Origin of the sequence: Streptomyces sp. WZ.A104, from assembly GCF_002382885.1 — a bacterium.
Lineage (GTDB): Bacteria > Actinomycetota > Actinomycetes > Streptomycetales > Streptomycetaceae > Streptomyces.
Map to the genome: position 1 here is coordinate 1 of NZ_NWVL01000012.1, position 53810 is coordinate 53810.

Sequence of the window (53810 nt, forward strand, 5' to 3'; positions counted from 1 at the left end):
CGTTCGGTGCCCCGCCCGCCGCTCCTGCGCCACAGGCCCCGCAGCCCGCGCCGCCCTTCGAGGTCCCGGCCACGCCCACGCCGCCGCCCGCGCCGCACCAGCCGATGCACGCGGCGCCGACGATCGCGGCCCCGCTGGCGCCCCAGGCGCCCCATGCACCCCAGGCCCCGTCCCCGTACGGCCAGTCCCAGCAACCGCAGCTCGGGCAGATTCCCGGACAGGTGCCGGGGCAGGGCGTCCCGCCCGCCGCACCCTTCGGCCAGCAGGCCCCCGCTCCGTACGGACAGCCCGCACCGGCCCCGTTCGGACAGCAGCCCCCCGGCTCCATGCCCCAGGGCGTCCCGCAGGGAGTTCCGGCCACCGGCGCGGGTCTTCAGGCGGCGCTCCAGCCGTACAAGGAGACCCCGACCGGGCAGCGCTGGACCCCGCAGAACAAGCAGCTCATGCGGGTCGACCTGACCATGGGCGGCGCCGGAGTGCTGGCCCGCCAGGGCAGCATGGTGATGTATCAGGGCAAGGTCGACTTCGGCTACAAGAGCGCCGGGTTCGTCGGTCGCGCGGTAGGCAACGCCACCGGCCAGGAGATGCAGCTGATGCGCTGTACCGGCCGCGGTCAGGTCTTCCTCGCCGAGGAGGGCTCGTATCTGCACCCGATCGAGCTCCAGGGTGACGCCATCTGCGTCTCCGCCGAGAGCGTCCTCGCCTTCGACGAGTCCCTCCAGTACGAGGTCCGCAGGATCGAGGGGCACGGCATCCCCGGCGGTGCCCTGTTCACCATGCAGTTCCAGGGCACCGGCACCGTGATCATCAAGACCCACGGCACCCCGGTCGTCCTGCCGGTCACGCCCACCACGTTCGCCGACTGCAACGCCGTCGTCGCCTGGTCGGCCGCCTCCCAGGTGATCATTTCCAGCCAGGTCCGGCTGCGCCGTAACGCGTACCCGGGACACAGCGGGGAGACCGTGAACCTCCAGTTCCGGGGAGCACCCGGCAACTTCATCGTCGTCCAGCCCTACGAGGTCTGAGGGAGCCCGTCATGAACCAGCAACTCGCGGGCTTCGCCCCGACCCCCGTCACCGCCCGCATGGAGAACCACGGCTCGGCCATGCTCAAGGTCGCCATGGCCTCCGGACAGGACCTCTACGCACGCACCGGCTCGATGGTGGCGTACGAGGGCTTCATCCAGTACGAGCCCAACCCGCCCGCCATCCGGCAGATCGCCTCCCAGTGGATCACCGGCGAGGGCGCCCCCGTCATGAAGTGCTCCGGCGACGGGCTGCTCTACCTCGCCGACTACGGCGCCGACGTGGTCGTCATCAACCTCAACAACGACTCCATCTCCGTCAACGGCACCAACCTCCTCGCCTTCGACGCGCACCTCACCTGGGGTGTCGAGAAGGTCAAGGGGATGGCCAAGTTCGCCGGACAGGGACTGTGGAACGTCGTCGTCCAGGGCACCGGATGGGTGGCCATCACCTCCCGGGGCACCCCGATCGTCGTCGACTGCGGGCGCGGCGAGGACGAGACGTATGTCGATCCGGACGCGCTGGTCGCCTGGTCCCCGAACCTCAAGGTGAAGGGCAAGCGCAGCTTCAAGGCCGGGGCGCTGATCGGCCGCGGCAGCGGCGAGGCGTACCAGATGGCCTTCTCCGGTCAGGGCATCGTCGTCGTCCAGCCGAGCGAGGACAGTACGGACCGCCTGCGGATCCGGAACTGAGGGGGAGGGAGAACACAGCATGCAGAGTCCGCTTTTCAGCCACACCGAGCAGCAGACCCAGGACCGGTACGCCATCCAGAACCCACAGCTCCTGCGGGTCTCGCTGACCGGCCACGACGACGTCCTCGCCCGCAAGGGCGCGATGGTCGCCTACCAGGGCCTGATGGACTTCGACGGGGAGTACCAGCCGCAGGCCCAGCGCAGCGCCCGCGCGCGGACCGGCGAGGGCCTCGACCTGATGCGCGTGTCCGGCCAGGGCACGGTCTACCTCGCCAACCTCGCCCAGCACATCCACGTCGTGGACGTCGACCGCGACGGGATGACCGTGGACAGCTCCTACGTCCTCGCGCTCGACTCCTCGCTGCACACCGAGGTCATCGCGGTGGACAGCCAGTACGGGATCTCCGGCAGCGGCAAGTACCAGCTCAACATCTCCGGCAGCGGCAAGGTCGCCCTCATGACCTCGGGCCAGCCCCTGATGATGCAGGTCACGCCCGAGAAGTACGTCAGCGCCGACGCCGACGCGATCGTCGCCTGGTCCAGTTCCCTGCGAGTACAGATGCAGGCCCAGACGCACTCCACGGGTGTCTTCCGGCGCCGCGGCAACACGGGGGAGGGCTGGGAGCTGAGCTTCCTCGGACAGGGCTTCGCCCTGGTCCAGCCGAGCGAGGTCATGCCCCCGCAGAACGCCCAGATCGGCGAGGGCGCCCGCGCCCAGTTCGGCATCGGCCAGCAGGGCTCCCACGGCCAGAACCAGAACAACGCCTGGAACTGACCGGCACCCGCAGAGCACAGCAGTAAGGGGCGGCCTCCACAGAGGCCGCCCCTTACACATATCTCTCTCTCAGCCTGCCGCTACAGCCGGGACCGCGTCGCCTCCAGCAGCCGTACGACGGAGGTGTCGGCCACCGAGGCCACCTCGTCGTAGGCGAACCAGCGCAGCTCCAGCGACTCCTCGCTGATCCGCTCCGCCGCACCGGCCGGGGCCAGCGCCGCGTACTGCACGTCCAGGTGCCAGTTACAGGGGGACGGAATGGGATGCCGGTCCAGCCGGACCGGTCCGCCCGGCAGCAGCGTGAGCCCCGGTACGCCGGACTCCTCCGTGGCCTCACGGAGCGCCGCAGCCTCCAGCGTGGCGTCGCCCGGCTCGCAGTGTCCGCCCATCTGGAGCCACATCCGCAGCTTCCGGTGCAGGGTGAGCAGCACCCGGCCGTGCTCGGGATCGATGACCAGGGCGCTGGCCGTGACGTGCCCGGCCTCGCAGGCCTTCCACATGCCGTCGCCGTGCAGCGCCAGATGGTCCAGATAGGCCTGCCGCAGCTCCGCCTGGCCGTCGCCGGTCCCGTGCTCGGGGGCGTAACCCTTCAGTACGAGGGTGGCGTCGTCGTGCAGCGTCACTGGTCGCGGCCGTCCTTGCCGTCTTCCTTGCCCTCATCGTTCTCGGAGGGCTTCCGCGGGCCCTTCGCCGCCTCGCCGAGCATCTTGTCCAGCTCGGAGAAATCGGCCTGCTCGTGGTGCACGAAGCCGTCCGGGTCGTCCAGGTCGCGGGCGGTCGGCAGCATGTCCGGGTGCGCCCACAGCGCGTCGCGGCCCTCCAGGCCCCGGGCGTCCGTGAGCGAGGCCCACAGCCGAGAGGCGTCCCGCAGCCGCCGCGGGCGCAGCTGGAGGCCGATGAGAGTGGCGAACGTCTGCTCGGCCGGACCACCGGAGGCTCGCCGCCTGCGCATCGTCTCGCGCAGCGCGTCGGCCGAGGTCAGCCGGGACTTCGCGGCCTCGTGGACCACCGCGTCGACCCAGCCCTCCACCAGGGCGAGAGCCGTTTCGAGCCGGGCCAGGGACGCCTTCTGCTCGGGCGTGTCCTCGGGCTGGAACATGCCCTGCTGAAGGGCGTCCTGCAACTGCTCCGGCTGCGAGGGGTCGAACTGGCCGACGACGTCCTCCAGCTTGCTGGTGTCGACCGTGATGCCACGGGCGTACGCCTCGACGGCACCGAACAGATGCGACCGCAGCCACGGCACATGGGCGAAGAGCCGCTGGTGAGCGGCCTCGCGCAGGGCCAGATACAGCCGGACCTCGTCCTGCGGGACGCTGAGGTCCTTGCCGAACCGCGCCACGTTCAGCGGGAGGAGCGCGGCCTTGCCCGCCGGGCCCAGCGGCAGCCCGATGTCGGTGGAACCGACCACCTCACCGGCCAGCACGCCGACGGCCTGGCCGATCTGCTGGCCGAACATGGCGCCGCCCATCGACCGCATCATGCCGATCAGCGGGCCCGCCATGGCCTGCATCTCCTCGGGCAGCACATCGCCCATCGCCAGGCCCACCCGCTCGGCCACCGGGTCGACCAGCTGCTGCCAGGCCGGCAGCGAGGCCTCGACCCACTCCGCGCGGCTCCACGCCACGGTGGAGACCGAACCGGAAGGCATCGAGGTCACGCCGTCGAGCCAGAGGTCCGCCAGCCGCAGCGCCTCGTCGACCGCCGTGCGCTCCGACGGGCCCACACTGGCGTCCTTGGTGCCGTCCGGCGTGCCCTGCGAGACCGTCTGGCGGGCGATCTGCTTGGCCATGTCCCAGTTCACGGGACCGCCCTCGTAGCTCAGCATCTGACCGAGCTGCTGGAAGGCCGCGCCGAGATCGTTCGGATTCATCGAGCCGAACATCGCGGCGAACGGGTTGTCGCCGCCCGCTCCCGGCCCGAAGCCGAACGGGTTTCCCATCCCGCCCGCGCTCTGCCCACCCTCGGTGGGGTCCTTCTTCTTGCCCTCGTCGCCGTTCTCCGGCTCCTCCGGCGGAAGGCCGAATCCGAATGGGGTGTCACTCACGGGTTTCCTCGGCTCCTAGGGCCGCCGGCTCGAACCGACGGCGACTGCCCGACATCACCATCCAGCGTAGACACCACGCCCGCTTCGGGCCTCAGTGCTCCGCCGACTCCCGGCCTGCGGCAGGATGGACGCCACCTGGTACGTACGCGTCATTCGGGTACGTACTGAAGACAACCGCTGGAGACGCCCGGTGAGTTCCCCAGATCCGCAGGTTCGCGCAGCGCGAAACCTGACCGACCCCTCGCCCGAAAGCACAACCGAAAAGAAGCGCCCCAGGACCCCCAGGAACCGGGGCCCCGTCGTCGCGGTCACCGGCGCCGCGACCGGCATCGGCGAGCTGCTGACCGCGCACCTCGCCGCATCCGACGCGATCAAGCAGGTCATCGCGATCGACGAACGCCGCGGCGAGGTCTCCGAGGCGACCTGGCACATCCTTGACGTCCGGGACCCGGCCATCGCCGAGAAACTGCGCGGCGCGGACGTCGTCGTGCACCTGGCCCTCGATCTCGACCTGGAGACCGACCCCGCCGCCCGTACCGCGTACAACGTACGGGGCACCCAGACGGTCCTCACCGCCGCGGCGGCCGCAGGGGTTCACCGGGTCGTGCTGTGCACCTCGGCGATGGTCTACGGGGCGCTGGCCGACAACGATGTGCCGCTCTCCGAGGACGCCGAGCTGCGTGCCACCGCGGAGGCCACCGGCGTCGGCGACCTCCTGGAGATCGAGCGGCTGGGCCGCCGCGCGCCCCGCGCCCACCCCGGGCTCAATGTCACCGTCGTGCGTCCCACCGTCCTGGTCGGCGGCACCGACACCGCCCTGACTCGCTACTTCGAGTCGCCGCGCCTTCTGGTCGTCGCCGGATCGCGGCCCACCTGGCAGTTCTGCCACGTCGAGGACCTGGTGACAGCCCTGGAGTACGCCGCCCTGGAGAGGATCGACGGCGAGTTCGCGGTCGGCTGCGACGGCTGGCTCGAACAGGAGGAGGTCGAGGAGCTCAGCGGCGTACGCCGGATGGAACTGCCCTCCGCCGTCGCACTCGGTGCTGCCGCCCGGCTGCACCGGATCGGCCTCACTCCCTCCCCGGCCGGTGACCTGGCGTACACGATGCATCCCTGGGTGGTCAGCGTCAGCAGGCTGCACGACGCGGGATGGCGGCCGAAGTGGACCAACGAGGAGGTCCTCGCGGCGCTGCTAGAAGAGGTCGAGGGACGCCACACGCTCGCCGGACGCCGCCTCGGCCGCAAGGACGCCACCGCCGCCGGAGCCGCCGGAGCCACGGTCGCCCTGCTCGGCGCCGCCGCGGTGGTCCGCCGTGCCCGCAAGGCCCGCCGTCGCATCTGACCGGCCACACCGCAGCGGGCCGCTGGGCGAGTCCCTGTAGGAGGCTCCAACCCGGGAGGCCTGCCGCCGGGCGAACACGCAATTCCGGGATGTCAGTGCCGTACGGCACGATGGAGGCATGGCACGCACCCACGACCACCCCGGTGAGCTGGCGGCTTCGGACCCCATCAGGCTGCTGGCGATCCGGGAGACCCCGCTCTCCGTCGACGAGATCTTCCGTGCCGTCGGGGACGACGCGGCGGGCGGCATCGCGCTCTTCGTCGGCACCGTGCGCAACCACGACGCGGGACAGGACGTCGGCGCCCTCGGCTATTCCTGCCACCCCTCCGCCGGGGACGAGCTGCGCGGGGTGGCCGAAAAGGTCGTGGCCGACTTCCCGGTCCGGGCCCTGGCAGCAGTCCACCGTGTGGGTGAACTGGAGGTGGGCGATCTGGCCGTGGTCGTGGCCGTCGCCTGCCCACACCGCGCCGAGGCCTTCGAGGCCTGCCGCAAGCTCATCGACGACCTCAAGCACGAGGTTCCGATCTGGAAGCACCAGCGTTTCTCGGACGGTACGGAGGAGTGGGTCGGAGCCTGCTGAGCGCAAACCGGACCGGGGCGTATCAGCCCCGATTTGCGTAACCGCCCCCCCGCCACGAGCGTTGGTCTTCCGGATCGTTAATCTGCTGATCGGGCATCCGGTCGCTCATGGGGTAGGGAGGTCGTGATGGGAGCACTCGCTTGGCTGCTGATTCCGTTTTTCGCTGCTGTCGGCGGTGCGATATGGGCGAGCTGGGCTGCTCGTAATCGCACGATCGGCGATGTCACCGAACTCGCCGGCTACGCCAGGTTCCGTGACGCGATGGAGAAATCGCACTCCGGTTCCGAGGCTCTCTGAAGATCGTCGAACGCCGCGTGAGGCCTTGCCGCCGCGTACCGGTCTCCCCGTACGGACCGGCCCCGGCGGTGCACTGACAGGCCCTTCCCGTACTGTCGTTCCATGCCACGCCGCACCGCGACGATGCTCGCTTCCACCCTCGTCCTCATCGCGCTGCTCTGCGCCGGCGTGCTGATCAAAGTGCCGTATGCGGAGATGTCTCCCGGACCGACGGTCAACACCCTGGGCGAAGCGCGTGGCGAGCCCGTACTGCAGATCTCCGGTCGCAAGACGTACCCGACGTCCGGGCACCTCAACATGACGACGGTCCGGGTCACCGGAGCGGAGTACCGGATGAACCTCGTCGAGGCCGTCTACGGCTGGATGGCCCACGACAGTGTTGTGGTGCCGCACGACACCCTCTACCCGGACGGCAAGACCGAGGAGGAGTCCACCCAGGAGAACGCCGAGGAGTTCAGCCAGTCCCAGGAGAGCGCCAAGGTGGCCGCCCTGAAGGAGCTGAAGATCCCGGTGTCCACGCAGGTCGTGGTCTCCTCGGTGGTCAAGGACAGTCCCGCCCAGGGCAAGCTGCACGCGGGCGACGTGATCAGGGCCGTCGATGGTACGGCGGTCAAGGCACCCGGTGATGTGGCGAAGCTGGTCACCGAGCACCGGCCCGGCGAGGACGTCACCTTCACCATCGTCCCCGCCAAGGAGGCCGTGGCGGCCGAGAAGACGGGCCGGCCCCCCGAGGGCGAAGAGAAGATCACCATCACCACCGCGAAGGCTCCCGCCTCCAAGGACGGCGGTGAGGAGGGGCGCGCGATCGTCGGGATCGCGGCCGGGACGGACCACACCTTCCCGTTCGAGATCGACATCAAGCTGGCGGACGTCGGAGGGCCGAGCGCCGGGCTGATGTTCTCCCTGGGCATCATCGACAAGCTCACCCCGGGCGATCTGACCGGCGGGAAGTTCGTCGCGGGCACCGGCACGATCGACGACGCGGGCAAGGTCGGCCCGATCGGCGGCATCACCATGAAGCTGGTCGGCGCCCGCGAGGCCGGCGCACGCTACTTCCTCACCCCCGACGACAACTGCGCATCGGCCGCGGCCGACACCCCGAGCGGGCTCACCCTGGTCCGGGTCAAGACCGTCGAGGACGCCAAGAAGTCGCTGGAGCAGATCCGCGCCGGGAAGACCGACGCCCTGCCGAGCTGCTCGGCAGGCTGACGGCCGTGCCGCCCGGGCCCCGTACGCCGGACCCGGGCGGCGGCCCGGTCAGGACTCGAACGTGGCCGCGAGCGCCTCGGCAAGACCGGGGACCAGACCGGCGCCCGTCAGCACCTCGGTGGGGGAGTCCTTCTCGCGCAGCCGGACAGCGGACTCGCGCGCCCCGTCCCTCAGGACGGCCACGGTCATCCGCACCTCCTGCCGGTCGGGGTGCTTGGCCACCCACTGAGTGAGCTGCTTGTCGCTGAGCCCTTCCGGTACGGAGGTCTCGGCGGACGGCGGCAGCATCAGCCGCTCCACCGTCATGGCGCAGCCGACCACCGCATCGGGCCAGGCGATGGTGGCGAGGAACTCGTCCAGCGCGGTGCCCGGGGGCAGCTCGTCCTGCTCGATCGGGGTGAGGGCGGCGACGGAGGACCCGGGGTCGTCCAGGCCGAGCTGAGAGGCGAGGCCGGGCTCCTGGGACCGCAGCCGGTCGGTGTCGACCAGGGCGAACAGCCGCGCGGGCCGGTCCCAGCCGAGGGTGGAGGCGTAGGCGTCGATTTCGAGGACGGCGACGGTGAGCGGACTCGCGGCCATCGGGGGTCCTGCGGGGGAAACATTGGGCATGGGCAATATCCTGCCTCGTCCTACCCCGGAGACGGGAACTAGGTAAAGCTTCAGTAAGTTGCATAGGTGGGCTCTAGGATCGCTGGGCCTGTTCCACTCGACCGCGAACTTCGAGGTGCGCACGTTGGCTTTCCAGATGCCGGACCGCGGCGGAGGCCCGACCGGGCCACGGATCAGAGTCGGCCGCCCGTCCCGGCGCGCCCGAACCCTGCTCATGACTTTGGGCGTCCTGGCGGTTCTCGCCATGGCCTTCGTCATGTTCGCCGGGTTCTGGACGGACTGGCTCTGGTACAGGTCGGTCGCGTATTCATCCGTCTTCACCACCACCCTGTGGACCAAGATCGGGCTCTTCCTCGTCTTCGGACTGCTGATGGCCGTGGCCATCGGCGTGAACATCTGGCTCGCGCACCGGCTCCGGCCGCCGCTGAGCGCGATGTCCCTGGAGCAGCAGAGCCTGGACCGCTATCGCATGAGCATCGCCCCCTTCAAGAAGTGGGTGCTGCTCGCCGCCACGGCGCTCGTCGGGCTGATCGCCGGAGCATCCGCCTCCGGCCAGTGGCGCACGTGGCTGATGTACGTCAACGGCGTGCCGTTCAACCAGAAGGACCCCCAGTTCAATCTGGACGTCGCCTTCTACGCCTTCGACCTGCCGTGGTATCGCTTCCTGCTGGGCTTCGGCTTCGCGGCGACCGTGCTGTCGCTGATCGCCGCCGCCCTGACCCACTATCTGTACGGCGGGCTGCGCATCACCAGCCCCGGCGCCCGTGCCACCGCGGCGGCCACCGGCCATCTCTCGGTGCTGCTCGGCATCTTCGTCTCCCTGAAGGCCGTGGCGTACTGGCTCGACCGGTACGGTCTGGCGGTGAAGTCCAGTGACTTCAAGGCCGCGGACAACTGGACGGGCCTGCGGTACGTCGACGCGAACGCCTATCTCCCGGCGAAGACCATCCTGTTCTGCATCGCGGCGATCTGTGCCGTGCTGTTCTTCGCGACGCTGTGGCGCCGCACCTGGCAGCTGCCGGTCATCGGCTTCGGCCTGATGGTGCTGTCGGCGATCCTGATCGGCGGGCTCTACCCGGCGATCGTGCAGAAGTTCCAGGTCCAGCCGAACGAGCAGGCCAAGGAAGCGCCGTTCATCCAGAAGAACATCGACGCGACACGCGATGCGTACGACATCGACGACGCGGTGATGGAGGATTACGCGGGCCAGGCCACCAAGGGGGACGGCGCCAAGTTGCGGGCCGCCGCCAACACGGCCGCCAGCTACCGCGTGATGGACCCCAACGTCGTCTCCCCGGCCTTCCAGCAGCTCCAGCAGCGCAGGAACTACTACCAGTTCCCCAAGACGCTGGACGTCGACCGCTACAAGGGTGCGGACGGCAAGGAGCAGGACACGATCATCGGTCTGCGTGAGCTGAACATCCAGGGCCTGCCCAAGCGGAACTGGATCAACGACCACTTCACGTACACCCACGGCTACGGCGCCATCGCGGCCCGCGGCACCACCACCGGCACCAACCCGACGGGGTCCCCGGACTTCATGGAGTCGGGTCTGCCGTCCACCGGTGAGTTCGGGGAGTACGAGCAGCGGGTCTACTACGGCGAGAAGACCGAGCAGTACTCCATCGTCGGCGGGCCCCAGAAGGAGCTCGACTACGAGGAGGACGGCGAGAAGACCACCAGCTACAAGGGCGGCAGCGGGGTCAGCCTCTCCAACGGCTTCAACCGTGCCGCGTACGCGGTCGCTTTCAGCGAGCCGCAGATCATGTACTCGGGAGCCATCGGTGAGGGCTCGCGGATCCTGTACAACCGCACGCCCAAGGAGCGCGTCGAGGCGGTCGCCCCGTGGCTGACCATCGACGGCGACGCCTACCCGGCGGTCGTCGACGGCCGGATCCAGTGGATCGTCGACGCCTACACCACGACCAACGGCTACCCGTACGCGTCCCGCACGACGCTCGGCGACACCACGGCCGACTCGCTGACCACCAACCAGCGCGCGGTCGTCGCCCAGGAGAACCAGGTCAACTACATCCGCAACTCGGTGAAGGCTACCGTCGACGCGTACGACGGCAAGGTCAAGCTCTACGAGTGGGACACCAAGGACCCGGTCCTCAAGACCTGGCGCAAGGCGTTCCCGGGCACCGTGGAGGCCCGTTCGGAGATCCCGCAGACCCTCCTGGACCACCTGCGGTATCCCCAGGACCTCTTCAAGGTCCAGCGTGAGCTGCTCACCCGCTACCACGTCGAGGACCCCGCGCAGTTCTACAGCGGCTCCGACGCGTGGCAGGTGCCGGACGACCCGACGAACCAGGAGCCGGGTTCCGTCCCGCCGTACTACCTGAGCATGAAGATGCCGGGCCAGAGCGAGCAGGAGTTCTCCCTGACCACCACGTTCACCCCGAGGGGGCGCCCGAACCTCGGGGCCTTCATGGCGGTGAACGCGGACGCGGCCAGCAAGGACTACGGCACCATGAGGCTCCTGCGGGTCACCTCAACGGTGAAGGGCCCGGGCCAGGTACAGAGTGAGCTCAACGGTAACGACGACGTCGCCGAGTTCGTGAGGAACCTCAAGGGCACCGACTCGGACATCGAGTACGGAAACCTGCTGACGGTTCCCCTCGAAGGCGGCTTCCTCTACATCGAGCCGGTCTACACGCGCGGCGGCACGCAGAACTACCCGCTCCTGCGCAAGGTGGCCGCCTCGTACGGTTCGGAGATCGTCTTCGAGAACAATCTGGGAGACGCGCTCAACGCGGTCTTCGGGGTCGACGGCGATTCGGACACGACACCGCCCGACCCCAGTGAGCCGGACGAGCCCACCAAGCCCCCGGCCACCGGCGACGAGGCGCTCAAGAAGGCCATCGCGGACGCCCAGAAGGCGTACACGGACGGCGAGAAGGCGCTGAAGGAGCAGGACTGGCCCGCCTACGGCAAGGCGCAGGACGCTCTCCAGGAGGCTCTTGAGCGGGCCGCCGCCGCGCAGCCCAAGCCGGGCAGCGAGGGCGAGAAGGCGGACGGTGCAGACAAGCCGGACGGCGATGCCGAGCCGGAGGGTGAGGGCGAGCCGGAGAGTTCGGCCAAGCCCGCGAGCGTCGGCAGGTCGGCGCCCGCAGAGGGAGCCGGGGAGGGCAGCGGCCAGGGCAGCTGAGAATGACCCACTCCGCGTCGTGGTACGGTTTGAACACAACGACGCGGGGTGGAGCAGCTCGGTAGCTCGCTGGGCTCATAACCCAGAGGTCGCAGGTTCAAATCCTGTCCCCGCTACTGAAAGACGAAGGCCCGGATCCATCGGATCCGGGCCTTCGTCGTGCCGTCGTCCGCGCGTGCCGTGTCTTTCGCGAGTCGAGGGCGTGAAGTGCGGTTCGCTGGGCACCAGTTGGGTCCGGACGTGTTTGACTTGTCTCCCTGTGGGCATGTCGACAAAACGCTGAAGTGACCTCACTGGCCGCGATATACCAGGTGTACGCGGGTTGCAGGTGGTGCGACGATGGTATTTATGGGGGACAGGGCAACTCTGTTGGAGACAGGGCGGTTTGTGCAGCGGCGCGGCCAAGATGCGGAAAACACGGTAGATGCGGCTTTCGCTGCCGCCATCGCCGGCGCGGCCGTGCCGGGTATCAGCACACCCGCGGGGGAAGCCGCCGCGTTGCAGGCGAGGGCCTCCGACGAGGCCACCACGGACGCGGTCGACGCGGCGGACAGCGCCGAGACCGAGGCGTGGCACCGACGCGCCGCCGACGCGGGGGACACCGCGTCCATGAGCGTCCTGGGTGCACTGCTGCTGCGCCGGGGCGAGCTGGACGGCGCCGAGAAGTACCTGCGCGCCGCCACCGCCGACGGGGACCGGGCCGCCGCGAACAACCTGGGCGTCCTGCTGCACCAGCGCGGCTACCCGGACGAGGCCGCGGGCTGGTGGCGCATCGCCGCCGTGGCAGGTTCCGCCGCCGCCGCGCACGCCCTGGGCCGGCACTTCCGCGAGCGCGGCGACGAGCCGGGTGCCGAGTACTGGCTGCGCCAGTCCGCCGAGCAGGGACACGCGCTGGGCGCCTACGCGCTGGCGGACCTCCTGGAGCACCGCGGCGACGTCGGCGCCGAGCGCTGGCTGCGTGCTGCCGCCGAGCAGGGCCACCGCGAGGCGGCCTACCGGCTGGCCCGCGCCCTGGAGCGGAACGCAGTGGAGGACCCGCACGACGCCTTCGGCCTGGGCCGGGGCACCGGTTCCGGAAGGGCCGGAACGGGCCTCGGCCTTCCCGGCCATCCGGCTGTGCCCGTGGCCGATGCCGGTGAGGCGGGTGCGGCGAACACCGAGAACGCCGCCGACGCGAAGAGCGCCGGGGCCGTGGCGAACGCGGCGCGGGCCAAGAGCGGCAGGAACGCCAGGAGCGCGGGCGACGGCGACAGCCCCGTGGCGGGGCCCGCCGCCGGCCGGGTCGGCGAGGCCGAGCAGTGGTACCGCCAGGCAGCCGCCCGCGGGCACCGGCGGGCCGCGCTGCACCTCGGCGCGATCCTGGAGCAGCGCGGCGAGCTCAAGGAGGCGGGCCGCTGGTATCTCACCTCCGCCAAGGACGGCGAGCCCCGTGCCGCCTGCGCCCTCGGCTTCCTGCTGCGCGACGCGGGCGACGAGGAGAGTGCCGCCGTGTGGTGGCTGCGCGCCGCCCAGGACGGCGATGGCAACGCTGCCAACGCGCTGGGCGCCCTGCACGCGGCGCGCGGTGAGCAGCAGACCGCCGAGCGCTGGTACCGGGCGGCCATGGACGCCGGAGACGTCAACGGTGCGTACAACCTGGGGCTGCTCTGCGCTGCCCAGGACCGCACCCCGCAGGCCGAGCAGTGGTACCGCCGGGCCGCGTACGCCGGACACCGCGAGGCCGCCAACGCGCTCGCAGTGCTGCTCCTCCAGGCCGGGGACCACACCGGGGCCGAGCCCTGGTTCTCCAAGGCGGCCGAGGCGGGCAGCGTGGACGCCGCTTTCAACCTCGGCATCCTGCACGCCGGGCGCGACGAGGACCGTACGGCGCTCGGCTGGTACCAGCGGGCGGCCGCTGCCGGGCACACCGACGCCGCGCTCCAGGTCGCCATGGCCCTGCTGCGCGACGGCGAGGACCGCGAGGCCGAGCGGCACCTGCGGTGCGCGGCGGGTGGCGGCAGCGCCGAGGCGGCGTTCCGGCTCGCCGGGGTGCTGGACGCGCGCCAGCCGCCGCCGGGACCGCCCGCGCTCGGCGAGCCGATGCCGGAGAAGACCGAGTGCGAGGAGTGGTACGAGCGGGCCGCCCAGCAGGGCCACCGCCGCGCCCAGGTCCGCGTCGGCATGCTCGCCGCCGCCCGCGGGGACATGGAGAGCGCCGCCCACTGGTACCGGGAGGCCGCCGAGGCGGGCAGCCGCAACGGGGCGTTCAACCTCGGGCTGCTGCTCGCCCGCGAGGGCAGCGAGCGCGAGGCCGCCCTGTGGTGGAGCCACGCGGCGAACGCGGGCCACGGCCGTGCGGCCCTGCGCCTGGCGCTGCTCGCCGCCCGCCGGGGCGAGCTCACCGAGGGGCAGCGCTGGTGCGCGCGGGCCGTGGAGCTGGGCCCGGCCGAGGTGGCGGAGCGGGCGGCCCGGCTGCGCGAGGCGCTCCACCAGGAGCTCACCGCATAACGCCCGGAAAGGCTGGACCGCCGGACGGCCCTGGACCGCCGAAAGGCTGGACCGCCGGACAGCCCCGGGTGGTCGGCTGAATGAATTTGCGCCGTTCGACCTACTGACGTAATGTTGCATTCATCGACGCGGGGTGGAGCAGCTCGGTAGCTCGCTGGGCTCATAACCCAGAGGTCGCAGGTTCAAATCCTGTCCCCGCTACTGAAAAGACGAAGGCCCGGATCCCATGGGATCCGGGCCTTCGTCATTCCCGGAGGGAAGAGGGCCGGGAAGAGGGTGGGGCCCGCCTCGTGCGAGGCGGGCCCCGAAGCGCTCGGAGGGGAAGTGCTCAGGCTGCGGCGGCGCAGTTCGGGCAGACGCCGCGGTACGTCACTTCCACGCCGGAGACCGTGAAGCCGTAGCGCTCGTCCGTCGGCAGGTCCGCCAGCGGGTTGCCCGCGGGGTGCACGTCCCTGATCGCGCCGCACTGGGCGCACACCAGGTGGTGGTGGGGGCGGTGCGCGTTCGGGTCGTAGCGCTTGGCCCGGCGGTCGGTGGAGACCTCCAGCACCTCGCCGAGGGACACCATCTCGCCGAGGGTGTTGTAGACGGTGGCGCGCGAGATCTCGGGCAGCCTGGAGACGGCCCTCGCGTGGACCTCGTCCGCCGTCAGGTGCACGTGGTCCCCGTCAAGGACCTCGGCCACGACACGCCGCTGCGCCGTCATGCGCCAGCCGCGTCCACGAAGTCGTTCCAGCAGGTCGCTCATGGGGCCCAGCCTAACAGTGGGGGAACGGAGTCCCGATCGGGTGTGACTTTGGATGCTCGCTTGACTTAGACATTGTCCATTGTAGGATCGGAAACGGTATTGGCCAAGGGACAGGGCTGTACGGAAGCTGTGCAGATAAGGACCGCTGTGCAGGGACATGACGCAGGAGGCGCACGTGACGCAGGGACCGCTCACCACGGAGGCCGGGGCTCCGGTCGCCGACAACCAGAACAGTGAGACCGCGGGTGCCGGCGGTCCGGTTCTCGTCCAGGACCAGGCGCTGCTGGAGAAGCTCGCCCACTTCAACCGTGAGCGCATACCGGAGCGCATCGTGCACGCCCGCGGCGCCGGTGCGTACGGCACGTTCACGCTGACCCGCGATGTCTCGCAGTGGACCCGGGCGAAGTTCCTCTCCGAGGTCGGCAAGCAGACCGAAACGTTCCTGCGCTTCTCCACCGTCGCGGGCAACCTCGGCTCCGCCGACGCGGTGCGGGACCCCCGCGGCTTCGCGCTGAAGTTCTACACCGAAGAGGGCAACTACGACCTCGTCGGCAACAACACCCCGGTGTTCTTCATCAAGGACGCCATCAAGTTCCCCGACTTCATCCACACCCAGAAGCGCGATCCGTACACCGGCTCGCAGGAGGCGGACAACGTCTGGGACTTCTGGGGCCTGTCGCCGGAGTCGACGCACCAGGTGACCTGGCTCTTCGGTGACCGGGGTATCCCCGCCACGCTGCGCCACATGAACGGCTACGGCTCGCACACGTTCCAGTGGAACAACGAGGCGGGCGAGGTGTTCTGGGTCAAGTACCACTTCAAGACCGACCAGGGCATCAAGAACCTCACCCAGGAAGAGGCCAACAAGCTCGCCGGTGAGGACCCCGACAGTCATCAGCGCGATCTGCGTGAGGCGATCGAGCGCGGTGAGTTCCCGTCCTGGACGGTGCAGGTCCAGATCATGCCCGCGGCGGAAGCGGCCACCTACCGCTTCAACCCGTTCGACCTCACCAAGGTGTGGCCGCACGAGGACTACCCGCCGATCGAGATCGGCAAGCTGGAGCTCAACCGGAACCCGGAGAACATCTTCGCCGAGGTCGAGCAGTCGATCTTCAGCCCCGCGCACTTCGTGCCGGGCATCGGGCCGTCCCCGGACAAGATGCTCCAGGGCCGGCTGTTCGCGTACGGCGACGCCCACCGCTACCGCGTCGGCATCAACGCCGACCACCTGCCGGTGAACCGCCCGCACGCCACCGAGGCGCGGACCAACAGCCGGGACGGCTTCCTCTACGACGGCCGCCACAAGGGCGCCAAGAACTACGAGCCGAACAGCTTCGGCGGCCCCCGCCAGACCGACCGGCCGCTGTGGCAGCCGCTCCCGGTCACCGGTGGCACCGGAAACCACGAGGCCCCCAGCCACGCCGAGGACAACGACTTCGTGCAGGCGGGCAACCTCTACCGGCTCTTCTCCGAGGACGAGAAGTCCCGGCTGATCGAGAACCTCGCCGGGTTCATCGCCCAGGTCTCGCGCGATGACATCGCCGAGCGCGCGATCAACAACTTCCGCCAGGCGGACGGTGACTTCGGCAAGCGTCTGGAAGCCGCGGTCCAGGCCCTTCGCGGCTGACCGGACGCCTGTCGTCGACGGTGGGCCGGATCCCCTCACGGGGGTCCGGCCCACCGGTCGTTCGCGCGAGGGGCGGCAGTCAGCCCGCCGTGGCGACCGCGCGACGGGTGGGCGCCCAGCAGCGGATGATGTCGCGCACCGACACGATCCCCACCGGGCCGTCGTCGTCCAGCACGATCAGATGCCGGAATCCTCCGTGCGTCATGGCTTCCGCGGCCTCCTCCAGGGTCCAGGCCGGGGCGGCGAACACCACGTCGGTGGTGGTGTGGGCGGACGCGGTCTCCCGATCGGGATCCTGACCGGATCCGATCGCGTCGAGGATGTCGCGCTCGGTGATGATCCCGAGCCCGCAGGTGTCCGGGTCGTGGACGACGGCTGCTCCGATGCGCCGGGCCGACATCAGCCGGGCCGCCTGGCGGAGCGTGTGGGTGGGGCCGATGGTGAGGACCACCGTGCTCATGGCGTCACGGACGAGCATGAAACGAGCCACCTCCTCGGTGAGCCGACTGTGTGAGTCGATTCACAAGTTCACAAGTGGGGGGACTCTCAGAGTTGCACCCTTGGGGCGGGCCGACAAGGGGTGGACCGGGCGTGCGCCGGGGGAGTGCGCACGCGCGCGGAACTCAGTAGCGCTGGTTGAGATAGCCCAGCAACTCGTCGTGGAGCAGCCCGTTCGAGGCCGCCGCATCGGCGCCGCCCGGGCCGTCGACCCCGTCCAGGCCGGTGAACCGGCCGCCCGCCTCCTGGACGATGATCGCGTTCGCCGCCATGTCCCACAGCGACAGCTCCGGCTCCGCGCAGATGTCCACGGAACCCTCCGCGACCATCATGTACGGCCAGAAGTCCCCGTAGCCCCGCGTCCGCCAGCAGGCCCGGGTCAGGTCGAGGAGCCCGTCGAGGAGGCCCTTCTCCTCCCAGCCGGACAGCGAGGAGAACGCGAACGAGGAGTCCGCGATGTTCTCCACCTTCGACACCTGGAGGCGGGTCGCCGAGGTGAGGCTGCGGCCGGAGAACGCGCCCGCGCCCTTCGCCGCCCACCAACGCCGGTTCAGCGCGGGCGCGGAGACCACTCCGACCACCGGCTGGAAGCCCTGCTCTCCCGCCTCCATCAGCGAGATCAGCGTCGCCCACACCGGCACACCGCGTACGTAGTTCTTGGTGCCGTCGATCGGGTCGATCACCCAGCGCCGGGGCCCGCTGCCCTCGACCCCGTACTCCTCGCCCAGGATCGCGTCCCTCGGGCGGGCCCGCTGCAAGTGGCCCCGGATCAACGCCTCGGCGGCCTTGTCGGCCTCGGTCACCGGCGTCATGTCCGGCTTGGTCTCGACCTTGAGGTCGAGAGCCTTGAACCGCTCCATCGTGGCCGCGTCGGCGGCGTCGGCCAGTACATGGGCAAGGCGCAGATCATCGTGGTAGTCCGGCATGCCGTCACAGTATCCAGCGCCGCGGGCCGCGGGCTACAGCACCCCCGGCCCGCCTCCCGGCCCGCGACGCGGACCCTTGACAGCCCCCGGGAGCACATCAACTCTGAATCGCAGGTTCAGGGGCGGGGGAGGCGATGATGCCGACAGCACGGCAGGCCCTGCTGGACGCCGCCGTCAGAGCGCTCGCCGACCGGCCCTGGCGCACTGTGCGCCTGGTCGACGTCGCCGCACTGGCCGGAGTGTCCCGGCAGACCCTCCACAACGAGTTCGGCACCAAGGACGGGCTGGCCGGGGCCCTGCTGCGGCGGGCCGCCGACCACTATCTCGCCGGGGTCGACCGCGCCCTGACCGCCCCCGCGCCCGACCGCCCGGCCGCCGTCGCGCTCTGGACCGTACGGGCAGCCCGCCAGGACGCGCTGGTCAAGGCCCTCCTCACGGGGTTCTGGGGGGACGGGCTGCCCCGCCCGAAGCGGCCCCCGGCCCCCGAGGCGCTGCTCGCGCTGGTACGGGACAGGATGCGGGCGGTCCCGCCCCCGGTGCCCGGCAGTACGGCCGAGCGCGGCTACGCCACCGACGACACCGAGCGCTACGAGATCGCGTTACGGATCGCACTGTCCTGTGTGATCGCCCCGGTGCCGGGGGACGACGCCGCGGACGGCCACGCGCTCCGGCTCGTACGGCAGGCGTCCGGCACCGCCGGTCATCGCCAGGCGGCCGGTACCGCTCGGGTCAGTGCGCGGAGCCGGACAGCTGGAGGCCCATGACTCCGATGATCACCAGGGAGATCGACACGAGCTTCAGCGTCGAGACGACGTCCCCGAGGAAGACCATGCCGTAGATCGCCGTACCGGCCGCGCCGATCCCGGTCCACACCGCGTACGCCGGGCCCACGTCCAGCTTCTTCAGCGCCATGGTCAGCAGACCGAAGCTGCCGAGTGCGAACGCGGCGAACGCGATCGTCGGCCAGAGACGGGTGAACCCGTGGGAGAGCTTCAGACACACGGCGAAGCCGGTTTCCAGCAGTCCAGCGACCACGACCAGCAGCCACGCCATCGTCGGTGCCCTCCAGATAGGTGACGGCTTCGTCCAGCTCGGTGCGATTATGCCTTTACCAGTCGTTGAATCGCGCAAACGTCCCGCGGGACGCACCGAACGATTCCGGTCAGTCGCCCTCGCGCCGTTCCCGCGTCGCGAGCAGCCGGTGCAGGGAGTCCAGCCGGGCCGGATCGGCGTGCCCCCCGGCCACCCAGGCGGGCAGTGCGCATTCGGGCTGGTTCTCGTCGTGGGTGCAGCCGCGCGGGCAGTTCCCGGTGCCCGGTTCCAGGTCGGGGAAGGCGTGGATGACGCGCGAGGGGTCGACGTGGTGCAGCCCGAAGGAGCGGACGCCCGGGGTGTCGACCACCCAGCCCCGGTCGCCCGGCAGCGGCAGCGCGAGGGCGGAGGTGGTGGTGTGCCGGCCCCGGCCGGTGACCGCGTTGACGATGCCCGTGGTGCGCCGCCGGTCCTTCGGCACCAGGGCGTTCACCAGGGTCGTCTTACCGACCCCGGAATGGCCGACGAAGGCGGTGACCCGGCCCTCCAACTGCTCGCGCACCCGGTCCGCCGCGTCCCCGTTCTCCAGCTCCTCGCGGCTCGTCACGATGTACGGGACGCCGAGCGGGGTGTACGCCTCCAGCAGCTTGTCCGGCGGGGCCAGGTCGGACTTGGTGAGCACCAGCAGCGGGGTCAGCCCGCCGTCGTACGCCGCCACCAGACAGCGGTCGATCATGCGCGGACGCGGCTCGGGGTCGGCCAGCGCGGTGACGATGGCCAGCTGGTCCGCGTTGGCGACGACCACCCGCTCGTAGGGATCGTCGTCGTCCGCCGTGCGGCGCAGCACCGTGCGGCGCTCGCCGATCCGCACGATCCTGGCCAGGGTGTCCTTCTCGCCGGACAGGTCCCCGACGATGGAGACGGTGTCGCCCACCACCGCGGCCTTGCGGCCCAGCTCGCGGGCCTTCATCGCCACCACGGTCCGGCCGTCGACGAGGCAGGTGAGCCGGCCCCGGTCGACGGTGAGGACCATGCCGTCCTCGGCGTCCTCGTGCTTGGGCCGGATGTGCGTGCGCGGCCGGTTGCCCTTGCGGTTGGGGCGGACGCGGATGTCGTCCTCGTCGGGGTTCTTCCCGTAGCGGCGCATGGTCTCTAGGCCCCGAGCATTCCGGTCCACATGTCCGGGAAGTCCGGCAGGGTCTTGGCGGTCGTGCCCACGTTCTCGATCTCCACGCCCTTCACCGCGAGGCCGATGACCGCTCCTGCGGTGGCCATGCGGTGGTCGTCGTACGTGTGGAAGACGCCGCCGTGCAGCGGGCGCGGGCGGATGTGCAGCCCGTCGGCCGTCTCGGTGACGTCGCCGCCGAGCTCGTTGATCTCCTTGGTCAGCGCCGCCAGCCGGTCCGTCTCGTGCAGCCGCAGATGGGCCACGCCCCGCAGGGTGGAGGGCGAGTCGGCCAGCGCCGCGACCGCCGCGATGCCCGGGGTCAGCTCGCCGACCTCGCCGAGGTCCACGTCGATGCCGTGGACACGGCCCGTACCGGTGAAGGTCAGACCGCGTTCGGTCAGCTCGCAGCTGCCGCCCATCGCGGTGAAGATCTCGCGCAGCGCGTCCCCCGGCTGTGTGGTGCGCTCCGGCCAGTCGGGGATGGTGACCCTGCCCCCGGTCACCAGCGCGGCGGCCAGGAACGGCTGGGCGTTGGAGAGGTCCGGCTCGACCGTCAGGTCCCGGCCGAGCAGCGCGGAGGGGGAGACCCGCCACACGTTCGGCTCGCCGCCCGTCTCCGGCTCGTCCACCTGCGCACCGACGGCCCGCAGCATGTCGACGGTCATCCGGATGTGCGGCATCGAGGGGAGGACGGAACCGGTGTGCCGGACCTCCACGCCCTGGTTGAAGCGCGGCCCCGAGAGCAGCAGCGCCGAGACGAACTGCGAGGACGACGACGCGTCGATCGCCACCGGGCCGCCGTCCAGCGCCCCGCCGCCGTGCACGGTCAGCGGCAGCGCCCCGCGCCCGTCGTCGTCGATCCGCGCGCCCAGGGCCCGCAGCGCCTCGATCACGCCGGTCAGGGGCCGCTCGTAGGAGCGGGGGTCGCCGTCGAAACGGATCGGGCCGTCGGCGAGCGTGGCGACGGGCGGCAGGAAGCGCATGACCGTACCGGCGTTGCCGACGTCGACGGTGGCCGGGCCGTGCAGCCCGGCCGGGATGACCCGCCAGGCCTCGCCGGAGGCGTCCGGGCCGGTCGCGGCGGAGGGGCTGGTCGCGGAGGACGAGGAGACCGTCTCCTCGATGCCGACGCCCATCGCGCGGAGCGCCTGGGCCATCAGCAGGGTGTCGCGGGAGCGCAGCGGGCGGCGCAGCCAGCCCGGCTCGGAGGCCAGCGAGGCCAGGACGAGCGCCCGGTTGGTGACCGATTTCGATCCGGGCACGGTGACGGTCGCGTCGACGGCTCCGCTCGCGTGGGGGGCGGGCCAGAGGGCGGGGTGCACGGAACTCTCGGTCATGGCCATCACTTTAGTGGTTCCGCGCGAACCAGGATCCTGATGAAAAGGGCGGAAACCGGTCCGTAACGAAAGAGTGGTACGGGCCGGAGCGGTCGGGCCCGCCTCACCAGCCCAGCAGCCATCGTCCTCCGCCGATCAGCGAGCACAGCGACACCGCGTGGAAGAGGAAGAGCCACAGCGCGGCCGGGGCGTGGGTCAGCCGGGCCAACTGGTCCGCGTCGGAGTCCGGGGCACCCCCGAAGCGCCGCTTGGACTGGAGCTCGAACGGCGGCCGCACCCCGCCCAGCAGCAGGAACCACACCACCGCGTACGCGAACGCCGACTGGACGTCCGCGGCGGCCAGCCAGGACACCAGCAGGAAGGCCGCGCCGGTCAGGATGACGGTGAGGGCCCCGTACACATTGCGGATCATCACCAGCATCACCGCGAGCAGCGCCGTCGCCACCCACAGCAGCAGGGTGATCCGCCCGTTGGTGAGCAGCCAGGCGCCGCCCAGACCCAGCAGCGAGGGGGCCGTGTAGCCGGCCGCGGCGGTGAGGATCATGCCGATCCCCGTCGGCTTGCCGCGGCTGACGGTCAGCCCGCTGGTGTCCGAGTGCAGCCGGATGCCGGAGAGCTGCCGTCCGGTGAGCAGGGCCACCAGGCCGTGGCCGCCCTCGTGCGCGATGGTGATCGTGTTGCGGGCCAGCCGCCATATCGGGTTCGGTACGACGGCGATGAGCGCGAGCGTGGCCGTCACCACCACCAGCCACTGCTCCGGCGCGGGCTGGGTACCGGTCACGCGATCCCACAGATCGCCCAATTCGGTGCTGTTCATCGGCCGGGCGACTCCTTGCGGTCGGGGCGGTCGGTCGTGGCAGTGTGGCACTTATGTGCGGAAGGTATTGAGGACGCCCGCCTAGCACGAGCCGCCCCAATGAGCAAACGCGCAGGTCAGAGGGGGGTGAGTCGGAATTGACTCACCCCCTTCGCGTCGCCGGTGCTGGCTGCGTGCTGACCTGTAGGCACCTGTCGGCATCCCTGGGAACCTGGACCGTGCTGGGTTCGTGCTGGGACGTGTGGCGATACCCGGCTGACTGGCAGTGCCCCTGTGGCACACATGAGCCCCGGCACGCCTCGCACGTGAGGTAAGCGAGCCGGGACTCTTGAGGGGTGCCTACGGTTTGCGGTGCCGGCCCTTGCCTGGGGCAAGCGGCTGGCGCACTGGACCGGGGGCCGGAGGCGGGAGAACTCTGCCTTCCGGGTAAAGGATGCGTTTGGCCTCAGCAAGGTCGGCCGCGAACGCGTAGGGCTCCCAGGTGTGCCCGTTCCAGCGTTCGACGGTGCGGGGAGCGTCCGGGTTCAGGTGCGCCCCCTGCGGGCCTTCGCGTGGGGCGATCAGTACGGCGCGAAGGCGGCCGATCCTGGCATCCCGGCGCTCCGCCCATTCCGACAGAGGTTCTTCGTCCATGCGCCGAGCCTAGCGTCGCTGCTGTGGTCAGTGAGTAGCGTCGAGGCGATGCTCCCAACGCAGTTCACAGTGATCGCCGATCCAGTACGTGTGGGACCTGTCCGTGACCTGGAGCTCTACGGCGGTGATGTCGGGCCTCCCCGCGTCTTGCCAGGCGGTGAGGGTCCGCTCGATGTTGTCCCACAGGGCCACGGGACCGCCCTGGCGCACGGTCCAACCGCCGTTGTCGGTGCTGAACTCGGCGAACGACTCGCGCTCAGGGTCGAACACATACAGGAGCCTGGCGCCGTCGCTTGTGGCGGCGCGGACGAACTGTGCGCCAGGGGCGGCGAGCTGCGCGAGGAAGGCGGGCATCCACTCCTCCAGCATGGCGGGTGGCACCTTGGCCTCCCGCTCACTATCGGCGTAGGCGGTGCGGGCCGACAGGTCACCGGACACCGGCACCACGGCTTGGGACCTTGCCTGCATGAACGAGGACCGGCCGATGATGCGGCCCTCGGCCGTGCCGTCATCCCCCACGGTGACCTTCGCGAGGCCGGTGCCGTAGGACCATGCCCCACCGACGGTGGCCAGGACGACCCCGCCGGGCCTGGTCTGCTTGATCCAGGTGTAGGGGATGCGGCGGACGGCGCAGGTGGCGATCACCCGGTCATATGGAGCGCGGCGCGGGTGACCGAGAAGTCCGTCCCCGTTCACGGTCCAGGTCGAGAACCCGGCCGTTTCCAGCGCGGCGTCCGCGCGGGACGCTACCTCCGGGTCCACCTCGACCGTCGTCACGTTGTCTTCGCCGAGGCGGTGGCACATCAGCGCGGAGGAGTAGCCGGTACCCGTGCCGATCTCCAGCACGTGGTGCCCGTCCTCCACAGCCAGTTGCTCGATCATGTCGACCACGGTGACCGGCGTGGTGGACGAAGAGGTGGGTGAGCCCGTCACGAGCTCAGTGGCCTGGTCGGCGGTCAGGTGTCCGTCGAGCTGGGTGGTGAGGGACTGGTCGCTGTACGCGATCTGTGCCCACTCCGCCGGGTCGGCTCCTACTGCGGTGACCGGTCGCCAGCGGCCACCGTCCACGGGCAGGAAGACCCCGGGGTGCAGGAAAAGTTCGCGTGGTACGGCCTCCACCGCGGCTCGCCACTGGGGCGCCTTGAGGACACCGGCTTTCTCCAGCCGGTCTGCGAGGGCACGCCGCTCGGGTGCGGTATCGGTCATGGGCATTCTCCTCGTGTCAGCAGGTCCGCGAATGCGGCGGACATCTTGAGTCCGGTGTTCTCCTCCAGCCACCCCCACTGGCCGTTCGGATTCAGCTCCAGCCACCAGTAGTCACCCGCCCGATCGAGAGCGAGGTCGAAGCTGCCGGACACCAGCCCGAAGTGATCCAGGTAGGTAAGTAGCGCCTTGTCCACACGGTCCGGCAGGTCTACCACGGTGTAGGAGAGGGCGGAGTAGTCCTTGCGCCAGTCCAGCAGGCCGGAGTCGATCCTTACGGCGAACGCTTGCCGGCCGACCACCAGCACCCGCACGTCGGCGACCTTGTCCACGCGAGCCTGGAACAGGTGCGGCGTCACACGCACGCTGTCGTCGATCTCGGCGGCTGTGACCGGCTCCGCCCACCCGGTCACGCGAACTCCGTCTCGCTCGTACGGGGTCCATCGCAGCGTCTTGTAGATCACCCGGCCGTGGGCGGTGATGAATTTGCGGGCCTCGACCGGATCGTTGGTCACGATCGTCGGGGGGACGGTAAGGCCAAGACGCTGGGCAAGGGCGAGCTGCGCGGGCTTGTAGTCGGCGGCGGCATTGCGAAGCGGATGGTTGACCCACAGGGGGCCGTCGAGAGCATAGAGGGTGCCCCCGAGTCCATAACGAACCTGCGCGGCGGCGAACCGCGCATCGTCGTCGCCAAGGCGCTCGAAGGCTGGCCAGACGGGGCGGCGCCAGTACACCGCCCGTAATTGATCAAGTTCGGTAGTCCTCGACGGGGTACGGACCTGCCCGGCCACAGGGGCCGGGCAGGTACCGAACCGAGCCGAGACCGTCAGGTTCTCGCCGATGTCGGCGGGGTTGAACCTGACCACCGGCACACTTCGCCGGTTGAGCTCGGTGATCACCATGTCGGCGGTGATGTCGTCCGCCTCGGTGGCCACCAGGACCGGCCTCTCCTCGGTCGTGGTCATCAGTCCTGGTTGCTGTCCTGGTCGTGGCCCTGGTCGGGCGCCGAGTCCGAGTTCGTGTTCGTGGAGGTCTCGGTGCCGGAGCTGGTGCCGTGCTTGCCCATCTCGACCACCTGGCCGGCACGGTCGCGGAACACGCCGAGCTGGGTGTCCGGGTCGATGCTGACCGTGGCGTGCGGGAGGTGGGTGGTGGTCGGGTACGGCGCGAGTCGGCCGACTCCCCACGGGCGGGCGGTGGCGAGCTGCGTAGCGGTTGTCACGAAAGCTCCTCTGATGGGTGGATGGACTGCTGGGTGGCGCGGTCAGCCTCGGGGGAAGCCGACCGCGCCGGGCCGCCCGGCTCGACCTGTCCAGGGTTGTTCCGGGCGGAGGATGTGGGCGCGGTTGCGCTACGCCATGAGTACGGCGTACGCGCCGAGCGCCTCGGCGACGACGCTGTCGGTGGCGTCGTTGTCGCCCGGAGCGTCGGCGATTTCGGTGTCGCTCACGATGACCTCGGGCTTGTCGGTCTCGGTCGTCTCGGTGATCGCGGGCATCGCGACCCCTTTCTGTCGTCGGTCCCGGCCCGGCAGGGCTCGGGGGTTGCCCGTCCGCCCGTCACCACGGAGCGGGCACCCGCTATCGGTTGGGTCGTCGGCCGCGATGGCCGACCGGCGCCTGGGGAAGTCCCCGCCGATGACGGAAGCTTGGGTGCGGTCAGCCCGGCTTTTCCTGCTCCGCCGCGGCGGCGTCCGCGATGAGCTGGAGGTCGCGCTTCGTGCGCTCAAGCGTGTGCCGGTCAGGCGGGAGGGTGGAGTGCGCAACGAGCCGCAGGACATCGAGTTGCCGGTACAACTCCCGCTGGGCGACGTGGCGGCACCACAGCTCCTCCAGGCCCCACGCGAGCCGGGCAATGCGGTCGAGAATCGTGGGGGACGGCGGGTTGAGAATCCGCTGCACGTTTCGCTCGTAGTTGGACATGGGCTTCCTGCGGCGCCCCAGTAACCACATCACTGGCTCACCACCAGGTGAGCCTTGCCACGACGGCCACGGCGAGGGCCACGAGGACAGCGGTGTAGGCGTACAAGAGGTGCACGATGACCGGGTGTTCCGCGCGCATAGCGCTCAGGGCAGCGAAGCCGCTCTTGCCCTCAGCCTCCGCACGGAACCCGAGCAGCGACACACGAACGACGCTTCGCGCGGTGGGCTGGCCCCCGACGGCGAGGGGCGAGGCGAAACCGTGGCTCTCGTCGCTCCGCTCGAATTGGCGACTGAGCCTGATGAAGGTGCGGAGGCGCTTCAGTGTCCAGAATGACGTCAAGGTCGCAGGTCCTTTGCTGGCGTTGTCGGTACTCGAAACTCCCCTCGAAGGACGCGTCGCCATCGAGGGAACTGGGGGTCACGGAAGGTCTGCCTGCGCACTCGCGGCTTGGGCGTGGACGGTTTCGCCGTGGTCGGGGGCGCCACGCCACCCTTCGCGGGTCATGAGCGCCAAGAGATCGCGCGCCGTCTTCGCCGCGCGTCTGACTCCCGCCAGAGACGGTTGGTGCTCCTCGTCGGCCTCTGACCGCGCTCGCCCCACCATCTCTCGCACCACGATGCGCCCCGTGTCCAAGTGGGCCTCGGCCTCGTCGGCAAGAGCCGCGAGGTATCCCCGCAAGGTCTGCGCTGTGGCGTCGAGGTCGCCACCTTGGGCCACGTTCAAGTGGTGACTGAGTACGTAGTCGGCGGTTTGGCTGATCGCCTCTGGAGTGATCAGTACGGTCTTGCCGGCCGATTCCTCCGCGTGCTGGCGACGCATGGCTTCCAGGAACCGGCGGAGGGATTCAGTGTCGGGTGCCCCCGCGCTGGGCGAGACGGCGAAGCCGCGCTCGGGCAACCGCATCTCCCAGGTGCCTCCTGGAACTCGGCGCTCCACGGGTGCGGTGGAGGGCAGCCCTCGGGGGGCAAGGACGAAGGGTGTACGTCGCTTCGCATGCCGAGCCATCATGTTCCCCCCTCGGTGAGAAGCTCGCCCCAGACGACCTTTCCCCACCTGCGCTGATCGGTGCCCCACCGGTCGCAGAGAGCGTCCACGATGATCAGGCCGCGACCGGTCTCTCCGTCGCCGCTGACTGGCTGGGGCGAGGGTGCAGTTCGGGACCTGTCGGAGACGGCGACGCGCACACGGTCAGGTGTGGGGCGGCTGATGGCGAGGCGCATTACTCGTCCCCCGCTGTGTTGTAAGGCGTTGGCCACTAGCTCTGAAGTGATGAGCTTTGCCTCTTCGGTGAGGTCGTCGAGCCCCCAGGTACTAAGGACCGCGCTGACCAGCCGGCGCGCGTTGCTTGCGGACTGCTCCTCGCACGGCAGCGTCTCGCTGTAGCCAGGGGCGCCGATGGCGTGAGCCCTAGGCGCACCATCAGCCGGGGAGTATCCCTTCGCCTGCAACGAGCCGCGCAGAGAGGAGCCGTCGCGCTTGCCTGGAGGAGGTGCGAGCATCGCTAGTCCTTCGCGTTGGTTCCTGTGGCCAGCGTCGTATGCGCATGCGGTGGCGAAGCCGCTTCGTAGCGTGAGCGACTGCGGCAAGCCTGCCATCAGAACCGGTAATGTTGATACCGAGTCAGCAGAATTCTGCTAACAAGTTTCTTCGTGAACTGCCGGTGTGTGGCGGGTGGTTCACGATGGAGTGCAATCTCTCGCTCCGACGCAGAACGTTCCTTGCAAGGGCGGAACCTTCGCCGACACACTGGGTAGCGTGCGCAGGAAGGACAGCGGATGATCACCGACATCGAGTCGGCCACCCCGGCTCTATGCCGTCTGCAATTGGGGAGCGAGCTGAGGCAACTTCGCCAGGCCGCCGGACTGAAGGCAAGTCAGGTCGTCAGACGGCTCCTCTGGAGCCCCTCCAAGCTCACACGCCTTGAGACTGGAGAGAACGCTGTTGTTGAACCAGCCGATGTCATGGCTCTCTGCGAGATCTACGGCGCGGGTGGCGAGACTCGCGCCTTGCTTCAGGGCTACGCCGCAGTAACGAAGACGAAGCGCGACTGGTGGCAGTCTCCGGAGTACCGTCCTGCCATCGGGCCCGGCTTCAAGGCGTTCCTCGGGTTGGAGGCGACGGCAAGCGCGCTCCAGACGTACGAGTCGGAGTTCGTTCCTGGCTTGCTCCAGACCGAGGCGTATATCCGTGTCATCCACCAGCGGGCACACGAAGGGCTCGGCGCTGACGAGGTAGACCGGCTCGTCACGGTCCGCATGACGCGCCAGGAGGTGTTGAGCCGCAGCGAGTCGCCCGTCAAACTCACGGCCATAATCAATGAGGCTGTGCTTCATCGGGCGATCGGTGGAGGAACGGTGATGCGTGACCAACTCAGCCACATCGCTGAAGTGGCTGAGTTGCCGAACGTACGTGTCCAAATCATGCCATTCAGCTTCGGAGCCCACTCCGGGATGAACGGCCCGTTCGTTGTCCTGTCCTTCCCCGACCGGGCAGCTCTCAGACCCATCGTGTACCTGGAGAACCTTGCTGACGCCTGGGTAAGCCGACGGGACAGCGACGTGGAACGGTACGTGGAGGCATTCACAGACCTGCAAGCTCTTGCTCCGGGGCCCCAGGAGTCCCTGAGCATGATCAAGAAAGCAATCAAGGAGCATTGATACCCATGAACAGCACGGCTGGTGCCCTGCGTGGCGCCAACTGGTTCAAGTCGAGCTACAGCAACGACCAGGGCGGCAACTGCGTGGAGGGCGCCCGCCTCGCCGGCGGCGGGATGGCCGTACGGGACTCCAAAGACCCTGCCGGCCCCGCGTTCGTCTTCGAGAGCATTGCGTGGGAGTCCTTCGTCGCAGTGGTCAAGGAAGGGGGGCTCGGCCACGGCAGGTGAGGGCTGATCCTGCGATGGCACGGGCCACCCCGCCTCACTGGCGAGGTGGCCCTCCTGCTCGTCGCGGCGCTCCTGCACCGTCATCACAGACCTAGCCTGCGGCTTCGGACGGTTCGTCGTACCCGTCCACATAGATCCTGCCGCTCAGGTGTGCGGCGATTTTCCCGACACCCCGCTCGATCCTGTAGCGCACGGCCCGGCCGGTGACACCGTCGCGGGCCGCGATCCGGTCGTCAGGCCAGTCCAGGGCATACCGCAGGAACAGGGCCCGGCGCTCGCGCAGGTCAAGCGGACAGCCGACCCAGGCTCGGCGGATGTCCGCGAGGTGTGCGAACAGAGTGTCCGACGCCCTCTTGTCGACGCTGCCCTTGGGCATGTCCGCGTCCGGGGCAGTTGGGCTTCGGATGCCGTACGCGGCCTCGGCGTCCCACACTGCTGGCAGGAGATGCTCAACAAGACGCCGGTCATACGCGCTCAACGACGGCTCCCTCCGCTCGACTCCGGGTCGCCTCGTACGAGAGGTGCGTGCCGCGATGTTTCGCCTCGGTCAGCCAGCGGTCGCGGAGTCTCTGTGAAAGCCAGCGGTGCAGCAGGCCGGGGCCTGCGTCACCGAGGATGCGCCGCACCTGGCCAGGGCGCTCGGCGGCGACCATGACCGCTTCCTGGTAGGCGTCCTCGTACTCCAGCGTCAGGCCGTAGTCACGTGCGAAGGCCCGAGCGACGGCTTGTGCGACGCTCTCGACCTGCGGCTCGGCGAGGACGGACCAGTCGACGCCCGGGGCGGCTTCGGCTGATTCGAGGTCGGCGAGATGCAGACTCATCGGACCACTTCCTTCACGGGCACCTGACCGTCGCGCGTCACGGCGACGATTAGGCCCGGCGCTCCCGTGGTGCCCTTGGCGTGCCGCCACCACGTCGACTCGCTCTCCATGGCCGGGGGCTGGAGGAACGTCCTCGGGCCGTCTGTGTCCACGAACTCGTGGTGCAAGTGGCCGGCAAGGAGAATGTCCGCCTGGTGCATGGCGGACTCCTTGTTGAACGCCTGGCCACGCCACCAGTCCCAGTGCTTCCCCGGCCGCCACTGGTGCCCGTGGGCGTGGGCCACCACGCTGCCGGAGCAGTTCACGACAACGGTGAGTTCGTCGGTGTCCGGGACGTAGCACTCGACGTGCCCGTACAGCTCCGGATTCAGCTCCAGGGCGTCACGGACAGAGATCAGGGCCTCGGTGTCGTGCGAGTCGTCGTAGCGGGTCACTCCGCGTCCGGCGAAGCGCACAGCCTCGCCGTGGTTGCCTGGCACGGCCGCCATGGTCACCCGCTCCGCGAGGGGGGCCATCGTCATCGCGGCGTGCAGCATCACGCGACGAGTGAGGCGGATCTGCTCGGTGAGGGTGAGCTGCGTCCTCCAGGCGTTCGCTCCGCCCTGGGACTGGAACCCCTCGATGTGATCGCCGAGCCAGCCGAGGTGGACGTGTCCGATGGGGAACCGTCTGCGGTACACCTCCAGCAGGTCGGCCGCCTGGTTTAGGCAGTCGATCGTGCGCTGGAGGGTACCGGCCGGACCGTCCCCGTCGAGCTTGCCGAACTGCATGTCCCCGAGCGCGATGATCAGGGAGTGGTCGCCCTGGGGTAGGCCACCCGCCGGCCAGCGCGGCTCGTAGGTCTCGACGGCCTGGACCAGTTCGCTGATGTCGGGCGGGTCCTGCTGGGGCTTCAAGGCGCGGGCGAAGGAGAACCGGGTGCTGAGGCCGATCTCGCCGCCCGGCATTGTCCACTCCGAGGACCGGAAGCCCTTCACCTCCCACTCGGCCGGGTCGAGGCCCTGCGCCTTGAGGCAGGCCGCAGCGCTGCCCTTCGGGTCCATTTCGGCGGGGCCGCGCACGGTCACTTCGGCGGCGTCGCCGGTCACCTCGACCTGGCGGGTGAAGTCTCGCTCCGGATCGGCCTGGCGGGTCGGTGTGGCCGGGCCTACGGGCTTCGAGAGAAGGGCATCAAGGAGGTCACTCAAGTCGGTTCTCCTCTTCCTGGCGCAGTCGGCGCCGGTATGTGCGGATGGTGGAGGCGGACACGTGGTGTCCGTAGCGGGCGAGAATCCAGACGAGGTCTTCGGCAGCCGTCCCTCCTCGGAGGTGACGGCCGAAGTGCTCGCGCTCAGCGGGGTCGAGCGCTTCCCAGATGCCGACGAGACGCGGTCCTGGCTGTCCTGGCAGCTCTTCTGTCACGCGGACTCCTCGTCAAGGGACTCCGCGGCCGTCACGGCAATGGCGGCCAGCCGAACGAGTCCGGCCCGAACGAGTCCGGCGTCGGGCTCGGCGAGCGTCCGATACGCCTCTGCCAGGAGGGCCGAGTCCCAGCCGGGAACCCCGTCGTACTTTCGGGCGGTGTCAGCGGCCCTCCAGCGGTTCGCCTCTCGCTCGTGATGAGCCTGACCCTTGAGCGGGTTGCGCCCTCCGGCGATAGGCATGGCCAGGCCCGTATACGCCTTGCGCGCTGCTTTCACCTGGGCGAAGAGAGCAGTTGTCGGGTCTGCCCTGCGTCCGGGCCTCTTCGCTGGTGCCTGCTTGTCGGCCTGTTCAGTCATGTCGTGCTGTTCTCCTTGTCGATGACGGGTGTTTGGCTAGGTGGCCAGGGCGTACGCCTGCGGGTTGCGAGTGGCGGACGGGCACAGCGAGAGCAGAGCGTCAGCGCCTCCGGCGACGTAGGTCTCGGTCACGTCGCCGTCGCGGAGCCGAACTCCTTGGGCGGTGCGCAGGGACCGGCTGATGCGGGTCACGAGTTCCGCTCCGGCCTCGTCCGGGTCGCCCCAGACCCAGACGCGCGAGAAGCCCGCCAGCATGCGGCGGTGCCGTGGCTGCCAAAGAGCCGCCCCCGGAACCCCGATCGCGTGGAGGCCGACCCTGCGGAGCGTGAGGGCGTCGAGCTCGCCTTCGGTCACGTGGATCTCGTCGCTCGCCCGGTGGATGGCGTCCACGCCGTACAGGCGGGGCGGATCGTCCTTGAGGGTGTTGTACTTCCCGTGCTGAAAGGCCCGATGGTCGTGCTCTTCCAGGCAGCGGAACCGAACGGTGAGCGGGTGCCCGTCATGAGCGAGGTACGGGATCGCGAGGCGCCCGACCTGGCGCTCATGGCCCGGATAGGGATCAGCGACGACGCCAAGCCGGTACGTAGCCGCCTCGGCCTCGGTGATGCCGCGAGCGCGAAGGAGCTGCTCGGCGTGCGGTGTAAGAGCTGCCTGGTATGTGCTGGTCGCCTCCTCCAGCATGGCTCGCTGCGAGGGCGAGAGAGGCCGCAAGGGCTCGCGCTCCGGGGAAATCTGTCTGCTCCTTCAGCATCATCAGCGTGTAGCTGTCGCCGCCCTCGCCGCATGAGTGGCACTTCCACAGGTCGCGGTCGAGGCGGTACGAGAACGAGGGGGTGGTGTCGTCGTGGAGCGGGCAAGGGGCCATGCCGGTATTCCGCTCCGGGTTGAAATCGACGTCGTAGTGGTCGAGCACTGCCGCGAGGGCTGGCTTCTCGTGCTCCTGGTCCTCGGAGCCGTTGCGGAGACGCCCGATAATCACGGCAGCATCCATCCGTCGAGGTCGGCGGTAAAGATCTCGAAGAACTCCTCCAAGTCCATGAGGAGTTGGGCGTCGAACTCCGCATCGTTGAGGCAGTCGAGAAACGCCTCGAACCCGAAAACCTCCTCGGCCGGCATCACGCGATGCGCTCCCCGCGGAAAGAGCGGGAGTGCGGGTCGTAGCCGAGCTCGCCGAGGCCCTGCGGCGTGCCCAGGTCGTCCAGCAGCTCGACGAGCTCACGGCTGATGCGAGCCTGCTCCTCCACCTCCTCGTACTGCCTCACGGGGCCGCCTCGGGGTGGAGGTCGAAGAACTCCTCAACCGTGCTCAGCACGTACGCCTGTCGCCAGCTCGCCCCTCGGCGCCGAACGATCACGACGGCCTCGACATCGCGAGGGTCGTGCCCCCGATGGCGGGCGTAGTTGTCCCGCTCGCGAAGGGCCTCCTTGATGAAGGTCCCCGGCTCGAACTTCGCGTTCTTCGTCTCGGCAATCAGGAACGGCCGGTGCCGAACCGGCTGGCGGCGAATCACGTGGTCGCCCTCGTCCTCTGTGCCGGTCAGGCGAAGTCGCTCGATGTCGTATCCGGCCTGGCGGAGCTCGTCGCGGAACTCGGCCTCCCAGCGGGCCCCGGCTCGCTTATTGCGGCGGTTGCGCACAGCGATATTGCTCAACTCTAACAATCCTTACTGCTTCAGCGTGTCCAGTGGCGTCCACTGGCGCGGTGCGAGCTTGGTGAAGCGGGTGATCTCCGGGTGGCAACGCAGGGTGGCGAACCGGCGCGCGGTCGGGTCGCACGCGCCCATGCGCTGCTTGATCACCGCGATCTTGAATTCGAGGCTAGTCGGGTCGAGCGCGACGGACAGGCTCAGTTCGGGCTTCTCCGACAACCCGCCCTTGACTTGGTCGCGGGACGGGGGCGCCCACGGGTCGCTCTTGGCCTCCCAGGACTTGTCCGAGGCGTGGTGCAGGACGATCACTGTGGCTCCGGTCGCGCGAGCCAGCTCGGTGAGCCCGGACATGACGGCCATCTGCTCGGTGTAGTCGCTCTCGGCGCCCTCGAAGTCCATCAGGTTGTCGAAGACCAGGAGGGCCGGATAGTCGTCCCAGAGCTCGACGTACGCCTCCAACTCCTCGTCCACCGCACGCCAGGTGATAGGGCTGCCGAACGAGAACGTGATGCGCGATCCACTCAGGGCGTTGAGGTATGTCTCGCGGTAGCGGCCCCCGGCCCCCATGCCGGCCTCGACCATCTCTGTCGTGTCGCCGGTCGCCATGCTGGCGAGGCGGCTGCTCGCGGTGAAGGCGGACATGTCCGCCGAGAAGTAGAGCGTCGGCAAGTTCATCTGGGCGACCCAGAACAAGGCGAGTCCGCTCTTCTGGGTGCCGGACCGCCCGGCGATCATGATGACCTCGCCGTGACGTGGGCGGCAGCCGATGTTGTAGAGGGCTTCGAAGGCATCGACGCGGGGCAGCTCCTTGCCTGCCTCGGCGTGCAGAGTGAGGGATCGTGTGGGGGTGAGCAAGCGTGGTTCTCCTCTCGCCCGCCGGGGGCGGGGGCGACCGTGACGGTCGCCCCCGCTTGGCGGTGTGCCTCGGTCAGTCGAAGTCGGGTGCGTCGGCGACGGCCGCCTCGACCGCCGCGTCACGCTGCGCGGCGTACGTCATGACCTGCTGCCGTATGGCGGGGTCGTTGATCTGCTTCCAGACCCAGAACGGGTTGCCACCGGGCTTGGAGCTCGGCACGTGGACGACCGTCGCGAGGATGCCGCTGCCAACGGCGTTCTCCAGGTCGCGGGCAAGAACGGTCTGTTCGATGCGCATCCCCTTCGAGACCTCGGGCGCGAGCCGGTCAAGGTGCTCCGGGGTCTTGAAGACGGAGACATCGCACAGGGCGCTGTCCTTGGGCCCGTTGGGCGTGGGGCGCTGCCGGTCCCACTGGTGGACCTCGACGAGGATCGCTACGGCATCAGCGACCTCGCGGGGCTTGAACCATCCGCCGCTGGCGGTCGGGATGTCCATGAGGTTTAGGGGCACTACTGATCTCCACTCTGTCGGTGAACGGTGTACGGGAAACGGCAGGAGGGGTGCGGCCTGAAGGAGCCCGCCGCGATGGACATGGCCACCGCCGCGCCGAGGAGTCGTCGCTTCACGGCTTCAACTCCCGTCCGCGTGCTTTCCAGGCGTCCATGACGGCCTGGTCGGAGAAGGCGGCCTGGTTCTCGGCCCAGAGCCGTCGCAACGCGTCGGTCGTGGCGCACGCGGCGATCTGCGTAAGCAGCGCACCGTTCTCGCCGCCTGCTGCCGGCTGGGTGGTCGAGCTGCCCGGTGGGGAACTCGCCTGGGTCTGGGGCACAACGTGCCCGCCCAGGCCCTTCATGACCACGGTCGCGCTGCGGGCGAGCTGCCCTGCCTCGACGGCCAGCTCATAGAGAGCCAAGCTAGATACACTATTGCTATCGAAGCCGAATGCGCTTGCGATGCCGCCATGGACATCCCGTTCGATGCCGCAGAACGAAATCTGCGGGTCGGTGGCCGCTTGGCCGCACGTGATGCTGACGGTGACAGGCTGGCCCTCGGTGGCCATGGATGCACCCCTTCCCTTCGCGCGGAGGGCCTCTCGCCCACCCGCTGCATCAACTATATCAATACTTTCCGGCGAACGGAACCAGAGATCCCTTAGTTCCCCTCGCGCGGCGGATGTCCAGCGCCAGGCGCGCAGTCTCCCAGCCGACTCGCAGGTCAGCCCAGTACAGGGTGCATCGCGCCTCACCCGCTGGCAGGTGGATGATGATGCCCCACTCCTGCGACACGGCAGGCATGGGCGAGTAGGCGGTCGCGGCGAGGTCGGCCGGCACTTCCCTCTTCTTCCAGGCGGCGAGCGCTCGCGGGGACCTGCCGTCAACGGGGAAGACGCTGTGGTCGTACAGCTCGCCTCGCGAGTACACCGCGAGCTGGGTGGCCATCTTGAGGCCCCCGTACTGCACTGATCCGGTCTTCAGGTCACCGACGTACAGGCCCGAAACAGGTCGTCCGTCCGGCCCTGGTCCCTCGTACCGCAGGACTCGGTCGAACGTCCCACCGACCTTGAGTTCGTCGACGACGACAAACTGTTCCATCGCCATCACGTCGAAGCCCACCGTGGCCATCTTGTAGGCCGCCATGTCCGCGAGATCTGCCGATGCGGTTCCGTGCGGGAGCTCCTCGCCTCGGTCCACGTACTCGGAGAGCGAGTGCAGGTGGGTACCGCGCTCCCGCTTGACGTTGGCGCCCGCGCGAGTGACTGCCCGCTCGGCCAGGGCGTCGAGGGCCGACTTCCCCTCGCGGGTCTCGGGGTTCAAGTGTTGCGCCTCGTCGAGGAGTGACCGCTCGCGCGCTGCCCCGAGCAGCGTCATGCGCTTGCCCCAGGCCGCGAGTGCGGTCTTGTCCTCGATGCAGTCGATGTACGTGGTCGTGCGCGTCAGACTTTGCGGTCGGCCGCCACCCTTGGGGATGACGAGGGGGCGCCCCCACCCATCTCGGGGGACGGTGCTGTGCGTGGGGAGGTCGATCAGCTTGATGGAAGTCTCCTTGTCGTCAGGCTGCGGACTGGAGGTACAGGCGTACCGAGTCGTCGGCCAGCAGGTCGGGCGTACAGGCGTCCTGGTCGAGCAGGGCCAGGCCGCGATCCTCGGCGGCGCTCAGGATGCGCCGCAGGTGCGTGGGAGGGTGATTCGGACTCGCAGTGATGTGGTAGTCCCAGGACTCGTGGTCCACGTACAGCGTGACCCCGGGCAGGAAAACGATCTCTGCGGTCTTGAGCGGCTCGTCTTGGACGGCTGCGCCCCCGTTGTGTGCCATGCACCAGCTCCCCTCTTCCTGGCAGGCGCATCGCCATGCGCCCGCGTTCGAACATTGGTGCGAACACTGTATGGATCTTGCCTGTGACCGTCGGCTAGGTCAACCCTTGCAAACGTATCCTGAATCACAGGCTCCGGTTGGGTGGATTTCACCTCGCGAAATGAGTGGACGCGGCCCGCTGGCCTGTGGTTTCTTGTGGCCTTCCTTGATCATTTCGCGAGGTGAAAAGAGGGCCGATGGCGGGGGCTGGCGGCCGTATGGTGGTACGCCCAAGCAAGTCAAAGGAAATGATCATGCGCGCCATTGTGATATCCCGAGCCGGTGGGCCGGAGGTGCTTCAGAACCGGGAGATTCCGAATCCAACTCCCATGGCTGGCCACCACGTTGTGAATGTCTCGCGAGCGGGAGTCAACTACGCCGACATTCACCTCCGGGAGAATGGGTACCTCGCACCTGTCGAATACCCGATCACCCCCGGCAACGAGGTCATGGGCACCCTCCCCGACGGCCGTCGGGTCGTCGCACTGAGCCGGGGTGGAGGATACGCGGAACAGACGCTCGTCCACCGTGCGGTTACCTGGGAGGTGCCCGACGAGGTCACGGACGAGCAGGCGGTTGCGCTCGGCCTTCAGGGCAACACCGCCTGGCACCTGCTGAACACCGTGCTGCGCGTCTCGCGCGGTGACTCGATCCTGATCCCCGCTGCGGCAGGCGGCGTGGGCTCCCTCGCTGTGCAGCTCGCCAAGGGGCTCGGAGCCCGGGTGATCGCCCTCGCCGGAGGCCAGGAGAAGGGGGACCTGGTCCGGAACCTCGGAGCGGACCACGTCCTCGACTCAGGGAGCCCCGAAACACTGGCGGCCCACATCCTCGACGTGAACGACGGACCGGTGACGGCCGCGCTGGAGATGACGGGCGGCGCCGTGTTCGACGCCACCCTGGAGGCGCTCGCACCTCGGGGCCGCATGGCCGTGTACGGCTGCGTCTCAGGAGAACGACGGGAGGTTTCCGTCGAGACTTTGATGCAGTCCTCGAAGGCGATCTCCGGATTCTGGCTGCCGAACTTGTATGGCGTTCGTTACGCCCTGCGAGACTCGATGAAGGAATTGTTCGCCGCCACCGCCCGCGGTGATCTCCAACCAGTAGTCGGGCCTTGCTACATGCTCGACCACGCAGCTCAGGCGCATTTCGATCTTGAGAACCGACGGACCGTTGGCAAGGTAATGATCAAGCTGACTCGCTAGTAACCTCTGACGAGCCGCTTCAGCCATGCGGCGAAAGATCAGTTCTTAGTCGCGTCACCTCGGGGTGGTTGCGCGGCAGAGTCAGGGAAGCGCTATGAGCAACAAGGGAACGGCGCACGGGAAGAAAGTCTTTCTCGTGCAGCGGGCCTTCGCTGAGATTGAAGGCGATGGCCATGGCCCCACAGCTATTGCCCGCGAAACGGGCCTGGACGCCGCTACGGTCTACCGCATTCTGCAAGACGGAGTGGCCGACGAGACGTTCGTCCAGATGAGTAATGGCCGCTACCGGCTCGGGCCCGGGGCTCTCCGCCTCTCGATGCAGGCCCTCGCTCAGACGCCCGATCCAGATGCCACGCACGCCGTCCTGGATCGCTTGCAGCGTGCCACGGGGGGTCTCGTGGCCTACTACGCCGTTGTGGGCGCACGACGGATCTGCACGGACTATGCGATCGGTGACTTCGACCCGCGCAGCATCGGAATCGACCCCTTTGAGCTCGTGCGATACAGCCGCTCGCTGCGGACCGGAGCTTCAGGGCGCGTGATTCTGGCGCACATGCCAGCGCCCATCCAGGAGCAGGTGCTCGCTGAACCGGTACCCGCAGGAGTCGGCCCCGGTGTCATCCGCGACAACGAACGGCTCATCGAATCCCTGAAAGAGATCCGGAAGGCCGGCTTCGCCGTCGGCCGCCAGGAATGCATGCCCGGTTGGGACTCCGTTTCCGCCCCGGTCATGTGGGGGGACACGATCCACGGATCGCTTCTGCTGTGGGTGAGGGTTGACGAGATGCCCGAGGACCCCAGCCCGCTCGTGACCGCGACTCTGACCGCTGCGGAAATGCTGAGCCGGTTGGCGGACGTGCCCTGGTCTCCGTCGTCCGTCGCCTGAAGAACCCAAAAGCAACAGGCCGCCTTCCGTGAGATTGGGGCGGCCTGTTGCTAATGGACGTTCTTGGCTCGGGTCGTCTTCGCCCGAAGGTGAGCGGGATTGCTCGGCATCCTCACCAGATCTCTGTCCCGCTCCTCGCGAGGGACAGCGAAAAACCCGTCTTCCGTCTCGGGGTCGTAGTAGATGACGAGCCCCTCCTCGTTGAGCCACCGCTTCCAGCTTTCGAGCCTGCTGGCCTCGTCGGCCTTCAACTCCTCACCCGCGCGGCGCCGGGCCTCGAATCGCAGCATGACGAGGTTGTAATCCCAGCGGTGCTGTTTCGCAACCTTCCACGGAATCAACTCCGTGTCTCGGGAAATGCGGAGCGGGAGATCATTGCGACTGGCATACACCGCCCAGTACGCGGGAGTCGTCTGGATGTTGTACTTCTCCAGGTACGTCTTGACCATCCAGGCGTACGACTTCCCCTCCAAGAGCCAGCGCTGCGCTTCCTGGTGATCTTGGACTTTGCTCCTCGGGGGCATGTCGACCCTTTCTCCGCGTCTATCCTCTCTCATGGCATGCGAGCCCTGTTGTGCGGGGCACGCACCTATACAGTTGCATGTAATGGTTGAACATGTCAACACGAACGAGAACGAGAGGGCGTGAGGGCTGTGCTGGTCGAAGCGACGGTTTGCGACACGTGCCGCCGCCTGGGAGAGCCGGTGGTTAGGTACACAATTACGACCAGCGACGGGCGCAAGGGGTCCACCGATCGGTGCGCGGAACATGGTGAGCCCTTCGAAGCCCTGCTTCGCGAACCGGCCCCCCAGTCGTCTGCGGAGAAGCCGAAGAAGGCCGGCAGGCCCCGGAGGCGCACGCAGGTAACGACGGTCGAGGAGATCAACAGGGCGAAGGCGGAGGGTGGCTCGTGAAAGACGAAAGGACCCCCGCCTGACCAAGGGGGTCAAGCGGGGGTCTCGCCTACTCGGCGTCCTGACTGTCAGCCGGGTCGTCCGGGACGACGACGCCGAGGGCCGTGAGGATCTGCACGATCACCGCGACCTCGGGGCTGTCGGCGAACACCACGGCGGCGATGCTGACGATCACGCCGAGTGCGGCGCAGATGGCGCCGAACCGGGTGCGGTAGCGGACGGGGAGAGCATCGGCGACGGCGGCCAGGGGGCCGCGGATCTTGGTCACTTGCGGTTTGCCTTTCGCTGGAGACACTCGAAGCCCTTGGCTCCGATGGCGGGGTCGTAGGAGCGGCCCTTGGACCGGTAGGCCGGATTGGCGTAGTGGAAGCGGGCCACCGCTCGCTGGGTGTTCGGGCCGTAGTAGGTGGTCACCGCGCCCTTGATGGGGCCGTATCCGGCCTTGATAAGGAGCTGCTGAAGTTCGGGGACCTGGGTGTGTCGCGCTCCCGGCTTCACCCCTGCGGCGAGGGCGACGACAGGCGTGTGGGCCTTGGGGGCGGCCATGAGCCGGGCCCAGGTCGACGGGCCCGGAACGCCGTCCGCGTCTGACCCGGTCCAGCCCTGCGCCCGCTGAAAGGCTGCGGTGGCGCCCTTGTCGGCCTTTCCGAAGGAGGGGCCGGGGCCGACCTTGTAGAAGCGGCCGTAGCCGTGGGCGGTGAGCCGCTGGCCGAGCAGGGTGACGGCGTCGTGCTTACGACCGAGTGCGAAGGCCGCCCGGCCGGGGAAGCTCTTGCCGTCCCAGGCTGGGGTGTCGTCGCCCTCGGCGTGGGCGGCGGGCATGCCGGCCCTGACCCAGTCGTAGAGGATCGCGCCGGGGCAGGCGGTGGCGTAGCCGTCCTTATGGCCCCTCATGGCGAGCCTCCGGCCGGTCTTGCGGCACGCCTCGTCGTACAGGGCGCGAGCCGCGGAGAGGGCCTCGGCGCTGGGCTTCTGGTCGCCGCCGATAGCGATCTGCACACCGAGGCCGCTGATGTTGTGGCCGGGGCAGTGCGCGCCCTGGCGCTCCCACCCACGCCCCTCGAACACAGTGCCTTCCTGGTCGACCACAAAGTTGTAGCCGATACCGGCCCAGCCCTGTGACTGGTGCTGGCGGTCGATGGCCTGCGGCACGGAGTTGCCGGTGCGGGTGATGTGAGCGGCGCCGTCGTAGTGGATGAAGAACTCGGTGCGCTGCGCCAGGGCGACGTGCGAAGGGTTGCCGTTCCAGGGCTTCGCACCCCACTGGGCGCGGGAGACGATCGAGACGGTCAAGAAGACATACCTCCGGGCATGACGAAGGCCCCGCACAGGGCGGGGCCACAGGGGTGGAAGATCAGGTCGGGTCAGATGTCCCGAGAAGAGGAGCCGATATGGGTATCAAGGCGCTCGGCCACGGCCAAGCGCTCGCTGCGCTCGTGAGTCAGCTCGGCGCGCAGTTCGCGGATGTCCCGCTTGTGCTCGGCCTGGCCGACGAGCACGCGGTCAAGGCCAGCGATGACGCGGTCCACGTCGTCTCTGAGGTTTGTGGAGTGTGTGTTGCTGACCTGCACTCGGGCCTCATGGGTGTGGTCTCGCACCTCGGCCAAGGCGGCGCCCTGGCGGCGCACCAGCTCGACCAGGACGCCCACCAGGGCTACGAGTACCGCACCCACGGCTGAGATCAGCGCGGCTTGAGAGGTGGGAGCGAGAGACAGGGTCACGCGGCCTCCTCCAGGGCTGCGAGGCGCTCCTCCAGGCTCTTGATGCGCCGCTCCTGGTCCTGAACGACAGGCAGGAGCGCGACGCCGAGCAGGTCATACCGGAGGGCATCGATGCGCCCCTCCTCGTCGTACGTGACGATCTCGGGCAGCGTCTCGGCGACCTCTTCCGCGATCAGCCCGTACTCGTCCTTGCGGGCGCTGGGCTTCTCGTCGGTGGGCTTGCGGTCGTAGACGCGGGGGCGCAGAGCGAGCACGGCTTCAGGCCGAACCTCGATGTCCCGGATGTTCTCCTTGTAGCGGATGGAGGAAGTGTTGCGGCAGAAGGTGCCGTCCCCCTCGACCCACACCGCGTACCAAGTACCCGATCCTGAAGCCGAGTTGCTGTGAGGCTTCTTGCTTCCGTTCGCCCAGGAGATCGTGGAGCCGGAGGTCAGGTAGCCGGAGTGCGAGTGCGAAGACGGCGGAAAGGTCGAGGGCCTGCTCGTGATCGACGACCACGAGTGCGAGTGGCTCGACGGCGGATACGAGCTGGGCTTGCCGTTGATGTCCGACCAGTCGTGATCATGCGAGGCGGGGGTGTAGGTCGAGGGCTTGCCCGAGATCTCGCTCCAGGCGTGGCCGTGTGCCGAGGGAGCAAACGAGCTCGGCTTGCCGATAACCGATCCCCAGGAGACTGAGGGGGCGAGATCCTTCCAGTCCGTGCCGGTCCAGAACTCCCATGCGGAGTTGCTTCGGTTGTATCCGAGGTCGCCGAGGCGGGGGTCAGCCGGACGGGTGCTGGTCCACCAGGAGCCGGTGAAGGTGCGGACGAACTGCCGTGCCTCCGTAATGTTGTTGGCGGTGACGGTCGTGACGGAGGCGCCGACGGACACCCAGGCGAGACGCGTCTCGAAGACCCCTGTGTCGGTTTGCGTGAGCGGGGGCGAGGGCTGGCCGGGGGTTCCCTTCAGCACCGCGAGCCGGATGGAATTCGCGGCCGGGTCCAGTCGCAGGACAACCGCGTCGGTCCGCGCTGCGCTATCTGCTGCCTCGATTACCAGGGTTTCGACAGCTGTGGACTGCACCGCGTGTCCGCGCAGGATGGCGAATCCGGGCTGCACCTTGACGTTCATGCCGGTGGAGTCTGCGGTGACCTTGAAGGCGGCCGAGTCCGACGACGCAGCGACGCCCGAGGACAACTCGCGGATCAGGCGGCTCCACTGGGATTCGGTGACGGCCTGGTTGTCGAACGGGTAGGAGCTTATGGACACTCGGAGAGTCCTCCCGATGGCGAGACGAGGAGACCCCCGAGCGCGTCGTCTCGGGGGCCTTCGAGGGGGTGAGGGTGAGCTCGTCAGGCAAGCGCCATGACGATCGGGTCGTGACTGGTCAGCAAGCTCGTCTTCGCGAACGAGCTGGGGAGCGTGCTCTGAGAGTTGAGGTACGCAGCCCGCATGAATGCTGTGCCGAGGAGGTGGAAGTTGGCGGGAGCGGAGGGCGCCCAGTTCTCGACGAAGTGGTAGTAGAAGTCCGTCGCCGAGCCGGCCGACAACAGGAAGGCTGCCCAGTAGCGGCCGGGCTGCATCGCGTAGGGCGCGGTGAGGCTGAAGGGGACGGCGCCCGTGTGGTTGTTCACGATGTCGGTCGGAGTGCCCGGCTCCTGCCCGGCTCCAGGCACAGGATTGGCGGAGCCGCCAAGAGGGGTGCTTCCGGTCCAAGCGACCCGCGAACCAGCCTCGTTGTAGATGCCCGCGAAGAAGCGGGCGGCCGGAATGATCGCGGACCCGCCCCATCCGCGAGCGAAGACGACAACCTTGCTTACCGTGGTCGGCTCCGTGATGTTGATGCCGGCCAGGTAGAGGCGGCCGACAGTGGCCGCCTTCAGGGCGTTTCGCTTCGTCGAGCCGCCCGAGTCGATGTACGCCTTCCAGTCGAAGGCGTTGGGGATGGTGGCCGGGTCGTGGGACCACGCCTGGAAGCCGAGGGCTTGCGGGCTCCACGAGTTCCGGGTGGCGCCGCCGACCGTCACGACCCGGCCGTCCGTCTGCCGGACCTTCATCACTCCAGATTCGGAGTAGGCGACGACACCGTTCGTTGGGTTGGTCGACGGGACGGTTGAGGCGTTCTGCATCCCCAGAACGCGAACGCCGCCACCGAAGGGCGTGGTCGTGTCACCGACGCCCACGTTGTAGAACGTAGCGCGGTGGCTGTTGCTGTACGGGTGGCCGGCATCTGTGACGCGGAAGTACGTAGCCGGGTCGCTGCTCCCGAACGCGGTGAACGCGTGCCCGGTCGTGGGCTTGATTTCCTCATGGCCGGTGAGGGTGCCGCCTGCCGTCGGCAGTGCACTTACGTCGGCGGCAGTGAGCACGGGGTCAGGGCCAGGCTTGCCGTTGACAGTGTTGACCGATCCGTCGCCGGGGTCGCCCTTCGGTCCCTGCGGGCCGGTGTCGCCCTGCGGACCCTTCAGGTTGCCGATCGAGGAGCCCCAGCCGGACGCGCCGCGCTGCCAGATGTCGCCCGTGTCGGTACGCAGGAGCATGTCTCCGGGGCGAGTATCGGCGCTTGGGGTCGAGCTGGTGTTGACGTACCAGGCGGCGCCGCGCACGTCGCCCGAGATCTTCGACCAGTTACCCGCGGACTTCGTCCAGTGTGTGACGGTCGTGCTGGTGACGCCGAGGAAGGTCTTCGTCTCGAACTGGGTGTAGACATCGCCGTCCGCGCCGAGGGCGGTGGCGGGTGCGGTCGTGCCGCTGTAGACCTTGGTGCCCGCCGGTCCGGCGTCGCCCTTGGGTCCTGCTGGTCCGGTGGAGCCCGCAGGGCCCGTGTCGCCCTTGGGGCCTTGAGGACCGGTGGCTCCGGTCGGTCCGACGACTCCCGCGTCTTCGGGGGAGGGGTAGAGGGAGAGGCCCATCAGGCAGCCACCTCCGCGCCGCTGATGTGGACGTAGCCGCCGACCGCGTTGCCCTGAATTTCGATGGTGTCGCCCGCGTTGAGTACCTGCGACGTTTCGAGCGTGAGCAGGCCCTTGGGGGCGATGCCCACGGAGGCGAGGGCGGGAACGCCCGCGAGGCGGAGCGTCAGCATGGCTGCCGAGGTCCCAGGGTTGGTGGCGACCACGTTCGTTATGACGGTGGTCAGGTTGTCTGGGACGGTGTAGGCCACCGTCATGGCTGCGGGGATCGCTCCCCGGAACAGGGTCTTGGGCGTTACCGCCATTCACCACACTCCCATGAGGGTCATGATCTTGAGGTCTGTGTCGCCGCCCGATTCGGCGGTGCGCTCCAGCGCGGAGACGCGGGATTCGGTGCTCGACACCCGATCGGCGAGTGCGGCGTTCGCGTCGAAGCCGGTGGGGTCGCCGAGGGTGGCGCCGAGGCGGAAGCCGTCCTCGTCGGCCTTGATCACCACTCCGCTCACGGTGGACGAGAGTTCCTGGCCTCCGGCGATGACAGTGACTCGGTCGCCCATGCCCCAGTCGCGGCCGTAGTCCATGAAGGCCGCGTCCTCGATGGGTACGGCCTGAACCGCGACGGCCGTTGAGCCCTCGTCGGCAAGGAGCTCGTCACCGGCCTGAGTCAGCTCGGCAAGATCGTTGGTGTTGCGCTGGTCCACGAAGCGTTCGATGCGGCGGCCCCAGTCGGCTTCCGCGCTGGTGGAGGTGTCGTTGTCGACCGCGACGAACGTGCGGTCCGCAAGGTCGCCTTGCCCGGCGACGATGACGCGGGTTGCTCCGGGAGGGGAGACCGCGACGCGCTGGCCGGACAGGGTGCCGGCCAGTACGTCGAGGCGGACTTCCCGCGTGCGGTCGGCGACCTCGTACGTTTCGAAGACCAGTTCGTGGCCGCGCTGCACGATGCGGAAGCCCAGGTCCGCGGTGAGGCCGATCTCGGTGAGGAGCTGCCCGAGCTGGGGGAAGCGGGCGGACTTGGTGATGATCGGGCCGCGTGCGTAGTCGGCCCCCAAGGTCAGGCTGGCGCGTCTGCGGGGTGCGGGTGCGAGCGGTCCGCAGTTGGCGGCGACGTAGGCGTGCATGAGCGACTCGGCCGGTCCCGTACGGGTGTCGTGGCCAGTGCTCTGGGTGGTCACGTCCGGGTTCGTAGGCTCGGGCCAGGCGAGCATGTCGGCGAGGACGCAGGTGTCGGAGATGCCCTTGAAGGCGATGGAGCCGCGCCGGTCGTCGGCGGTGGCCGCGTACTCCGAGGCGGACACGGGGCCGGACATCAGCACATCGGACGGGCCGGTGATCACGACCCCGGCACCGGGCAGCCGCAGGGCGTCCGCGAGGGGATGCTCGCTGGGCAGCCGCAGTGCCCAGGCGCCGACGTTGTTGAATGTTTCCTCGACGGTGAGGGCGAGTTCCTCGGGCCGGATCAGGCCCAAACGGGAGAGGGCCTTGTCCCGCACCTCCACGGTCAGGTCGGAGAGCTTCAGGTCAGATCACCATCCACTTCCTTGGCCGCCAGGAGCAGACGACCTTCGAGGCCGCTGTCGTGTCGAGGAGTCTCACGGTTGCCGTCGTGGTCCCGGCTGGGACTGTCCAGAAGCGCGGGGCTGTCCCCACGTCCGTGTACCGGTTGGCTCCTGCGTGGTCGGTGACCGTGCCCTGGCGCGTGTCGACGATCAGCCGCTCACCCGCCAGCAGGCGACCGTTCCATGTCAGGGCCTCACCGGTAGGCGAGACGACTTCGAGGTTCGAACCTGGGCCATGCACTTCCCACACGGGATAGGCCGGGGCGTCCCCGGAGTTCTCCAGGGTGATTTCACCAATGGCCTGCGAGGCGGCCAGCGGTACGGCGGCGAGAGACGACAGCAGAGACGCCGCCCCCTGGTCGCCGCCGACTGTCTGGGTGGATACGGTCGAGGCAGTGAAGTAGGGATCGGCGGCACGCACGGTGATCACGGTCTGTACGTCGTGCTGGGTTCCGGCGAGGTCGATGTCGCCGCCACCGATCCGGTAGACGGCTGTGGACCAGCGCACCTCCTCGTCGTCGATGATCACGAGGCTCATTTCGTCGGCCACGGCGCGGGCCAGACGTGAGACCAACTCGCGTAGGTGGCTGCGGTCGTGGCCGACGATGTCGAGGGGGATGTCGATGTCTCGGGACAGGACCCGTTGACCGCGCCAGCGGGCCCCGTCCCCGGCTCCTTCGAGCCACTGAGCCGAGACGGCGGGGAGACCGAAACCGGTCAGCCCCGCCGTGGCCTGAAAGCCGTAACCGCTGTCCGCGACGCCATTGAGGTCCAGCACGTCACGCGCGGTTTCCAGGCGGAGTTGCGTCACCAGCCCGCCCTTGCTCGGCTCGTTGCCGCGAACAGATCCTCTTCGGACGAGAGGGAACTGCCGGGCGCCGCGTAGTAGTTGAGTACCTTCGTCACGCCTGCATCGCTTGCCGAAGCGGCGAGCGAACCCGTGAGGTGGCGCGAGGTGCCGACTGCGCCCCTCACCTGGCCCACCCCGGGCGGCTCGAACTCCGTGCCGGCCACTTCGCGGGTCAGGCCGTGAAGGGAGTCCCGTACGGCGTCGTAGCGGGATTCGAGGCCCGTGATGAAGCTGTCGATCACGAGCTGACCGGCGCCCGTCAGGAGGGTGGCATCCCGGGCCGGGGGGCCCTTCCAGGACGTGAGCTTGTCCGTCAGGTTGCCGAGGGTGTCCTTGACGCTGTCGAACATGCCGGTGATGCCGGTGATGAAGCCCTTGATGAGCTGGATTCCGGCGTTCTTCAGGGTGGACCCCAGGTTGCCCAGAGCGTCCTTGGCCTTCTGGGGCAGGCCCCGGACCTTGTCCACGGCCTTGCCCAGCCATTCCGTGACGGTGGAGACCATCTCGCGGAACTTCGCCTTCGTCGTCGAGACGACGTTCGCCCAGCCCTGAGTGAAGTACGACTTGATGCTGGACAGGCCGCTCAGGGCACGGGAGCCGAGATTGGAGAAGAAGGAGGTGAAGCCCGAGCTGATCGCGTTCCACGCGTCCTTGCCGAAGTTCTGCACGGCCTTCCAGCCGTCCTTGAATGCGGTGCCGATCGCGGTCAGGCCCTTCTTCGCCGCGCCAAGAACACCGACCGACAGCCACGTGATCAGGGCGCCGAGGATGACGTCCCAGAGACCCTTGAGGAACTGCCAGATGCCATCCCAGAGATCCTCGAAGCCCTGCTTCAAGGTGTCCCAGTTGCCGGTGAAGATCCCCTTGAACAGGCCGATCCAGATCTCGAACCAGCCCTTGATGATGTTCCAGACGCCCTTGAAGATCTCGACGAAGCCTTCGAGGACGAGTGCGACGCCGTTGATCGCGGCCACCAAGGTGCCGGCCAGCAGCTCGGCGACGAACTGAATGATCGGCACGAGTACCGGCATCAGGAAGTCGATCACTGCCTTGAGCGCTTCGAGGAACGGCATCAGGGCCTCGACCAGCCGCGCGAACGCCTCCTGGAGCGGGGGCAGCACAGCCTGAGCCAGCTCCAGCACCATCGGAATCAGCGGCACGATGACCGCTTCGAGGAGCTTCAGCAGGATGTCGACCAGGGGCATCGCTGCCGTGACGAGTCCGGAGAGGAACTCGGCGAGGACCGGCAGGATCGGCGCGAGGCCCCCGATGAGCTGCGCGGCGAGCGGAGCGACCGCAGACATGATCGTGGTGAACAGCTCGGCGACCGGCGGCAGGATGGCCGACAGTGCCGCGAAGGCCGCTCCCAGCGCCTCCCCGATGATCGGGACGAGCGGTGCCAGGATCGGCGCGAGCTGCTGGAGGGCCTGGGTGAGGGCTCCACCCAGGAGCTCGATGATCGGGGTGACTGCCGGGGCCAGCGCCACGAACGCGTTCGCCAGAGGCACCAGGGCGGCGGCCACGAGCGGGCCGAGCATGGCGGCGAACGTGCCGATGACCTGCATCAGTGCGCCGAGCGCCTCGCCGAGCGGTGCCATCGCCGGAGCAAGGGCGGTAACAGCGGCCTGAAGGCCGTCGAACATCGCCTTCACGCCCTCGGTGACCGCAGGCTGCGCCAGCGCGGAAGCGACCGCGCCCAGGGCGGTTCCGATGATGTCGCCGACCTGGGGCAGGACTTCGGTGAGGAGCTGACCCAGCTCGGTGAACAGACTCTTGACCGCCGGGCCGGACTGGGTGGCGATGTTGTTCATCGCCTCGTGGGCAGCCGCGAATACGTCGGTCAGACCGCTTTGGAAGCCGGGGCTGTCCACAGCGCTGTGGATGCGCTCAAGGGTGTCGGCCATCATGCCGAGGGAGGAGCCCCCGGCCGCCTCGGCAGCGCGGGCGATGCCCGCGAAGATGCCCCCCAGGTTGGACAGCACTCGCCCGAGATCCTTGAGGTTCTGGACGCCTTCCTTGATCCAGCGATCGAGGCTGCCGTCCGCTTCCGCCTTGGTGAGGAACTCGGAGAAGCGCGCCGAGATGTCGACAAACCACTGGGCCAGCTCGGGCAGATAGGACGTGCCGACGCGGCCGAGGACCGTGATGACGTTGGCGTACGCTTCGGTGCCCGAAGTGGCGATGGTGATGGACGACGACAGGTCGTCGAACATCTGCTTCAGAGCCGGGTCCAGCGCGCCCTTGAGCGAGGCGGCCAGGCCCCCGAAGAACCCTCCGAGCTGCGTCGCCGTCTTGGCGACGCCTGCCGTGAACTCCGGGAGGAGCTCGTCGACCATCTCCCGGATGGGCTTGGTCGCCTTAGCCCAGAAGTTGTTGGAGATCGTGTCCTGAAGGGCTGAGAGCTGCCCCTTGACCTCGGGGAGGATCTTGTTGAAGTCGCGGAAGGCCGCGATGGTCACGCCCAGCCCCACGGCCATGCCGCCGAGCAGGCCCGGCAGGAGCAGGGACAGGGAGCCGATCGACGCGAGCGACGACGACAGGGCAGCTAGGTTGGAGGCTGCCGTCAGGCCCCAGCCCGCCAGGCCAGCAATCGCCAGCGCGAGGGAGCCGATGATCGGAATGTTCTTGTCGAGGTTCCTCAGCAGGTTGCCGAGCTTCTCGAAGATGTTGTTCAGCACCCGCGCACCGGACAGTGCGGCGAGCGCGGTAGCGACCTTCGCGACGGCGGCCTCGTTGAGCGTGGGCAGGATCGACACCGTGCGGGGCCGGGTGAGGTGTGCCAGCCGTGCGGACACGGCAGTCGTAGCACCGGTCGGGAAGTTCAGCTCGACATCGACCTTGACCGGGCTGATGTGCTTGGCCCAGTCCTCGATGTCCTTCTTGGTCTTCTCCGCAGACTCCTCGTCCAGGACCAGGGCGACCTTGCCTGCGCCGCGTACCTCGTCGATCTCGAAGGCGATCTTGCGATCATTCGCCTTGGACTGGAGCTCACGAGCGGCGCGCTCGACGGCTGTCCGCATACCGTGCGTCGAGATCGTGGTGTAGAACCGGATCTTGCGCGAGTCCGTGGAGCGGTTGTCGCGGTTGATGTCCCGGACCGCTTCCAGGACGCCCCTGCGGGCGCCGGAGGTGTCGATCTTCGTGCCGATCGTCACCTTGAGCTGCTGCTCTATCCGCTCCAGCTCGCGTTTGGCCTTGTCCTTGAACTCGGACGTGTCGGGGAGGACGCGGATGGAGATCCGGCCGACTACCTGGCCCGCTGGCATGAGCTACCTCCCAGAGAGCCGTGCGTAGATCGCGGCTACGGAGGCCGGCTTCTTCGGTGTCGTGCTGGGTGTCGTGGATTTCGCCTTCGGGCGGGGGTAGCCAGGGATCTTCGGGACCTTGCCCTTGCCCCAGTTGCCGGTGGCCTTCGTGTTGGCGTTGAGGGCGTCGAACAGGTCGGCTGCCATGTGGCGGTCGACGCCCCAGCCGAGGAACTCTCGGCCGCCCGAGGCGAGCGCAACCGTCATGGAGGTATCGGGAAGCCTCTGCACCAGGGCCAGAACGAGTGACGGGGCGGGGCCGCGACCGGCGATCACGTCACCCAGGTCGATGCCGTAGTGGAAGCGCAGGTCGGCGTACAGGCCCGCCCCGTAGTCGTCGATCAGGCGGCAGAGGCTCAGGCTTCCCCCGCCTGCGTGGCCTGCCCGTAGAACTCGAAGACCTGCGCGAGGACGGCGAGGTCTTCGCCGATCTCGTCCAGCAGGGCGCTTGCCGCGGAATCATGCTCGGCCACGAGCCGGATCGCGTCGGCGAGAAGCTCCTCCTGGTCCGCGCCGTCGTTGATCTGGTCCTGGAGGGCGGTGAGCCTCTTCCGCTTCGCTTTGGACAGGCGCAGCGGATTGAGCAGGCGTACCACTCGCTCGCCGACCGCAATGTCTGTGGAGCCGTATCGGGCCTCGGCGGCGGAACGGATGTCGTCCAGGGTGTAAGAAGCCAAGGGGGCGGACCTTCCAGTGGGTGTGTGCGTGGGGCGGACCGGGAGGAAGTTCCGGCGCGGACGTGGTCCGCTGGCGTCCGCGCCGGAGGAGTGGAGGGTCAGGGGGCGGTGCCCGCCGACCAGGAGTCGCCATCCCAGTAGGCGTTGGAGCCGTCGCCGAGCACGATGTACTGGCCGGTGGTCCAAGCGGTGGTGGGGTCGGCGATGATCGAGGCGAGTGAGCCCAGGGTCGCCGCAGGTGCGGCGCCGGTCGGTGTGTAGGCGCCGGGGCTGCCGGCCGTAGCGCCTGTGGCGATCGTGCCGCCGAGCGGGGTCACGGCGTACGTCCAGGTGTTGGACCCGTACGTCATGGGCTTCACGCCGAGCGGCAGTCCGGCGAGGCTCTCGGTGTCGGAGATCGCCATGTCGTCCGCGCGGTAGATCTCGGCCTTCGGCGCGTACAGCGCGAAGTGGTTCTCCCCGTCGATGAAGACGGCGAGGAACGCGGCCTTGGTGGGCTCGGGCTTCGCCGGGACGCCGATCGTTCCGTCCGGCAGTTCCGGGGCGTTCGCGCCGAAGTACAGGCGCAGCGCCTCCTTGTCGAACTGCTGGAGAGTGAAGGTCATCGTCTCCGTCCGCGCGCTGTACTTGGTGCGGAGGGACTGGTTCTGGAGCGTGCCGATGGTGGTGGCCTCGCCGCCTTCGGAGGTGATGCCGAAGACATCCTCCAGGCTGGTGTGCCCGACGTTGGCCCAAGGGCTCACGGGTACAAGAAGGTCACCGGGCAGGGATGTACCGACCGGCGCGGTCAGGTAGTTGCCCGCGCCGACGACCAGGGTTGCGTTGTCGTTGAGCGGCAAAAAATCGTTTCCTCACTCGCGCACGCCGAAGACCCGGCGCGCGGGGCTGCGGGCCGGGTGCGGGGTGCTGCGGGGTTACGGGGTGGGGTAGGGGCGTGCGCGAGGCTTGCGAATCTGAATGTCGTAGATCGACTCGTAGCGCCAGACGCCTGTGGGGAGATCCGCGTACTGAACGACACCGGTCGCGGTGGCCCAGTCCGGCGCCCGCCGGGGCGCGGAGTTCATGTCCACGCGGGTGATGTGGCCCAGTCCGGGGAAGACCTGTTGCTTGAGCCAGGCGTCGCGCAAGACGACGCGCACCGCTTCGGAGAGGATCGCCGCGTCCTGGTCCCCATCCGGGTCGGCGGCGAATGCGTGTATGGCGACGCGGGCCGAATCAGTGAACCGCGTGTCTCCGCCCCACGCCCCGAAGGAGGGATCGCGGCGGACGAGGACGAGCGGGAAGTCCTGGCGGAGATCGATGAGGCTCTTCACGGCGACGCCGGGCAGGCCCTTGCGGAGCACGGCCAGGAGTAGATCCTCGACCGGGCTCAGCTCCGCCAGGGCCTTGACGTGGTCGGGCAGGCCGGCCATCAGTCGAGCTTCACCTTGCCCTTCCGCTTCTTGGGCAGTCCGGCGGCTCTGGCGAGGATGAACAGGCCGTCCATGGCGGGAACTTCGACCTCGAACTCGTTGCCGTGGCGGTCAGTGCGGGTGGTGGTGTAGGCGTCGCGCCCGTATTCGATGCTGAGCGCCGCCTTCTGCCCTCGGTCGTCGGAGAGGACCACGTACCGGTCGATGCGCCCGGCCTCGATGTCGATCTCCGCGTCGCCTTCGGCGCGGTGCTGCACGAGCAGCTCTTCGGCCCGCGCTGCGACCTCGAAGGCGATCTCGTCGAGCGCGAGGGCTACGTCCTTGTGCCGGGCGATGATCTCGGGCGTGCGTGCGTATATGTGAGCCATCAGGGCCGCTCCCGGATGTCGAGGGACCAATGTCGGGTACGGCGGTCGCCGTGGTGGTAGGCGGGCGGGGAGACCACGTCCCACGTCGCGCCGTTGTACTCCACCCGCGACCACAGGGAGACGCCTTGAAGGTGGGCGTCCACGATCATGCGGGCGACGTTGATCTGCTGCTGGCCGGGCACTTCGGCGCGGGCCGAGCGCTGCGGGATGAATGCCGCCCGTACGTCGATCGGGCTGGTCGGGTCGGCGACGTGGACGGTGTTCCCGCGCTGGTCGACGACTTCGACGGTCTTCCACACGCGGGCCTTCTGGCCGCGCCTTCGCTGCACGCTCACCACGGGTCCTCGTCGTTCGCGAAGAGCGGGAAGGGGGCGCCGTCGTAGTCGACGGGCACCAGGCCCGCGCGTACGGGGCGTGTACGGGAGTCCCAGGCGGAGACGATCACGCTGGTCAGAGTCGGCCGGGTGCCGGCCAGTCCTTCGAGGAGCTTGATCTCCTCGCGGGTGAAGTAGACGCTGCCCGCGTCGCGGCCGTGCGCGTCGCCCCAGGCCAGCGTCTCGTCACCGGCCCTGCTCTGCGTGTAGCCGTTCGGATTGCGCATGTAGCGACCCGCGGCCTTGAGGACGAGGGTGCGCACCAGGCGGGGCGGATTGGCCTCGGGCCAGTCGCGGCCGTAGACGGCCGCCAGGTCGGAGGCGTCCTCCAGGGCCCCTGCTGCGATGCGCAGTTCATCGTTGTCGAGGTCCCAGTCGAGGCGGTCCTTCAGCTCGTCGAGGGTGGCGTACGCCAACCGCCGACCTCCTTTCACGCGGGCCACCGGGCCGCGCCTACCAGCTCAATGCCGAATAGGCGCGGCCCGCTGGCATCAAGGTGGATCAGGCGTTGGCCGGGTCGGTCTCAGCCACTCGGCCGGTCGGGGTCCACACCTTCGCGTCGCTCACGCCCGTGATCTGGGCCAGCTCCGAGGCGGCCTCCGGGTAGTCCGAGGCGCCGTCGAGAGTGAGCTTGATACCTCGTACGAAGTGCTGCTGGGTGGAGACGACTTCCTTCTCGTTTGCCTCGTCCCATCCGACCAGCACGTCTTCCACGGAGCGGAAGCCCTGGTAGCAGTTGACGATGCTGCGGTCCTGGAAGTATTCGCTGTCGTAGTCGCGCAGCCAGCGCAAGGCCAGGCCCTCGAAACTCGTGGTCGCGCCGAACGGAACGCTCTGCGGCACGCTCGGTGCCGCGCTGGCGAAGATGAAGCCGGACTGCGCGAAGGCGTACGCCGCATCGGACGGGATGGTCTGGTCCACGATGAACCGGAACCCGTACCGGTTGCCGAGGGTCGCGTTCACGAGCGCGGACTCGGCCTGGGAGTCGCCGACGTTCGAGGCCAGGTTCAGGTCCGGGTCGGAGAGCAGTACGGTCTCGAAGTCGGAGCCGACCACCATGTACCGGTTGCCCTCAGGCACGTTGAACTTGTTGAGTACGCGCCGGGCCTCGATGATGGCCTTGCGCATGGCCTGTTCGGTGTTGCCGATCGTGACCGCGTACGGCTGGTCAACCAGGGTCTTGACGGCCCGGCGGGCGAGGCCAC

At 68.8% G+C, this 53810-nt stretch carries 67 protein-coding genes and 2 tRNA genes (1 of these 69 running past the window's edge); 17 read left to right on the forward strand and 52 right to left on the reverse strand.

What is annotated here, in order from left to right:
- The 3 genes from CIB93_RS08670 to CIB93_RS08680 form a co-directional block, all read left to right on the forward strand.
- Window positions 1-1025: AIM24 family protein (locus tag CIB93_RS08670; RefSeq protein ID WP_179500034.1), on the forward strand; the 1025-nt coding region annotated here is incomplete at its 5' end.
- 11 nt (window positions 1026-1036) lie between these two features.
- Entirely contained in the window at window positions 1037-1717 is a 681-nt protein-coding gene (locus CIB93_RS08675) for an AIM24 family protein (protein ID WP_096625752.1), read from the forward strand.
- Window positions 1718-1736: 19 nt separating this feature from the next.
- Window positions 1737-2492 carry an AIM24 family protein gene (locus tag CIB93_RS08680; protein WP_096625754.1) on the forward strand — a complete coding sequence of 252 codons (756 nt, stop codon included), beginning with the start codon at window positions 1737-1739 and terminating at the stop codon, window positions 2490-2492.
- Window positions 2493-2572: 80 nt separating this feature from the next.
- On the opposite strand, the gene CIB93_RS08685 is transcribed toward CIB93_RS08680, so the two are convergent.
- A complete protein-coding gene (locus CIB93_RS08685) occupies window positions 2573-3115 on the reverse strand; it encodes an NUDIX hydrolase (RefSeq protein WP_096625756.1) in 543 nt (180 codons plus the stop codon).
- A complete protein-coding gene (locus CIB93_RS08690; RefSeq protein WP_096625758.1) occupies window positions 3112-4536 on the reverse strand; it encodes a zinc-dependent metalloprotease in 1425 nt (474 codons plus the stop codon). Before CIB93_RS08690 ends, CIB93_RS08685 begins: the two co-directional genes overlap by 4 nt.
- A gap of 190 nt (window positions 4537-4726) precedes the next feature.
- Between CIB93_RS08690 and CIB93_RS08695 the strand changes: the two genes are divergently transcribed.
- The 4 genes from CIB93_RS08695 (at window position 4727) to CIB93_RS08705 (ending at window position 7964) form a co-directional block, all read left to right on the forward strand.
- Complete coding sequence (locus CIB93_RS08695) at window positions 4727-5878, forward strand: SDR family oxidoreductase (protein WP_096625760.1); 1152 nt, start codon at window positions 4727-4729, stop codon at window positions 5876-5878.
- Window positions 5879-5996: 118 nt separating this feature from the next.
- Window positions 5997-6458 carry a molybdenum cofactor biosynthesis protein MoaE gene (locus CIB93_RS08700; protein WP_096625762.1) on the forward strand — a complete coding sequence of 154 codons (462 nt, stop codon included), beginning with the start codon at window positions 5997-5999 and terminating at the stop codon, window positions 6456-6458.
- Between the two features lie 126 nt (window positions 6459-6584).
- Complete coding sequence (locus CIB93_RS37800; protein ID WP_179500035.1) at window positions 6585-6755, forward strand: hypothetical protein; 171 nt, start codon at window positions 6585-6587, stop codon at window positions 6753-6755.
- A gap of 102 nt (window positions 6756-6857) precedes the next feature.
- Window positions 6858-7964, forward strand: a complete 1107-nt coding sequence (locus tag CIB93_RS08705) for a PDZ domain-containing protein (protein ID WP_096625764.1) — start codon at window positions 6858-6860, stop codon at window positions 7962-7964.
- Window positions 7965-8012: 48 nt separating this feature from the next.
- Here the strand turns inward: CIB93_RS08705 and CIB93_RS08710 are convergent, their stop codons facing one another.
- Complete coding sequence (locus CIB93_RS08710; protein ID WP_257002096.1) at window positions 8013-8573, reverse strand: PPA1309 family protein; 561 nt, start codon at window positions 8571-8573, stop codon at window positions 8013-8015.
- Between the two features lie 136 nt (window positions 8574-8709).
- Here CIB93_RS08710 and CIB93_RS08715 point away from each other — a divergent pair, with 136 nt between their 5' ends.
- From CIB93_RS08715 to CIB93_RS08730, 4 genes are all read left to right on the forward strand, one after another.
- Window positions 8710-11724 carry a UPF0182 family protein gene (locus CIB93_RS08715; RefSeq protein WP_257002114.1) on the forward strand — a complete coding sequence of 1005 codons (3015 nt, stop codon included), beginning with the start codon at window positions 8710-8712 and terminating at the stop codon, window positions 11722-11724.
- Between the two features lie 42 nt (window positions 11725-11766).
- A tRNA-Met gene (locus CIB93_RS08720) sits at window positions 11767-11840 on the forward strand.
- Between the two features lie 223 nt (window positions 11841-12063).
- Window positions 12064-14211 (forward strand): tetratricopeptide repeat protein, encoded by a 2148-nt coding sequence (locus CIB93_RS08725; RefSeq protein ID WP_096625770.1) that lies wholly within the window; start codon window positions 12064-12066, stop codon window positions 14209-14211.
- Window positions 14212-14338: 127 nt separating this feature from the next.
- Window positions 14339-14412, forward strand: a tRNA-Met gene (locus CIB93_RS08730).
- 127 nt (window positions 14413-14539) lie between these two features.
- Here the strand turns inward: CIB93_RS08730 and CIB93_RS08735 are convergent.
- Window positions 14540-14959 carry a Fur family transcriptional regulator gene (locus CIB93_RS08735; protein ID WP_096625772.1) on the reverse strand — a complete coding sequence of 140 codons (420 nt, stop codon included), beginning with the start codon at window positions 14957-14959 and terminating at the stop codon, window positions 14540-14542.
- Window positions 14960-15116: 157 nt separating this feature from the next.
- Here CIB93_RS08735 and CIB93_RS08740 point away from each other — a divergent pair, with 157 nt between their 5' ends.
- Complete coding sequence (locus tag CIB93_RS08740) at window positions 15117-16586, forward strand: catalase (protein ID WP_096625774.1); 1470 nt, start codon at window positions 15117-15119, stop codon at window positions 16584-16586.
- A 79-nt stretch (window positions 16587-16665) separates the two neighbouring features.
- Here CIB93_RS08740 and CIB93_RS08745 read toward each other — a convergent pair whose 3' ends face one another.
- Together CIB93_RS08745 and hisN are read right to left on the reverse strand one after the other, a co-directional pair.
- Window positions 16666-17064: a cyclic nucleotide-binding/CBS domain-containing protein gene (locus tag CIB93_RS08745; protein WP_096625776.1), complete on the reverse strand. Its 399-nt coding sequence runs from the start codon at window positions 17062-17064 to the stop codon at window positions 16666-16668.
- Between the two features lie 145 nt (window positions 17065-17209).
- Window positions 17210-18010, reverse strand: a complete 801-nt coding sequence (hisN, locus tag CIB93_RS08750; RefSeq protein ID WP_096625778.1) for a histidinol-phosphatase — start codon at window positions 18008-18010, stop codon at window positions 17210-17212.
- A gap of 137 nt (window positions 18011-18147) precedes the next feature.
- Between hisN and CIB93_RS08755 the strand changes: the two genes are divergently transcribed.
- Window positions 18148-18774 carry a TetR/AcrR family transcriptional regulator gene (locus tag CIB93_RS08755; RefSeq protein WP_096626017.1) on the forward strand — a complete coding sequence of 209 codons (627 nt, stop codon included), beginning with the start codon at window positions 18148-18150 and terminating at the stop codon, window positions 18772-18774.
- Here CIB93_RS08755 and CIB93_RS08760 read toward each other — a convergent pair.
- From CIB93_RS08760 to CIB93_RS08815, 13 genes are all read right to left on the reverse strand, one after another.
- Window positions 18740-19063, reverse strand: a complete 324-nt coding sequence (locus CIB93_RS08760) for a multidrug efflux SMR transporter (protein WP_096625780.1) — start codon at window positions 19061-19063, stop codon at window positions 18740-18742. The genes CIB93_RS08755 and CIB93_RS08760 overlap by 35 nt on opposite strands.
- 109 nt (window positions 19064-19172) lie before the next feature.
- On the reverse strand, window positions 19173-20189 hold the full coding sequence (gene rsgA / locus CIB93_RS08765; RefSeq protein ID WP_096625782.1) for a ribosome small subunit-dependent GTPase A: 1017 nt from the start codon (window positions 20187-20189) through the stop codon (window positions 19173-19175).
- Window positions 20190-20194: 5 nt separating this feature from the next.
- A complete protein-coding gene (aroA, locus tag CIB93_RS08770) occupies window positions 20195-21547 on the reverse strand; it encodes a 3-phosphoshikimate 1-carboxyvinyltransferase (protein WP_096626019.1) in 1353 nt (450 codons plus the stop codon).
- 103 nt (window positions 21548-21650) lie between these two features.
- Window positions 21651-22364 (reverse strand): M50 family metallopeptidase, encoded by a 714-nt coding sequence (locus tag CIB93_RS08775; protein WP_096625784.1) that lies wholly within the window; start codon window positions 22362-22364, stop codon window positions 21651-21653.
- Between the two features lie 339 nt (window positions 22365-22703).
- Window positions 22704-22997 (reverse strand): DUF6087 family protein, encoded by a 294-nt coding sequence (locus tag CIB93_RS08780; protein ID WP_096625786.1) that lies wholly within the window; start codon window positions 22995-22997, stop codon window positions 22704-22706.
- 27 nt (window positions 22998-23024) lie between these two features.
- The gene (gene tgmC / locus CIB93_RS08785; RefSeq protein ID WP_096625788.1) at window positions 23025-24203 is read right to left on the reverse strand and encodes an ATP-grasp peptide maturase system methyltransferase; all 1179 of its coding nucleotides are present in this window, start codon (window positions 24201-24203) and stop codon (window positions 23025-23027) included.
- Window positions 24200-25165 carry an ATP-grasp ribosomal peptide maturase gene (gene tgmB, locus CIB93_RS08790; RefSeq protein WP_096625790.1) on the reverse strand — a complete coding sequence of 322 codons (966 nt, stop codon included), beginning with the start codon at window positions 25163-25165 and terminating at the stop codon, window positions 24200-24202. Before tgmB ends, tgmC begins: the two co-directional genes overlap by 4 nt.
- Window positions 25165-25422, reverse strand: coding sequence for a putative ATP-grasp-modified RiPP (gene tgmA / locus CIB93_RS08795; protein ID WP_096625792.1), 258 nt, complete (start codon window positions 25420-25422; stop codon window positions 25165-25167). The genes tgmB and tgmA overlap by 1 nt, the downstream gene beginning before the upstream one ends.
- 129 nt (window positions 25423-25551) lie before the next feature.
- Window positions 25552-25698, reverse strand: coding sequence for a hypothetical protein (locus CIB93_RS37805; RefSeq protein ID WP_179500036.1), 147 nt, complete (start codon window positions 25696-25698; stop codon window positions 25552-25554).
- A gap of 160 nt (window positions 25699-25858) precedes the next feature.
- Window positions 25859-26122, reverse strand: a complete 264-nt coding sequence (locus tag CIB93_RS08800; RefSeq protein WP_096625794.1) for a hypothetical protein — start codon at window positions 26120-26122, stop codon at window positions 25859-25861.
- A gap of 37 nt (window positions 26123-26159) precedes the next feature.
- The gene (locus CIB93_RS08805) at window positions 26160-26462 is read right to left on the reverse strand and encodes a hypothetical protein (protein WP_096625796.1); all 303 of its coding nucleotides are present in this window, start codon (window positions 26460-26462) and stop codon (window positions 26160-26162) included.
- Between the two features lie 78 nt (window positions 26463-26540).
- On the reverse strand, window positions 26541-27026 hold the full coding sequence (locus CIB93_RS08810) for a DUF6415 family natural product biosynthesis protein (protein WP_096625798.1): 486 nt from the start codon (window positions 27024-27026) through the stop codon (window positions 26541-26543).
- A 101-nt stretch (window positions 27027-27127) separates the two neighbouring features.
- Window positions 27128-27718: an ATP-binding protein gene (locus CIB93_RS08815; RefSeq protein ID WP_306454807.1), complete on the reverse strand. Its 591-nt coding sequence runs from the start codon at window positions 27716-27718 to the stop codon at window positions 27128-27130.
- A gap of 180 nt (window positions 27719-27898) precedes the next feature.
- Here CIB93_RS08815 and CIB93_RS08820 point away from each other — a divergent pair, with 180 nt between their 5' ends.
- Together CIB93_RS08820 and CIB93_RS08825 are read left to right on the forward strand one after the other, a co-directional pair.
- Complete coding sequence (locus tag CIB93_RS08820; protein WP_096625800.1) at window positions 27899-28780, forward strand: helix-turn-helix transcriptional regulator; 882 nt, start codon at window positions 27899-27901, stop codon at window positions 28778-28780.
- Window positions 28781-28785: 5 nt separating this feature from the next.
- Entirely contained in the window at window positions 28786-29007 is a 222-nt protein-coding gene (locus CIB93_RS08825; protein ID WP_096625802.1) for a DUF397 domain-containing protein, read from the forward strand.
- A 91-nt stretch (window positions 29008-29098) separates the two neighbouring features.
- On the opposite strand, the gene CIB93_RS08830 is transcribed toward CIB93_RS08825, so the two are convergent.
- From CIB93_RS08830 to CIB93_RS08890, 15 genes are all read right to left on the reverse strand, one after another.
- Entirely contained in the window at window positions 29099-29485 is a 387-nt protein-coding gene (locus tag CIB93_RS08830; protein ID WP_096625804.1) for a sigma-70 region 4 domain-containing protein, read from the reverse strand.
- Entirely contained in the window at window positions 29472-29828 is a 357-nt protein-coding gene (locus CIB93_RS08835; RefSeq protein WP_218839765.1) for a hypothetical protein, read from the reverse strand. Before CIB93_RS08835 ends, CIB93_RS08830 begins: the two co-directional genes overlap by 14 nt.
- On the reverse strand, window positions 29825-31015 hold the full coding sequence (locus tag CIB93_RS08840) for a hypothetical protein (protein WP_096625806.1): 1191 nt from the start codon (window positions 31013-31015) through the stop codon (window positions 29825-29827). Before CIB93_RS08840 ends, CIB93_RS08835 begins: the two co-directional genes overlap by 4 nt.
- Window positions 31008-31229 carry a hypothetical protein gene (locus CIB93_RS08845; protein WP_096625808.1) on the reverse strand — a complete coding sequence of 74 codons (222 nt, stop codon included), beginning with the start codon at window positions 31227-31229 and terminating at the stop codon, window positions 31008-31010. Before CIB93_RS08845 ends, CIB93_RS08840 begins: the two co-directional genes overlap by 8 nt.
- Complete coding sequence (locus tag CIB93_RS08850; RefSeq protein WP_096625810.1) at window positions 31226-31588, reverse strand: hypothetical protein; 363 nt, start codon at window positions 31586-31588, stop codon at window positions 31226-31228. Before CIB93_RS08850 ends, CIB93_RS08845 begins: the two co-directional genes overlap by 4 nt.
- A 36-nt stretch (window positions 31589-31624) precedes the next feature.
- Window positions 31625-32266: a toprim domain-containing protein gene (locus CIB93_RS38745; RefSeq protein WP_257002116.1), complete on the reverse strand. Its 642-nt coding sequence runs from the start codon at window positions 32264-32266 to the stop codon at window positions 31625-31627.
- Window positions 32148-32579, reverse strand: coding sequence for a CHC2 zinc finger domain-containing protein (locus CIB93_RS08860; RefSeq protein ID WP_096625812.1), 432 nt, complete (start codon window positions 32577-32579; stop codon window positions 32148-32150). The genes CIB93_RS38745 and CIB93_RS08860 overlap by 119 nt, the downstream gene beginning before the upstream one ends.
- On the reverse strand, window positions 32564-32704 hold the full coding sequence (locus CIB93_RS37810) for a hypothetical protein (protein WP_218839766.1): 141 nt from the start codon (window positions 32702-32704) through the stop codon (window positions 32564-32566). Before CIB93_RS37810 ends, CIB93_RS08860 begins: the two co-directional genes overlap by 16 nt.
- Window positions 32704-32850: an iron-containing alcohol dehydrogenase gene (locus CIB93_RS37410; protein WP_143660011.1), complete on the reverse strand. Its 147-nt coding sequence runs from the start codon at window positions 32848-32850 to the stop codon at window positions 32704-32706. The genes CIB93_RS37810 and CIB93_RS37410 overlap by 1 nt, the downstream gene beginning before the upstream one ends.
- Window positions 32847-33239 carry a hypothetical protein gene (locus CIB93_RS08865; RefSeq protein WP_096625814.1) on the reverse strand — a complete coding sequence of 131 codons (393 nt, stop codon included), beginning with the start codon at window positions 33237-33239 and terminating at the stop codon, window positions 32847-32849. The genes CIB93_RS37410 and CIB93_RS08865 overlap by 4 nt, the downstream gene beginning before the upstream one ends.
- Before the next feature lie 12 nt (window positions 33240-33251).
- Window positions 33252-34091, reverse strand: coding sequence for an AAA family ATPase (locus CIB93_RS08870; RefSeq protein WP_096625816.1), 840 nt, complete (start codon window positions 34089-34091; stop codon window positions 33252-33254).
- A 73-nt stretch (window positions 34092-34164) separates the two neighbouring features.
- A complete protein-coding gene (locus CIB93_RS08875; protein WP_257002099.1) occupies window positions 34165-34587 on the reverse strand; it encodes a hypothetical protein in 423 nt (140 codons plus the stop codon).
- Window positions 34588-34714: 127 nt separating this feature from the next.
- Window positions 34715-35152, reverse strand: coding sequence for a hypothetical protein (locus CIB93_RS08880; RefSeq protein ID WP_096625820.1), 438 nt, complete (start codon window positions 35150-35152; stop codon window positions 34715-34717).
- A 58-nt stretch (window positions 35153-35210) separates the two neighbouring features.
- A complete protein-coding gene (locus CIB93_RS08885) occupies window positions 35211-35960 on the reverse strand; it encodes a hypothetical protein (protein WP_257002100.1) in 750 nt (249 codons plus the stop codon).
- A gap of 181 nt (window positions 35961-36141) precedes the next feature.
- Window positions 36142-36405: a hypothetical protein gene (locus CIB93_RS08890; RefSeq protein ID WP_096625824.1), complete on the reverse strand. Its 264-nt coding sequence runs from the start codon at window positions 36403-36405 to the stop codon at window positions 36142-36144.
- Between the two features lie 293 nt (window positions 36406-36698).
- On the opposite strand from CIB93_RS08890, the gene CIB93_RS08895 reads away from it, so the two are divergent.
- Together CIB93_RS08895 and CIB93_RS08900 are read left to right on the forward strand one after the other, a co-directional pair.
- Window positions 36699-37646 carry a zinc-binding dehydrogenase gene (locus CIB93_RS08895; RefSeq protein ID WP_096626027.1) on the forward strand — a complete coding sequence of 316 codons (948 nt, stop codon included), beginning with the start codon at window positions 36699-36701 and terminating at the stop codon, window positions 37644-37646.
- A gap of 94 nt (window positions 37647-37740) precedes the next feature.
- Window positions 37741-38532 carry an IclR family transcriptional regulator gene (locus tag CIB93_RS08900; protein WP_096625826.1) on the forward strand — a complete coding sequence of 264 codons (792 nt, stop codon included), beginning with the start codon at window positions 37741-37743 and terminating at the stop codon, window positions 38530-38532.
- 50 nt (window positions 38533-38582) lie between these two features.
- Here the strand turns inward: CIB93_RS08900 and CIB93_RS08905 are convergent, their stop codons facing one another.
- The 18 genes from CIB93_RS08905 to CIB93_RS09000 all read right to left on the reverse strand — a co-directional run.
- On the reverse strand, window positions 38583-39089 hold the full coding sequence (locus CIB93_RS08905) for a hypothetical protein (protein WP_218839767.1): 507 nt from the start codon (window positions 39087-39089) through the stop codon (window positions 38583-38585).
- Between the two features lie 406 nt (window positions 39090-39495).
- A complete protein-coding gene (locus tag CIB93_RS08915; RefSeq protein ID WP_096625832.1) occupies window positions 39496-39714 on the reverse strand; it encodes a hypothetical protein in 219 nt (72 codons plus the stop codon).
- Complete coding sequence (locus tag CIB93_RS38750; protein ID WP_179500038.1) at window positions 39711-40739, reverse strand: peptidoglycan-binding protein; 1029 nt, start codon at window positions 40737-40739, stop codon at window positions 39711-39713. Before CIB93_RS38750 ends, CIB93_RS08915 begins: the two co-directional genes overlap by 4 nt.
- 71 nt (window positions 40740-40810) lie before the next feature.
- Complete coding sequence (locus tag CIB93_RS08930; protein WP_257002101.1) at window positions 40811-41167, reverse strand: DUF2746 domain-containing protein; 357 nt, start codon at window positions 41165-41167, stop codon at window positions 40811-40813.
- Complete coding sequence (locus tag CIB93_RS08935; RefSeq protein WP_096625834.1) at window positions 41164-42417, reverse strand: tail fiber domain-containing protein; 1254 nt, start codon at window positions 42415-42417, stop codon at window positions 41164-41166. The genes CIB93_RS08930 and CIB93_RS08935 overlap by 4 nt, the downstream gene beginning before the upstream one ends.
- Window positions 42418-42500: 83 nt before the next feature.
- Window positions 42501-44060: a collagen-like protein gene (locus CIB93_RS38425; RefSeq protein WP_218839768.1), complete on the reverse strand. Its 1560-nt coding sequence runs from the start codon at window positions 44058-44060 to the stop codon at window positions 42501-42503.
- Entirely contained in the window at window positions 44060-44365 is a 306-nt protein-coding gene (locus CIB93_RS08945) for a hypothetical protein (protein ID WP_096625836.1), read from the reverse strand. Before CIB93_RS08945 ends, CIB93_RS38425 begins: the two co-directional genes overlap by 1 nt.
- The gene (locus tag CIB93_RS08950) at window positions 44366-45559 is read right to left on the reverse strand and encodes a siphovirus ReqiPepy6 Gp37-like family protein (RefSeq protein WP_257002102.1); all 1194 of its coding nucleotides are present in this window, start codon (window positions 45557-45559) and stop codon (window positions 44366-44368) included.
- 22 nt (window positions 45560-45581) lie between these two features.
- Window positions 45582-46430, reverse strand: a complete 849-nt coding sequence (locus CIB93_RS08955; protein ID WP_096625838.1) for a phage tail domain-containing protein — start codon at window positions 46428-46430, stop codon at window positions 45582-45584.
- Entirely contained in the window at window positions 46427-49735 is a 3309-nt protein-coding gene (locus CIB93_RS08960) for a hypothetical protein (RefSeq protein WP_096625840.1), read from the reverse strand. The genes CIB93_RS08955 and CIB93_RS08960 overlap by 4 nt, the downstream gene beginning before the upstream one ends.
- Window positions 49736-49738: 3 nt before the next feature.
- On the reverse strand, window positions 49739-49981 hold the full coding sequence (locus CIB93_RS08965; RefSeq protein WP_257002103.1) for a hypothetical protein: 243 nt from the start codon (window positions 49979-49981) through the stop codon (window positions 49739-49741).
- 149 nt (window positions 49982-50130) lie between these two features.
- Complete coding sequence (locus tag CIB93_RS08970; protein WP_096625844.1) at window positions 50131-50451, reverse strand: phage tail assembly protein; 321 nt, start codon at window positions 50449-50451, stop codon at window positions 50131-50133.
- 98 nt (window positions 50452-50549) lie between these two features.
- Window positions 50550-51290 (reverse strand): hypothetical protein, encoded by a 741-nt coding sequence (locus CIB93_RS08975; protein WP_096625846.1) that lies wholly within the window; start codon window positions 51288-51290, stop codon window positions 50550-50552.
- A gap of 75 nt (window positions 51291-51365) precedes the next feature.
- The gene (locus tag CIB93_RS08980; RefSeq protein ID WP_096625848.1) at window positions 51366-51863 is read right to left on the reverse strand and encodes a hypothetical protein; all 498 of its coding nucleotides are present in this window, start codon (window positions 51861-51863) and stop codon (window positions 51366-51368) included.
- Window positions 51863-52231 carry a DUF5403 family protein gene (locus tag CIB93_RS08985; RefSeq protein ID WP_179500039.1) on the reverse strand — a complete coding sequence of 123 codons (369 nt, stop codon included), beginning with the start codon at window positions 52229-52231 and terminating at the stop codon, window positions 51863-51865. The genes CIB93_RS08980 and CIB93_RS08985 overlap by 1 nt, the downstream gene beginning before the upstream one ends.
- A complete protein-coding gene (locus CIB93_RS08990; protein WP_218839769.1) occupies window positions 52231-52566 on the reverse strand; it encodes a phage head-tail adapter protein in 336 nt (111 codons plus the stop codon). Before CIB93_RS08990 ends, CIB93_RS08985 begins: the two co-directional genes overlap by 1 nt.
- A complete protein-coding gene (locus CIB93_RS08995) occupies window positions 52563-53021 on the reverse strand; it encodes a hypothetical protein (RefSeq protein ID WP_096625853.1) in 459 nt (152 codons plus the stop codon). Before CIB93_RS08995 ends, CIB93_RS08990 begins: the two co-directional genes overlap by 4 nt.
- A gap of 85 nt (window positions 53022-53106) precedes the next feature.
- On the reverse strand, window positions 53107-53810 hold the 3' portion of the coding sequence (locus CIB93_RS09000) for a hypothetical protein (RefSeq protein ID WP_257002104.1). 379 nt of this gene lie beyond the right edge of the window; the window shows 704 of its 1083 coding nt (coding positions 380-1083); its start codon lies beyond the right edge, outside the window; it ends in the stop codon at window positions 53107-53109.

What these genes read in the sequence shown, in the direction of transcription:
- CIB93_RS08675 (WP_096625752.1), top strand. Translation starts at nt 1,037, where the DNA reads ATGAACCAGCAACTCGCGGGCTTCGCCCCGACCCCCGTCACCGCCCGC.
- CIB93_RS08680 (WP_096625754.1), top strand. Translation starts at nt 1,737, where the DNA reads ATGCAGAGTCCGCTTTTCAGCCACACCGAGCAGCAGACCCAGGACCGG.
- CIB93_RS08700 (WP_096625762.1), top strand. Translation starts at nt 5,997, where the DNA reads ATGGCACGCACCCACGACCACCCCGGTGAGCTGGCGGCTTCGGACCCC.
- CIB93_RS37800 (WP_179500035.1), top strand. Translation starts at nt 6,585, where the DNA reads ATGGGAGCACTCGCTTGGCTGCTGATTCCGTTTTTCGCTGCTGTCGGC.
- CIB93_RS08705 (WP_096625764.1), top strand. Translation starts at nt 6,858, where the DNA reads ATGCCACGCCGCACCGCGACGATGCTCGCTTCCACCCTCGTCCTCATC.
- CIB93_RS08710 (WP_257002096.1), bottom strand. Translation starts at nt 8,573, where the DNA reads ATGCCCAATGTTTCCCCCGCAGGACCCCCGATGGCCGCGAGTCCGCTC.
- CIB93_RS08715 (WP_257002114.1), top strand. Translation starts at nt 8,710, where the DNA reads ATGCCGGACCGCGGCGGAGGCCCGACCGGGCCACGGATCAGAGTCGGC.
- CIB93_RS08725 (WP_096625770.1), top strand. Translation starts at nt 12,064, where the DNA reads ATGGTATTTATGGGGGACAGGGCAACTCTGTTGGAGACAGGGCGGTTT.
- CIB93_RS08735 (WP_096625772.1), bottom strand. Translation starts at nt 14,959, where the DNA reads ATGAGCGACCTGCTGGAACGACTTCGTGGACGCGGCTGGCGCATGACG.
- CIB93_RS08740 (WP_096625774.1), top strand. Translation starts at nt 15,117, where the DNA reads ATGACGCAGGAGGCGCACGTGACGCAGGGACCGCTCACCACGGAGGCC.
- CIB93_RS08745 (WP_096625776.1), bottom strand. Translation starts at nt 17,064, where the DNA reads ATGCTCGTCCGTGACGCCATGAGCACGGTGGTCCTCACCATCGGCCCC.
- hisN (WP_096625778.1), bottom strand. Translation starts at nt 18,010, where the DNA reads ATGCCGGACTACCACGATGATCTGCGCCTTGCCCATGTACTGGCCGAC.
- CIB93_RS08755 (WP_096626017.1), top strand. Translation starts at nt 18,148, where the DNA reads ATGCCGACAGCACGGCAGGCCCTGCTGGACGCCGCCGTCAGAGCGCTC.
- CIB93_RS08760 (WP_096625780.1), bottom strand. Translation starts at nt 19,063, where the DNA reads ATGGCGTGGCTGCTGGTCGTGGTCGCTGGACTGCTGGAAACCGGCTTC.
- rsgA (WP_096625782.1), bottom strand. Translation starts at nt 20,189, where the DNA reads ATGCGCCGCTACGGGAAGAACCCCGACGAGGACGACATCCGCGTCCGC.
- aroA (WP_096626019.1), bottom strand. Translation starts at nt 21,547, where the DNA reads ATGACCGAGAGTTCCGTGCACCCCGCCCTCTGGCCCGCCCCCCACGCG.
- CIB93_RS08775 (WP_096625784.1), bottom strand. Translation starts at nt 22,364, where the DNA reads ATGAACAGCACCGAATTGGGCGATCTGTGGGATCGCGTGACCGGTACC.
- CIB93_RS08780 (WP_096625786.1), bottom strand. Translation starts at nt 22,997, where the DNA reads ATGGACGAAGAACCTCTGTCGGAATGGGCGGAGCGCCGGGATGCCAGG.
- tgmC (WP_096625788.1), bottom strand. Translation starts at nt 24,203, where the DNA reads ATGACCGATACCGCACCCGAGCGGCGTGCCCTCGCAGACCGGCTGGAG.
- tgmB (WP_096625790.1), bottom strand. Translation starts at nt 25,165, where the DNA reads ATGACCACGACCGAGGAGAGGCCGGTCCTGGTGGCCACCGAGGCGGAC.
- CIB93_RS37805 (WP_179500036.1), bottom strand. Translation starts at nt 25,698, where the DNA reads ATGCCCGCGATCACCGAGACGACCGAGACCGACAAGCCCGAGGTCATC.
- CIB93_RS08800 (WP_096625794.1), bottom strand. Translation starts at nt 26,122, where the DNA reads ATGTCCAACTACGAGCGAAACGTGCAGCGGATTCTCAACCCGCCGTCC.
- CIB93_RS08810 (WP_096625798.1), bottom strand. Translation starts at nt 27,026, where the DNA reads ATGCGGTTGCCCGAGCGCGGCTTCGCCGTCTCGCCCAGCGCGGGGGCA.
- CIB93_RS08815 (WP_306454807.1), bottom strand. Translation starts at nt 27,718, where the DNA reads ATGGCAGGCTTGCCGCAGTCGCTCACGCTACGAAGCGGCTTCGCCACC.
- CIB93_RS08820 (WP_096625800.1), top strand. Translation starts at nt 27,899, where the DNA reads ATGATCACCGACATCGAGTCGGCCACCCCGGCTCTATGCCGTCTGCAA.
- CIB93_RS08825 (WP_096625802.1), top strand. Translation starts at nt 28,786, where the DNA reads ATGAACAGCACGGCTGGTGCCCTGCGTGGCGCCAACTGGTTCAAGTCG.
- CIB93_RS08835 (WP_218839765.1), bottom strand. Translation starts at nt 29,828, where the DNA reads ATGAGTCTGCATCTCGCCGACCTCGAATCAGCCGAAGCCGCCCCGGGC.
- CIB93_RS08850 (WP_096625810.1), bottom strand. Translation starts at nt 31,588, where the DNA reads ATGACTGAACAGGCCGACAAGCAGGCACCAGCGAAGAGGCCCGGACGC.
- CIB93_RS08860 (WP_096625812.1), bottom strand. Translation starts at nt 32,579, where the DNA reads ATGGATGCTGCCGTGATTATCGGGCGTCTCCGCAACGGCTCCGAGGAC.
- CIB93_RS37810 (WP_218839766.1), bottom strand. Translation starts at nt 32,704, where the DNA reads ATGCCGGCCGAGGAGGTTTTCGGGTTCGAGGCGTTTCTCGACTGCCTC.
- CIB93_RS08875 (WP_257002099.1), bottom strand. Translation starts at nt 34,587, where the DNA reads ATGGACATCCCGACCGCCAGCGGCGGATGGTTCAAGCCCCGCGAGGTC.
- CIB93_RS08880 (WP_096625820.1), bottom strand. Translation starts at nt 35,152, where the DNA reads ATGGCCACCGAGGGCCAGCCTGTCACCGTCAGCATCACGTGCGGCCAA.
- CIB93_RS08885 (WP_257002100.1), bottom strand. Translation starts at nt 35,960, where the DNA reads ATGACGCTGCTCGGGGCAGCGCGCGAGCGGTCACTCCTCGACGAGGCG.
- CIB93_RS08890 (WP_096625824.1), bottom strand. Translation starts at nt 36,405, where the DNA reads ATGGCACACAACGGGGGCGCAGCCGTCCAAGACGAGCCGCTCAAGACC.
- CIB93_RS08895 (WP_096626027.1), top strand. Translation starts at nt 36,699, where the DNA reads ATGCGCGCCATTGTGATATCCCGAGCCGGTGGGCCGGAGGTGCTTCAG.
- CIB93_RS08900 (WP_096625826.1), top strand. Translation starts at nt 37,741, where the DNA reads ATGAGCAACAAGGGAACGGCGCACGGGAAGAAAGTCTTTCTCGTGCAG.
- CIB93_RS08905 (WP_218839767.1), bottom strand. Translation starts at nt 39,089, where the DNA reads ATGAGAGAGGATAGACGCGGAGAAAGGGTCGACATGCCCCCGAGGAGC.
- CIB93_RS38425 (WP_218839768.1), bottom strand. Translation starts at nt 44,060, where the DNA reads ATGGGCCTCTCCCTCTACCCCTCCCCCGAAGACGCGGGAGTCGTCGGA.
- CIB93_RS08945 (WP_096625836.1), bottom strand. Translation starts at nt 44,365, where the DNA reads ATGGCGGTAACGCCCAAGACCCTGTTCCGGGGAGCGATCCCCGCAGCC.
- CIB93_RS08960 (WP_096625840.1), bottom strand. Translation starts at nt 49,735, where the DNA reads ATGCCAGCGGGCCAGGTAGTCGGCCGGATCTCCATCCGCGTCCTCCCC.
- CIB93_RS08965 (WP_257002103.1), bottom strand. Translation starts at nt 49,981, where the DNA reads ATGACGGTTGCGCTCGCCTCGGGCGGCCGAGAGTTCCTCGGCTGGGGC.
- CIB93_RS08980 (WP_096625848.1), bottom strand. Translation starts at nt 51,863, where the DNA reads ATGGCCGGCCTGCCCGACCACGTCAAGGCCCTGGCGGAGCTGAGCCCG.
- CIB93_RS08985 (WP_179500039.1), bottom strand. Translation starts at nt 52,231, where the DNA reads ATGGCTCACATATACGCACGCACGCCCGAGATCATCGCCCGGCACAAG.